The sequence below is a fragment of the Pseudoalteromonas sp. UBA6610 genome, assembly GCF_002433295.1.
Taxonomy (GTDB): domain Bacteria; phylum Pseudomonadota; class Gammaproteobacteria; order Enterobacterales; family Alteromonadaceae; genus Pseudoalteromonas; species Pseudoalteromonas atlantica.
On sequence record NZ_DJHW01000142.1, the window covers coordinates 9,040 to 65,387 of the forward strand.

General features: G+C 40.8%; 48 protein-coding genes and 1 tRNA gene. 29 read left to right on the forward strand and 20 right to left on the reverse strand.

Annotated elements, in window-relative coordinates; all coding sequences use genetic code 11:
- The 12 genes from B4F91_RS19015 to B4F91_RS19070 form a co-directional block, all read left to right on the forward strand.
- Positions 1-100 (forward strand): acetyl-CoA carboxylase biotin carboxyl carrier protein (locus B4F91_RS19015; RefSeq protein ID WP_288636209.1); only part of this gene is annotated, 100 nt, incomplete at its 5' end.
- Between the two features lie 25 nt (positions 101-125).
- The gene (gene accC / locus B4F91_RS19020) at positions 126-1,466 is read left to right on the forward strand and encodes an acetyl-CoA carboxylase biotin carboxylase subunit (protein WP_024031477.1); all 1,341 of its coding nucleotides are present in this window, start codon (positions 126-128) and stop codon (positions 1,464-1,466) included.
- A 125-nt stretch (positions 1,467-1,591) separates the two neighbouring features.
- Positions 1,592-2,068: a tRNA (adenosine(37)-N6)-threonylcarbamoyltransferase complex ATPase subunit type 1 TsaE gene (gene tsaE / locus B4F91_RS19025; protein WP_004587669.1), complete on the forward strand. Its 477-nt coding sequence runs from the start codon at positions 1,592-1,594 to the stop codon at positions 2,066-2,068.
- 170 nt (positions 2,069-2,238) lie between these two features.
- Positions 2,239-3,582, forward strand: a complete 1,344-nt coding sequence (locus B4F91_RS19030; protein WP_286937500.1) for an N-acetylmuramoyl-L-alanine amidase — start codon at positions 2,239-2,241, stop codon at positions 3,580-3,582.
- A gap of 34 nt (positions 3,583-3,616) precedes the next feature.
- Positions 3,617-5,479, forward strand: a complete 1,863-nt coding sequence (gene mutL / locus B4F91_RS19035) for a DNA mismatch repair endonuclease MutL (protein WP_273608595.1) — start codon at positions 3,617-3,619, stop codon at positions 5,477-5,479.
- Positions 5,480-5,489: 10 nt separating this feature from the next.
- Positions 5,490-6,407, forward strand: a complete 918-nt coding sequence (miaA, locus tag B4F91_RS19040) for a tRNA (adenosine(37)-N6)-dimethylallyltransferase MiaA (RefSeq protein ID WP_256846241.1) — start codon at positions 5,490-5,492, stop codon at positions 6,405-6,407.
- 77 nt (positions 6,408-6,484) lie between these two features.
- Positions 6,485-6,748, forward strand: coding sequence for an RNA chaperone Hfq (gene hfq / locus B4F91_RS19045; protein ID WP_004587665.1), 264 nt, complete (start codon positions 6,485-6,487; stop codon positions 6,746-6,748).
- Between the two features lie 15 nt (positions 6,749-6,763).
- Positions 6,764-8,053, forward strand: a complete 1,290-nt coding sequence (hflX, locus tag B4F91_RS19050; protein WP_024031472.1) for a ribosome rescue GTPase HflX — start codon at positions 6,764-6,766, stop codon at positions 8,051-8,053.
- A gap of 100 nt (positions 8,054-8,153) precedes the next feature.
- On the forward strand, positions 8,154-9,326 hold the full coding sequence (gene hflK / locus B4F91_RS19055) for an FtsH protease activity modulator HflK (RefSeq protein WP_004587663.1): 1,173 nt from the start codon (positions 8,154-8,156) through the stop codon (positions 9,324-9,326).
- 5 nt (positions 9,327-9,331) lie between these two features.
- Complete coding sequence (gene hflC / locus B4F91_RS19060; protein ID WP_004587662.1) at positions 9,332-10,210, forward strand: protease modulator HflC; 879 nt, start codon at positions 9,332-9,334, stop codon at positions 10,208-10,210.
- A gap of 216 nt (positions 10,211-10,426) precedes the next feature.
- Positions 10,427-11,740: an adenylosuccinate synthase gene (locus B4F91_RS19065; protein ID WP_004587661.1), complete on the forward strand. Its 1,314-nt coding sequence runs from the start codon at positions 10,427-10,429 to the stop codon at positions 11,738-11,740.
- A gap of 112 nt (positions 11,741-11,852) precedes the next feature.
- A complete protein-coding gene (locus B4F91_RS19070; RefSeq protein ID WP_273606699.1) occupies positions 11,853-12,491 on the forward strand; it encodes a tetratricopeptide repeat protein in 639 nt (212 codons plus the stop codon).
- A gap of 81 nt (positions 12,492-12,572) precedes the next feature.
- Here B4F91_RS19070 and B4F91_RS19075 read toward each other — a convergent pair whose 3' ends face one another.
- A complete protein-coding gene (locus tag B4F91_RS19075; protein ID WP_024031470.1) occupies positions 12,573-14,423 on the reverse strand; it encodes a cation:proton antiporter in 1,851 nt (616 codons plus the stop codon).
- 851 nt (positions 14,424-15,274) lie between these two features.
- Between B4F91_RS19075 and proB the strand changes: the two genes are divergently transcribed.
- Complete coding sequence (proB, locus tag B4F91_RS19080; RefSeq protein ID WP_004587658.1) at positions 15,275-16,381, forward strand: glutamate 5-kinase; 1,107 nt, start codon at positions 15,275-15,277, stop codon at positions 16,379-16,381.
- Entirely contained in the window at positions 16,378-17,625 is a 1,248-nt protein-coding gene (locus B4F91_RS19085; RefSeq protein ID WP_286937496.1) for a glutamate-5-semialdehyde dehydrogenase, read from the forward strand. Before proB ends, B4F91_RS19085 begins: the two co-directional genes overlap by 4 nt.
- Before the next feature lie 45 nt (positions 17,626-17,670).
- Here B4F91_RS19085 and B4F91_RS19090 read toward each other — a convergent pair whose 3' ends face one another.
- The 4 genes from B4F91_RS19090 to B4F91_RS19105 all read right to left on the reverse strand — a co-directional run bounded on the left by B4F91_RS19090 (position 17,671) and on the right by B4F91_RS19105 (position 24,664).
- Entirely contained in the window at positions 17,671-19,896 is a 2,226-nt protein-coding gene (locus tag B4F91_RS19090; protein ID WP_273603276.1) for a two-component system response regulator, read from the reverse strand.
- Between the two features lie 57 nt (positions 19,897-19,953).
- Entirely contained in the window at positions 19,954-23,172 is a 3,219-nt protein-coding gene (locus tag B4F91_RS19095; protein ID WP_286937493.1) for an ATP-binding protein, read from the reverse strand.
- Positions 23,172-24,434, reverse strand: a complete 1,263-nt coding sequence (locus tag B4F91_RS19100; protein ID WP_286937492.1) for an ABC transporter substrate-binding protein — start codon at positions 24,432-24,434, stop codon at positions 23,172-23,174. Before B4F91_RS19100 ends, B4F91_RS19095 begins: the two co-directional genes overlap by 1 nt.
- Before the next feature lie 154 nt (positions 24,435-24,588).
- Positions 24,589-24,664: transfer RNA gene (locus B4F91_RS19105), tRNA-Ala, on the reverse strand.
- A gap of 164 nt (positions 24,665-24,828) precedes the next feature.
- On the opposite strand from B4F91_RS19105, the gene B4F91_RS19110 reads away from it, so the two are divergent.
- Together B4F91_RS19110 and B4F91_RS19115 are read left to right on the forward strand one after the other, a co-directional pair.
- Positions 24,829-25,230 (forward strand): hypothetical protein, encoded by a 402-nt coding sequence (locus B4F91_RS19110; RefSeq protein WP_024031465.1) that lies wholly within the window; start codon positions 24,829-24,831, stop codon positions 25,228-25,230.
- A gap of 1 nt (position 25,231) precedes the next feature.
- Positions 25,232-25,732, forward strand: coding sequence for a prolyl-tRNA synthetase associated domain-containing protein (locus B4F91_RS19115; protein WP_004587652.1), 501 nt, complete (start codon positions 25,232-25,234; stop codon positions 25,730-25,732).
- Here the strand turns inward: B4F91_RS19115 and B4F91_RS19120 are convergent.
- Complete coding sequence (locus tag B4F91_RS19120) at positions 25,699-26,844, reverse strand: MFS transporter (RefSeq protein WP_029772600.1); 1,146 nt, start codon at positions 26,842-26,844, stop codon at positions 25,699-25,701. The two genes, B4F91_RS19115 and B4F91_RS19120, sit on opposite strands and share 34 nt — an antisense overlap.
- 199 nt (positions 26,845-27,043) lie before the next feature.
- On the opposite strand from B4F91_RS19120, the gene B4F91_RS19125 reads away from it, so the two are divergent.
- The 4 genes from B4F91_RS19125 to B4F91_RS19140 all read left to right on the forward strand — a co-directional run bounded on the left by B4F91_RS19125 (position 27,044) and on the right by B4F91_RS19140 (position 30,202).
- The gene (locus B4F91_RS19125) at positions 27,044-27,583 is read left to right on the forward strand and encodes a DUF2058 domain-containing protein (protein WP_004587650.1); all 540 of its coding nucleotides are present in this window, start codon (positions 27,044-27,046) and stop codon (positions 27,581-27,583) included.
- Between the two features lie 160 nt (positions 27,584-27,743).
- Complete coding sequence (locus tag B4F91_RS19130; RefSeq protein WP_004587649.1) at positions 27,744-28,067, forward strand: c-type cytochrome; 324 nt, start codon at positions 27,744-27,746, stop codon at positions 28,065-28,067.
- A gap of 166 nt (positions 28,068-28,233) precedes the next feature.
- Positions 28,234-29,001 carry a class II aldolase/adducin family protein gene (locus tag B4F91_RS19135; protein ID WP_024031462.1) on the forward strand — a complete coding sequence of 256 codons (768 nt, stop codon included), beginning with the start codon at positions 28,234-28,236 and terminating at the stop codon, positions 28,999-29,001.
- Between the two features lie 25 nt (positions 29,002-29,026).
- On the forward strand, positions 29,027-30,202 hold the full coding sequence (locus B4F91_RS19140) for a mandelate racemase/muconate lactonizing enzyme family protein (protein WP_286937489.1): 1,176 nt from the start codon (positions 29,027-29,029) through the stop codon (positions 30,200-30,202).
- A gap of 139 nt (positions 30,203-30,341) precedes the next feature.
- Here B4F91_RS19140 and B4F91_RS19145 read toward each other — a convergent pair whose 3' ends face one another.
- From B4F91_RS19145 to zapB, 8 genes are all read right to left on the reverse strand, one after another.
- Entirely contained in the window at positions 30,342-30,713 is a 372-nt protein-coding gene (locus tag B4F91_RS19145) for a hypothetical protein (protein ID WP_286937486.1), read from the reverse strand.
- 46 nt (positions 30,714-30,759) lie between these two features.
- Positions 30,760-31,602, reverse strand: coding sequence for an amidohydrolase family protein (locus tag B4F91_RS19150; RefSeq protein WP_286937485.1), 843 nt, complete (start codon positions 31,600-31,602; stop codon positions 30,760-30,762).
- Positions 31,603-31,612: 10 nt separating this feature from the next.
- On the reverse strand, positions 31,613-32,341 hold the full coding sequence (locus tag B4F91_RS19155) for an SDR family NAD(P)-dependent oxidoreductase (protein WP_029772595.1): 729 nt from the start codon (positions 32,339-32,341) through the stop codon (positions 31,613-31,615).
- Between the two features lie 26 nt (positions 32,342-32,367).
- On the reverse strand, positions 32,368-32,856 hold the full coding sequence (locus B4F91_RS19160) for an FKBP-type peptidyl-prolyl cis-trans isomerase (RefSeq protein ID WP_286937483.1): 489 nt from the start codon (positions 32,854-32,856) through the stop codon (positions 32,368-32,370).
- A gap of 67 nt (positions 32,857-32,923) precedes the next feature.
- Positions 32,924-34,402, reverse strand: a complete 1,479-nt coding sequence (locus B4F91_RS19165) for a LysM peptidoglycan-binding domain-containing protein (protein ID WP_286937480.1) — start codon at positions 34,400-34,402, stop codon at positions 32,924-32,926.
- Between the two features lie 36 nt (positions 34,403-34,438).
- The gene (locus tag B4F91_RS19170) at positions 34,439-35,461 is read right to left on the reverse strand and encodes an MBL fold metallo-hydrolase (protein WP_286937479.1); all 1,023 of its coding nucleotides are present in this window, start codon (positions 35,459-35,461) and stop codon (positions 34,439-34,441) included.
- 62 nt (positions 35,462-35,523) lie between these two features.
- Positions 35,524-35,826: a cell division protein ZapA gene (locus B4F91_RS19175; protein WP_004587640.1), complete on the reverse strand. Its 303-nt coding sequence runs from the start codon at positions 35,824-35,826 to the stop codon at positions 35,524-35,526.
- Positions 35,826-36,056, reverse strand: a complete 231-nt coding sequence (gene zapB, locus B4F91_RS19180; RefSeq protein WP_024031454.1) for a cell division protein ZapB — start codon at positions 36,054-36,056, stop codon at positions 35,826-35,828. Before zapB ends, B4F91_RS19175 begins: the two co-directional genes overlap by 1 nt.
- A gap of 238 nt (positions 36,057-36,294) precedes the next feature.
- Here zapB and B4F91_RS19185 point away from each other — a divergent pair, with 238 nt between their 5' ends.
- A complete protein-coding gene (locus B4F91_RS19185; protein ID WP_055252599.1) occupies positions 36,295-37,134 on the forward strand; it encodes a 23S rRNA (adenine(2030)-N(6))-methyltransferase RlmJ in 840 nt (279 codons plus the stop codon).
- 43 nt (positions 37,135-37,177) lie between these two features.
- Here the strand turns inward: B4F91_RS19185 and B4F91_RS19190 are convergent, their stop codons facing one another.
- From B4F91_RS19190 to B4F91_RS19200, 3 genes are all read right to left on the reverse strand, one after another.
- Positions 37,178-37,993: an META domain-containing protein gene (locus B4F91_RS19190; protein ID WP_286937476.1), complete on the reverse strand. Its 816-nt coding sequence runs from the start codon at positions 37,991-37,993 to the stop codon at positions 37,178-37,180.
- A 116-nt stretch (positions 37,994-38,109) separates the two neighbouring features.
- A complete protein-coding gene (locus B4F91_RS19195; RefSeq protein ID WP_004587636.1) occupies positions 38,110-38,676 on the reverse strand; it encodes a PhnA domain-containing protein in 567 nt (188 codons plus the stop codon).
- Between the two features lie 69 nt (positions 38,677-38,745).
- On the reverse strand, positions 38,746-39,504 hold the full coding sequence (locus B4F91_RS19200; RefSeq protein ID WP_286937475.1) for a substrate-binding periplasmic protein: 759 nt from the start codon (positions 39,502-39,504) through the stop codon (positions 38,746-38,748).
- A gap of 145 nt (positions 39,505-39,649) precedes the next feature.
- On the opposite strand from B4F91_RS19200, the gene B4F91_RS19205 reads away from it, so the two are divergent.
- From B4F91_RS19205 to B4F91_RS19235, 7 genes are all read left to right on the forward strand, one after another.
- Positions 39,650-40,915: an EAL and HDOD domain-containing protein gene (locus B4F91_RS19205; RefSeq protein WP_286937473.1), complete on the forward strand. Its 1,266-nt coding sequence runs from the start codon at positions 39,650-39,652 to the stop codon at positions 40,913-40,915.
- Between the two features lie 2 nt (positions 40,916-40,917).
- A complete protein-coding gene (locus tag B4F91_RS19210) occupies positions 40,918-41,526 on the forward strand; it encodes a paraquat-inducible protein A (protein ID WP_064386994.1) in 609 nt (202 codons plus the stop codon).
- A 63-nt stretch (positions 41,527-41,589) separates the two neighbouring features.
- A complete protein-coding gene (locus B4F91_RS19215) occupies positions 41,590-41,955 on the forward strand; it encodes a hypothetical protein (RefSeq protein WP_064386995.1) in 366 nt (121 codons plus the stop codon).
- A gap of 262 nt (positions 41,956-42,217) precedes the next feature.
- The gene (locus B4F91_RS19220; protein WP_286937470.1) at positions 42,218-43,540 is read left to right on the forward strand and encodes a TolC family protein; all 1,323 of its coding nucleotides are present in this window, start codon (positions 42,218-42,220) and stop codon (positions 43,538-43,540) included.
- Positions 43,541-43,544: 4 nt separating this feature from the next.
- Positions 43,545-45,080: an efflux RND transporter periplasmic adaptor subunit gene (locus tag B4F91_RS19225; RefSeq protein ID WP_286937469.1), complete on the forward strand. Its 1,536-nt coding sequence runs from the start codon at positions 43,545-43,547 to the stop codon at positions 45,078-45,080.
- Positions 45,077-48,199, forward strand: a complete 3,123-nt coding sequence (locus B4F91_RS19230; protein WP_286937467.1) for an efflux RND transporter permease subunit — start codon at positions 45,077-45,079, stop codon at positions 48,197-48,199. Before B4F91_RS19225 ends, B4F91_RS19230 begins: the two co-directional genes overlap by 4 nt.
- A 293-nt stretch (positions 48,200-48,492) precedes the next feature.
- On the forward strand, positions 48,493-48,948 hold the full coding sequence (locus B4F91_RS19235; protein ID WP_004587628.1) for a hypothetical protein: 456 nt from the start codon (positions 48,493-48,495) through the stop codon (positions 48,946-48,948).
- A 192-nt stretch (positions 48,949-49,140) separates the two neighbouring features.
- Here B4F91_RS19235 and ppx read toward each other — a convergent pair whose 3' ends face one another.
- From ppx to B4F91_RS19250, 3 genes are all read right to left on the reverse strand, one after another.
- A complete protein-coding gene (gene ppx / locus B4F91_RS19240; protein WP_096042371.1) occupies positions 49,141-50,628 on the reverse strand; it encodes an exopolyphosphatase in 1,488 nt (495 codons plus the stop codon).
- Positions 50,621-52,708: a polyphosphate kinase 1 gene (ppk1, locus tag B4F91_RS19245; protein WP_004587626.1), complete on the reverse strand. Its 2,088-nt coding sequence runs from the start codon at positions 52,706-52,708 to the stop codon at positions 50,621-50,623. Before ppk1 ends, ppx begins: the two co-directional genes overlap by 8 nt.
- A gap of 179 nt (positions 52,709-52,887) precedes the next feature.
- Positions 52,888-53,394, reverse strand: a complete 507-nt coding sequence (locus B4F91_RS19250; protein ID WP_024031441.1) for a glycine cleavage system protein R — start codon at positions 53,392-53,394, stop codon at positions 52,888-52,890.
- A gap of 657 nt (positions 53,395-54,051) precedes the next feature.
- Between B4F91_RS19250 and B4F91_RS19255 the strand changes: the two genes are divergently transcribed.
- On the forward strand, positions 54,052-56,286 hold the full coding sequence (locus B4F91_RS19255; protein WP_039972240.1) for an ABC transporter permease subunit: 2,235 nt from the start codon (positions 54,052-54,054) through the stop codon (positions 56,284-56,286).
- Positions 56,287-56,348 lie beyond the last annotated feature (62 nt).

A 56,348-nucleotide genomic window follows, 5' to 3' on the forward strand; every position in this document is an offset into this window, starting at 1 on the left:
GAACCAAATTGAGTCAGATAAAGCGGGTACAGTTACAGCTATTTTAGTTGAAAATGGCGAACCAGTAGAATTTGATCAACCTCTATTCATCATTGAATAATTTAGTAACCTAAAGGCCAACTCTTATGTTAGATAAAGTAGTCATTGCAAACCGAGGTGAAATAGCACTTCGCGTATTGCGCGCCTGCAAAGAGCTTGGGATCAAAACGGTTGCTGTGCATTCAACGGCGGATCGCGATCTTAAGCACGTATTACTTGCAGATGAAACCATTTGTATCGGTAGACCTCCAGCCACTGAAAGTTACTTAGATATTCCGCGCATTATTGCGGCTGCTGAAGTAACAGACGCTGTAGCGATTCACCCAGGATATGGTTTTCTTTCAGAAAATGCAGATTTTGCTGACCAAGTTGAGCAAAGTGGCTTTGTATTTATTGGTCCAAAAGGCGACACTATTCGTCTTATGGGCGATAAAGTATCGGCAATCAATGCAATGCGTAAAGCCGGTGTACCATGTGTACCAGGTTCTGACGGTCCGGTATCGGATGACAAAGAACGCAACATGCAAATTGCAAAGCGCATTGGTTACCCGGTAATTATTAAAGCCGCTGGTGGCGGTGGTGGCCGTGGTATGCGTGTAGTACGTAGCGAAGCTGAATTAATTGATTCAATCGCACTTACTCAACAAGAAGCGAAACAGTTTTTTGGTAATAGCATGGTTTACATGGAAAAATTCCTTGAAAACCCTCGCCATATTGAAATTCAGGTACTTGCTGATGGACAAGGTAATGCTGTTCATTTAGGTGAGCGTGACTGTTCTATGCAACGTCGTCACCAAAAAGTAGTTGAAGAAGCACCTGCTCCAGGTATAACGGCAGAAGTGCGTAAATTTATTGGTGAGCGCTGTACACGTGCATGTATCGAAATTGGTTACCGTGGTGCGGGTACGTTTGAGTTTTTATACGAAAACGGCGAATTTTACTTCATCGAAATGAACACCCGTATTCAAGTTGAGCACCCAGTGACTGAAATGGTAAGCGGTGTTGATTTAATTAAAGAGCAGCTAAAAATTGCTGCTGGTCAACCGCTATCTTTCACGCAAGATGACGTGGTTATCCGCGGCCATGCAATTGAATGTCGTATTAACGCAGAAGACCCAGAAACGTTTATCCCGTCGCCGGGTAAAATTACCCGTTTCCACCCTGCAGGTGGTTTAGGTATTCGCTGGGATAGCCATATTTATGCTGACTATACAGTACCTCCACATTACGATTCGATGATTGGTAAGCTTATTACTTACGGTGAAAACCGTGATGTGGCTATTGCCCGTGCTCGTAATGCGTTGAACGAATTAGTTATTGATGGCATCAAAACAAACACGCCATTACATAAGAAAATTCTTGCAGACGAAAACTTCCAAAGTGGTGGTACAAATATCCACTACCTTGAGAAAAAACTAGGGCTATAGAGCCCCAGTTAATTAAAACCGGCTTAGGCCGGTTTTTTTATGCCTAAAACGCCAATTTATCGCCTTCAAGAAATATTCTGGTATGATTAGCAAAGATGCGCTTTTAGTAAATTTTTGAGGTAACAATGACGCGTAGTTTTGAAGCTCACCTAAATGATGAAATAGCCACAGTAGCAATGGGTAACAAAGTGGCTGCTATTATAGAGCAAGGTGCAGTAATTTATTTACACGGTGATTTAGGCGCAGGTAAAACAACATTTACGCGTGGTGTAGTGCAAGGCTTTGGCCACACTGGTAAGGTAAAAAGCCCAACCTATACGTTGGTAGAGCCATACGAACTGACACGTGCTAATGTATATCATTTTGACCTATACCGGTTAGGCGATCCTGAAGAGCTTGAGTACATGGGTATAAGAGATTACTTTTCTGAGCAGGCTATTTGTATTGTTGAGTGGCCAGAAAAAGGGGGAGAGTTTATACCAGTTCCCGATTTAGACATTACCTTAAGTTACGTTGGCGATGAGCGCAAAATTGTTATTAATAGTGCCAGCGAGCGCGGAATAGCAATTGTCGAAAAACTAACTAACCTAAACCCGAGTTAATATACTTACTAACACATTGAAATATAAAAGCATCAAAGTTACCTTTTTAGTTGGCGTACAAAATAGCAGCTTAAGGTAGATTTACTATCCAACGTTTAGGTTAATAAGCTAATAGCGGGTCAAGGCGCCCGCTCTCATAATAATAAATAGTTAAGGCAATGGTAGTTATAATGAATCGAGGTGTAGTTAAACTTTTTATTTGTTTCATAGTTTTCGCTGTGAGCTTACCGTTGTGGGCAAAAAATACCATAAATAGTGTACGCGTATGGCCCTCGCCAGATAGCACGCGGGTGGTATTTGATTTAGATGATAAGCCCGATTTTAGCTATTTTATGCTTAAAAACCCGAGTCGCTTAGTGGTCGACCTTGAAAACACCAAGGGGTTAAAAGTATTACCGAGTATTCCTTCTAAGCACAAAATTGTAAGCAAGCTGCGCTATTCAAAACCTAAAAATAAACAAAGTGTACGTTTTGTATTTGAGCTAACCGCGCCTATTAAGCCGGTTATTTTTGCGCTGGCACCTACTGGCCCGTACAAAAACAGGTTAGTTGTGGATTTATATAATAAAAGTGAACCTGCAGTAAGCTCTACTCCTGCCCAAAAAGCAGCTAAAAAGCGCCAGTTAAGCCAAGAGCGAGACATTGTTATTGCAATTGATGCGGGCCATGGCGGAGAAGACCCTGGTTCTATTGGCCCCTCTGGTACGTATGAAAAAACCATTACCCTGCAAATAGCTAAACGTTTAGAGCGTATGATTGACGGCGAACGTGGCATGATTTCGCGCATGGTAAGAAGTGGCGACTACTTTGTTAAGCTTAATACCCGTACCAACCGAGCACGCCAGAAAAAAGCCGACTTTTTAGTGTCAATTCATGCTGATGCATTTACCAGCCCTGGGCCAAATGGTGCTTCGGTGTGGGTGTTATCGCTTGGTCGCGCTAATTCTGAGATTGGTAAATGGATAGAAGATAAAGAAAAACACTCAGAGCTTTTAGGTGGTGCAGCCGATGTAATTAAAGATGCTGCTAACGAAAAATACCTCGCGCAAGCGCTGCTCGATATGTCGATGGACCACTCAATGAAAACGGGGCTTAGTGTGGCCGAAGAAGTAGTAAAAGAGCTAAAAAAGGTCGCTAAATTACATAAAAAAGATCCACAACATGCAAGTCTTGCCGTATTAAAGTCGCCAGATATCCCTTCCATTTTGGTTGAGACAGGTTTTATTTCAAACCCCCGTGAAGAGCGCATGTTAAAAAGCGCTTATCATCAGGAACGCTTAGCTAAAGCGATGTTTACGTCTATAAAAAATTATTACTTAAAAAACCCACCTGATGATTCGTTATTTGCAAAGCTTAAATCGCAGTACCCAACTAAACATAAAGTTCGCCCAGGTGAATCGCTAAGTCTATTAGCGAGTCGGTATGGCGTATCGGTAGCCAAATTAAAGCAAGTTAATCAACTACGCTCAAACACCTTGTTTATAGGTCAAGAGCTGGACATACCACAGAGTTGATGTTTATTAAACCTGTACACGTATTAGGGGCCTCATGAGTATTGAAATATTACCTGCACGATTAGCTAACCAAATAGCGGCAGGTGAAGTGGTTGAACGCCCGGCTTCAGTGGTTAAAGAACTGGTAGAAAATAGCTTAGATGCGGGCGCTACGCGTGTGCAAATAGACATAGAGCGTGGCGGTCACAAGCTTATTCGTATTCGTGATAATGGCTCAGGTATTGGCAAAAATGAGCTCACTTTAGCGCTTTCGCGTCATGCAACAAGTAAACTAAAATCACTCGATGATTTAGAAAACATTTGCTCCTTAGGCTTTAGAGGGGAAGCGCTTGCATCTATTAGTTCGGTATCGCGTTTAACGCTTAGCTCAAAGCCCAAAGCACAAGATGCCGCGTGGCAAGCGTTTGCACAGGGCCGCGATATGGACGTGCAAGTAAAGCCGGTAGCCCACCCAGATGGCACAACAATAGAAGTTAAAGATTTATTTTTTAACACCCCAGCAAGGCGCAAGTTTTTACGCACCGAAAAAACCGAATTTAGCCACATTGATGAGCTTATTAAGCGTATTGCACTGAGTCGTTTTGATGTGTCGATTACACTGACGCATAACCAAAAGGTAGTTAGGCAGTACCGTGCTAAAACGGACCCAAATCAAGCGATTACTCGGGTTGCGCAAGTTGCAGGTAAAGCCTTTGCTGAGCAAGGATTGCATATTCAATCTGGCGAAAGTGGTTTACAGCTACATGGTTGGGTATTGCCAGTGGGATCAGCTAATACCACGCAATATACATATGTAAATAATCGCATGATGCGCGATAAGCTAATTTTACATGCTATTCGTCAGGCGTTTGAAGAGGTAAGTGGAGCGCAAGAACTTCCAGGTTTTGTTATTTATATTGATATCGACCCAAGGCAAGTGGATGTAAATGTTCATCCTGCAAAGCACGAGGTGCGTTTTCATCAAGGCCGGTTAGTGCACGACTTTATATTACAGGCGATTAAGCAAGTAGTTGTGCCTCTACAAGGCGAATTTGCAACTAATCAAGCGCCCACAGACGATTACCAATCCTCAGCGTTTATTGAGCAGCCAAGTCATGCGGCTAATAACCAGCCAGTTCAGCAGGGGTATGATTACCCTAAGTCACAGTTGCAGCCAATAGATTCACAAAACGGTGGTTTTACTAGTCGTGCCTCCTCTAATCGCGCAGGGTCAGGGGCTGGCGCTACGGGGTATGCTTCACCGTCTCAAAAACATGGTGCAAATCATCACGATGTAAATGCATTTTATCAAGGGGTGAGTGAGCAACAAGCCGCTCATTTTGAGCATAGTGTATCAACGCAGCCCGTTATTGATGAGAGCGCTGCACACGCATTAAAAAGTGTGCAGATATTAAATGTAAATAAAGGCGTGTGTGTATTTACTCAACAGCAGCAGTTATTTTGTTCACACTATAAGCATGCACTTGTTGATTACTGGCATGCACAAATAAAAGAGTTGGGTAATTTAGAGGGTAAAGCCTTGTTACTACCCGTAAGAGTTAACCTTGAAAAAGCTGACTGCGAACTAATAGCTCAGCAGCAATCGTGGTTTACTTTATTAGGCTTTGAGCTAGTTATTGAAAAACAGTTTGTGATGGTTAAAAAGCTACCCACGTGTTTATATTTACTTGAAGTATCAGCTGCGGTCGAGAGCTTGCTTGGCGCATGTAAAACACAGCTCAACGAGTTACAAGCGTGGCTTACATGGCAGCTTGGTTGTGTACCAGAACGCTTTTATGAAAGTAATGCATTTATTGAATTACAAATTAGCTTACAAAATAATCCGCAAACAATTGAACGTTTAAAAGAAAAAGCAGTTAAAATAGACCTAGAACACTATTTAACGCAATTAAATTAAGGTACCCGTGTTGAGCAATTTACCGGTCATATTTTTAATGGGCCCAACCGCAGCTGGTAAAACGGCGTTGGCAATTTCACTGTGTGAGCACTTAAATACAGAAATAATCAGCGTTGATTCAGCGTTAGTGTATAAAGGTATGGACATAGGTACGGCAAAGCCCGATGCAGAAGAACTAGCTCGTGCTCCGCATCATTTAATTGATTTACTCGATCCGAGCGAAACCTATTCGGTCGCCGATTTTAGACGTGATGCGATAAAAAAAATTGATGAATTCCATCAACAAGGTAAAGTACCAATATTAGTGGGTGGCACCATGATGTACTTTAAATCTTTAATTGATGGATTATCGCCACTGCCAGAAGCCTGCTCAGTAGTTAGAGCGGAGCTTGAAGCGCAAGCAAAACAATTTGGCTGGCCACATTTACATCAAGAGCTGGCTAAAGTAGATCCGCAAGCGGCCGACAAAATAAGTGAAAATGATTCACAAAGAATAAATCGAGCTTTGGAAGTTTACCGTATTAGTGGTAAAACAATGACTGAATTGCAAAAGCAAAAGCAGCCAACGTTACCTTATACTTTTCATCAATTTGCGATTGCGCCTGATGATCGCAGTGAATTACATCAGCGAATTGAAAAAAGGTTTAAAATAATGATAGAACAGGGGTTTGAAAAAGAAGTTTCGACCCTATATCTACGTAAGGATTTACACCCCAATATGCCTTCTATTCGTTGTGTAGGTTATAGACAAATGTGGGATTATCTTGCGGGTGAAGTAGACCATGATGAGATGGTTTTTCGCGGCATTGCTGCAACGCGTCAACTGGCAAAACGTCAGCTAACGTGGTTACGGAGTTGGCCTGATGTTACTTGGTTAACAACAGACGATGAAGAAAACTTGCATCGCGTAGTAAGTTCGCTAAGCTAGTAGTAGTTGCGAATTATTTAATTAAATAAGTTCAGCTACTTAAATTATAATAACACCTAGAACGAAGGAACAATAACATGGCAAAAGGCCAATCGTTACAAGACCCATTTTTGAATGCACTACGTCGTGAGCGCATTCCAGTATCAATCTTTTTGGTAAATGGCATAAAATTACAAGGTAAAATTCAGTCATTTGACCAATTTGTTATTTTACTTGAAAACACTGTAAACCAAATGGTGTATAAACACGCAATTTCAACAGTTGTACCTGCTCGTGCAGTCAACTTCCAAGGTGTTCAAGGGAGCGATGACACTGAAGAGCAAGAACCAGGAAATATTTAATTAGGAGCGTAATGCTTGTTTGACCGCTATGAATCCGGCGAACAGGCAGTCTTAGTTCATATCGACTTACCTAAAGATGGCGATCGTGAAGATCTTCATGAATTAGAGTTGTTGGTATCTTCTGCTGGTGTTAGTAGTTTGGCGGTTGTGCAAGGCAGCCGCCAAGCACCACATCCGAAACTATTCGTCGGTACCGGTAAAGCAGAAGAAATAGCTGAGATTGTCAAAATCCACAATGCAGATGTTGTCATCTTTAATCATCAATTAAGTCCGTCTCAAGAACGTAATTTAGAGCGCGTTTGCCAATGTCGTGTACTTGATAGAACAACACTTATTCTTGATATTTTTGCCCAAAGAGCCCGTACCCACGAAGGTAAGCTACAAGTAGAGCTTGCTCAGCTTAGGCATATGTCTACTCGATTAATCCGAGGGTGGACTCACCTTGAGCGCCAAAAAGGGGGAATAGGTTTACGAGGCCCAGGCGAAACACAGCTTGAAACCGATAGACGTTTATTGCGCGCGCGCATTAAAAATATTCGTGCCCGATTAGCCAAAGTTGCTGTACAACGTGAGCAAGGTAGACGTGCGCGTACGCGTAACGAAATTCCTACCGTGTCGCTTGTAGGGTATACCAATGCGGGTAAATCAACCCTGTTTAACCGTATAACAGACTCAGATGTATACGCAGCGGATCAGCTTTTTGCCACGCTTGACCCAACACTACGTAAACTTGATATAGGTGATGTTGGTTCGGTTATTTTGGCCGATACAGTGGGATTTATTCGCCACTTACCGCATGATTTAGTGGCAGCCTTTAAAGCCACACTGACAGAAACGCGTGAAGCCGACCTACAATTACATGTAATTGATGTGGCAGACCCGCGCAGACGCGAAAACATAGAGGAAGTACAGTCGGTTCTAAAAGAGATTGAAGCTGATGAAGTACCGCAATTATTAGTTTATAACAAAATTGATGCGCTTGATGATGTAAGCCCACGAATTGATCGGGATGACCAAGGACAGCCTATAAGAGTATGGTTATCTGCACAAACCGGCGAAGGGTGTGAGCTACTTAGTGAGGCAATAAGTGACCTGCTTGCTAAGAAAATGCTTAGTGGTACGTTATTACTTGCCCCTCAATATGGCCGCTTAAGAGCGTCTTTATTTAGCTTAAGTGCAGTCCATGAAGAGCGCTTTGATGAACATGGTAACTGGTTGTTGGATGTACGTTTACCTATGGTTGAATGGAACCGATTAATTAAAGAGTTTGGTCCTGAAATTGAAGGTTTTATCAATCGCGATTAAAAATTGGCACATAAATGTCGGTTTTTGTATGAGAAACGCGGTAGATTTGATAGATTTAACACAATTTCCTAATTTATTTAGATAACAATGGAGTATAGCTATGGCCTGGAATGAACCGGGTAATAATGGCAATGACAAAGATCCGTGGAACAATAAAGGCGGACGTGATCAAGGCCCACCTGATTTAGACGAGGTGTTCCGTAAGTTTAGCAACAAGTTAGGCGGCATATTTGGCGGTAAAAAATCCGGCAATAATAGTGGCGGTGGACTTGGCGGAGCCGGTATTTCATTTATCCTCATTATCGCCGCAATTGTGTGGGCGTTAAGTGGTATTTATACGGTTAAAGAAGCCGAACGTGGTGTGGTACTGCAATTTGGTAAGTATGACCGTATTGCAGAGCCAGGCTTACGCTGGAAAATGACCTTTATTGAAACGGTTATCCCGGTAGATATTGAAGCTGTGCGTTCATTATCTGCATCTGGGTTTATGCTAACGGAAGATGAAAACGTAGTAAGCGTTGAGTTTGAAGTGCAATACCGTGTTATTGACCCGTACCTTTACAAGTTTAGCGTAACTAATGCTGATAACAGCTTAGAAGAAGCACTTGATAGCGCGTTACGTTACGTTGTTGGCCATGCAAAAATGGACCAAGTACTGACTAATGGCCGTGAAGTTGTTCGTCAAAATACGTGGGATGAGCTTAATAAAATCATCGAACCGTATAACTTAGGTTTAATTGTGACCGATGTGAACTTTAAAGATTCGCGTCCACCAACTGAAGTAAAAGATGCATTTGATGACGCTATTGCCGCACAAGAAGATGAAGAGCGTTTCATCCGTGAAGCAGAAGCGTATGCACGTGAAATTGAACCGCGCGCGCGTGGTCAAGTAACACGTATGACGCAAGAAGCAGAAGGTTATCAAGAACGCATTACACTTGAAGCACAAGGTGAAGTGGCTCGTTTTGAAAAGCTATTACCTGAGTATCAAGCAGCTAAAGAAGTAACGCGCGAACGTTTATACATTGATGCTATGGAAGAGGTGCTTAGCAGCAGTTCTAAAGTCATTGTTGATGTTAAAGGCGGTAACAACATGATGTACTTACCACTTGATAAAATTATGGAAAAGCAAGGCACTGCAACACGTGTAGCTTTACCAAGCTCAAGTGATATTCAAGATTTACGCAATAAAGTAAATACATCACGAAATAGCACTGTGAATAGCGGTAATGACCGTTTTAACAGTGATCGCTTTAACAATAACGGGAGATAAGCGTAATGAAAAACTTTAGTTTAGTCATACTATTAGCTGCCATTGTTATGTCTTTCTCTGCGGTATTTGTAGTACCTGAAGGGCAAAAAGCGATTGTGTTGCTATTTAGCAAAGTTGAAAAAGACAGTGAAGACAAAGCCGTTGTATACAGCCCAGGCCTTCACTTAAAAGTACCATTTTTTAGCCAAGTACGTCGTATTGATGCACGTATTCAAACGCTAGATGGCACGCCAGACCGCTTTGTAACAAGCGAGAAAAAAGACTTAATTGTTGATTCGTTTGTTAAATGGCGCGTAAACGACTTTAGCGCATTTTACCTTCGTGCTCGTGGTGATAAGCAATACGCTGAAACACTACTAAAGCAAAAAGTTAATAATGGTCTGCGTACTAACTTTGGTACGCGTACTATTCGCGAGATTGTATCGGGTGAGCGTAGTGAGCTAATGGAAGAGGCGTTAGTACAAGCTTCTGAAAGTGCGCGCGAGTTAGGTATTGAAGTACTTGATGTGCGTGTTAAGCAAATTAACTTACCACAAGAAGTGAGTAGCTCTATTTACCAACGTATGCGCGCTGAGCGTACAGCTGTTGCAAAAGAGCACCGCTCGGAAGGTCAAGAAAAAGCGGAAACTATTCGTGCAAATGTTGACCGCCGTGTAACGGTAATGCTTGCTGATGCAGAGCGTAATGCGCGCTCAGTACGTGGTCAAGGTGATGCAGAAGCTGCCGCTATTTATGCTAAAGCATACAACAAAGATCCAGAGTTCTTTGGTTTTGTTCGTTCTTTAGAGGCGTATAAAAAGACCTTTAAAGATAAACAAGATGTTATGGTACTTTCACCAGATAGTGACTTCTTTAAATATATGAAAGGCGCTGCAGCGCAATAAGCGATGCCTTAATCATTTAAAAATTTATAAAGCCCCGCCTATGCGGGGCTTTTTGTTAAGTATAATTTAAAACTTTAAATTACTGTTATATATGTGGTTATTTAAAAAGTGTGATGGCCTAAAAAATACGCGCAGAAAAAATAAGCTGAACAGGGGTGATCTTTACTTCAGTTTTCTGGTAAAATCTCGTCCTAATTTTCTCGAAGTGAATTTACAATGGGTAAAAACGTTGTTGTATTAGGCACCCAATGGGGTGACGAAGGTAAGGGTAAGGTTGTTGATCTCCTTACAGACAAAGCATCTTTAGTAGTTCGATACCAAGGTGGCCACAATGCGGGCCATACTTTAGTTATTGACGGTGAAAAGACAGTTCTACACCTTATTCCATCGGGTGTATTACGTGACAATGTTAAATGTGTGATTGGTAATGGTGTGGTTTTATCACCAGAAGCGCTAATGAAAGAAATTGGCATGTTAGAAGAGCGTGGCGTACCTGTACGTGAGCGTCTTTTAATTAGTGAAGCATGTCCGTTAATTCTGCCTTTCCATGTTGCATTAGATGTAGCTCGCGAAACTGCTCGCGGCGACAAGCCAATTGGTACAACTGGCCGTGGTATCGGTCCTGCGTACGAAGATAAAGTAGCCCGTCGCGGTTTACGCGTAGGTGACTTATTCAATCCAGAATTATTCGCAGCTAAACTAAAAGAAGTACTTGAATACCATAACTTCACTTTAGTTAACTACTACAAAGTAGATGCTGTTGATTTCCAAAAAACGTTTGATGATGCAATGGCTGTTGCAGACATCTTAAAAGCAATGGTTGTTGATGTAACTGAGCTTTTAGATCAAACACGTTTAGCGGGCGAACACATTTTATTTGAAGGTGCGCAAGGTACATTACTTGATATCGATCACGGTACTTACCCTTATGTAACCTCTTCAAACACCACTGCTGGTGGCGTTGCGACTGGTGCTGGTTTTGGTCCATTAAACCTTGACTACGTGTTAGGTATTATTAAAGCGTACACTACACGTGTTGGTTCTGGTCCTTTCCCTACAGAGCTTTACGATGGCCTTGAAAAACAAGACCCAGTGGGTAAGCACTTAGGTGATAAAGGTCATGAGTTTGGCGCGACAACAGGTCGTTTACGCCGTACTGGTTGGTTAGATGCTGTGGCAATGCGCCGCGCAGTTCAAATCAATAGCATCTCTGGTTTTTGTTTAACTAAGTTAGATGTTTTAGATGGTTTAGAAACGCTTAAAATCTGTACTGGTTACCAGCTTGAAGATGGCACAGTGACTAATGTAACGCCATTAGCTGCTGAGGGTTACGAGAAAGTAACACCAGTATATGAAGAGATGCCAGGTTGGTCTGAAAACACAGTTGGTGTAACTAGCCTTGAAGGCTTACCAAAAGCTGCGATTGACTACATCAAGCGTATCGAAGAAATCACAGGTGTACCTGTTGATATTATTTCTACCGGCCCAGATCGTGTAGAAACAATGGTACTTCGCAACCCGTTTGCTTAATCACCATTAGTTTAAAAAAAAGCTGCTTTTTGCAGCTTTTTTTATGCCTAAAATTCACCTTGGAACGATCTTTGTATATTATTTGATAAGTTTTATTTTATCCGTGGTAAACATGCGCCTATCTACCTGTAACACTTTTCTAGCGTCTTTGCTCACTCCGTTACTTTTATCTATAAGTAGCAATGTGTTAGCTGAAGAAACGCCCGCTGCGGTGCCGCTTTATACCGAACCGGAGCTGATTGCACTAATAAATAAAAATACACATTTGCAGCGTGTAAAGGCAGACGATTGCCAATTAGTACAAGATATAGAGGCAAGGGCCAATAAAATGGCGCTGCCATCTTACCAATTTTTATATGGCGATATGCTGGCATATAACGTGTGTGTTGAGCGCAATGTGGAATTAGGTGTGTACTACATGCGTAAAGCGGCTGAACAAGGCTTAGCGGCTGCGTTAGAGCAGCTTGGACGTTATTACGACACGGGTCGCTTAGTGCAGCAAGATAAAGCTATGGCCATTATCTACTTACGAGAGGCCTCAGCGCAAGGGAACTTAAAAGCACAGCTAAGGCTGGTTAAGCTTTTTAATGCAGGCTACGGAAGCCCACGTGACTTTGAAGATGCGTATCGGTGGTTATTCAATGCCATGGTGGCAGATAAAGCAACCCATAAAAAAATTGAGCGTGCGCTTAGCTTACTCGCTAAAAAAATGCCCGATAGTGTTGTTGCCCGCGCCCGATTACCCATGTAAGTGCCGATAACGCACGCTATTTTTATAAAATAAAAAAGCCCTAATATTTAATTAGGGCTTTTTTGCAATAACTGGAAGAGGTTAGCTCTCTTCTTTATTTTTTGTTTTAGCGGGGTCTTTTAACACCGACATTTTTGGCGGCTGAAGTGCAAAAATACGCTCTCCCTCCTGCGGTGGCTTTTCCATATTACTGGTAAATGGGCGAAGCTTTACTGGCGTATCGTCGTCGTTGTCTTTATCACCTTTTAAAATAAACAACGGGATCGCTTCAGGGTTCATCTCTTGGTATTTTTCCCAATCAAATTCTTCTGAAATACGCGTCGCACTTACTTTACCGCCTTTAGCAATAATACTGCTTAGGCGAGCGTAAGAGCCATCTTCACCAAACAAAATTTGTCTAGATAGGAATGTTGCACTGTCTTTGTTCGCTTTAGCATGCGATGTAGATGAGCGCAGTGAAAATACATTTTTTTCATTCAACAAGTGAGAAAAATATTGTACACCAAGCGCATTATGGTGGCGGTTTGGTGAAAGTGCTAATACCGTTCTTATTGTTGTGAGCGGCAAGTAACGCTCAGCATGCTCTGATTGTGGGTTACCATAATAACAGGCAAGGCCGTCCATACGAGCCATTTTACAGTTCTCCCATGCGGGGTCTGATAGATGAACAGGAATGCTTTGCTCTTGTAAACCTTTACCTATAGCGCGAGATACATGGTTTGCACCAATAATCAGTATGGTATTTGGAGAAGGTTGGCGCACGCCCAATAGTTTAGCAACAGGAATAGCAGTTAAGCTTTGCAATACCACAGTGATGATAATAACGGTAAATATTAACGGCACCATTTTTTCTGCATCAGCTACGCCAGCTTCCATCATACTTAGCGCAAATACCGAGCCAACAGCAGCTGCAACAATACCTCTAGGGGCTATCCACGATAGCACCAAGCGCGATTTCATTGGCAAGTCAGTACCAAAAGTAGATATGGCAATACACAATGGACGCGCTATAAATAACACCACTGCAAGGAATATAAATACGTCGCTGTCTAACATCATCAAGTCAGAAAGCTGTAGCCGTGCAGCAAGTAAAATAAACAGTGATGATATTAAAATCATCGATAAGTCTTCTTTAAACTCAAGTACAGAATCGATTTCTAAATCATTTTGATTAGCAAGCCAAATACCAAATACGGTAACAGCCAATAATCCCGATTCATGACTTAAGTGATTAGATACCGAAAAGCTAATAAGCACCAAGGCAAGTATGCCAAATTTATGTAGTTCAAACGGTAGCCATTCACGGCGCATAAGCTGTGTGGTGATCCACCCCGCAACAACACCGATAGAAAGCCCTACGCCGACTGTTTTAACAAGTGCAACAATAGTGTGGCTAAGCACTTCTCCTTGGCCTACCAGCATGACTGCTTCAAATACAAGCACAGCAAAAAGAGCGCCGATTGGGTCAATTACAATGCCTTCCCATCGTAATATTCGGTCAATATCTTGTGTTGGGCGCATCGAATTAAGTAAAGGGGCGATTACAGTAGGCCCTGTTACTACTAGCACAGCGCCTAATACTGCCGCCACCCGCCAGTTAAGCTCAAGTAACCAATAGGCACTTAAGCTTATTACCACACAGGTGGTGATCATGCCGATAGAGCACAGGTTACGTACGACCTTACTTATGCCTTTTAATTCTCTAAAGTGCAAAGTAAGGGAGCCTTCAAATAAAATGACAGCAACGCTCAGTGACACAACAGGAAATAATAAATCACCCAGTAAAGCATCAGGGTCTAATACACCACTAAACGGCCCTAGCAATAAACCGGTAAGCAATAAGAACAAAATAGCGGGTACTTTAAACGCCCACGCTACCCATTGGGCAAGCACCGAACAAAGTGCGATACCGGCTATATAAATTGCTGACATAAATTAAGAATTCCTTATTTATCACAATGTGAAAAGTATAACTTTTGTTAAATATTAATACAGGGGTATACACGTGAAATGTTTAATTTGCTAATAAAATTTTAGCGCTTAATACAAAAATTGTAGGTTAAACTTATTGATTTATTTATAAAAATTGAATTAAAACTCAAAAATAAATATAACTCCTTGATTTTAAATGATTAACCGCTTAGAAGTGAGGCGTAGCTCTACATTAGAGTGATTTTTAGCCTTGATCTTACCCCTTGAAATGTCGTATTATATTTAGAGTTCAAACAATTAGTCATCTAAATATAATTTTGCAAAATAGCGGTAAGTATTAATACTAGCGTCATATTTTCCCTGTAATAATAGATTTGTACGCTATTATTACCATTAATTAGTAGCTATTGTATTATTGAATATCTTGGTATGGTTTTTTCAAACAAGTTTATTTAAGCAATTAAGTAAATAAATGTTTGAGTTGAACTATTACTTTCAATGTTTAGCTCCCATCGTGGCGGCTAAATCTCGGTCCTTAAGTCATCACCCTATCTGTTGGTGTATCTGACTTTAGAGGCTCTATGTATGTTGTTAACAAAAAGGCCGCACACAGCTTTTTACAGCGATACATAAACAACACTTTTTATTTTTATATTTAATAGACCTCCATTTAATTTGGTTGGTGCTGTTTCATGTCTTTACAAATCTAAAAGCAATTTTAGGTCGTGTATTTGCGTGCGTTTAAAAAGTGTATAAACAAACAACCTATTCGAAATTGCGTGTTTTTTACGCAATTACCTAGTTTTAGTTCACACTATGTGAATGCAGATAAAATGGAAAGTTGAGATTTTATGCAAAAGTTAAATTGGCGTCGTATTGTTTTAAAAGTAGGTAGTGCATTAATTGCTCCAGATCAAGATGGGTGCCGTTCACGCTACTTATTAACCATTGCGCAATTTATTGTTCGCTGTCGTGCTCGTGGTATTGAAGTTATTTTAGTATCTTCAGGCTCAGTAGCTGCAGGCTCACACTTATTCCCATCTGACATTCCACGTTCAGTTGTGATGAAAAAAGCGATGGCAGCAGCAGGTCAAACTGAAATGATGGCTATGTGGGATCGCTTTTTCGATTTTCCATCAGCGCAATTATTATTAACCCATGGTGATTTACGTGACCGTGAGCGCTATGAAAGTATTCGCGAAACTATTTTTACTTTGTTAGAGCATGGTGTACTGCCTATCATTAACGAAAATGATGCTGTAACAACTGATGACTTAAAAGTAGGTGACAACGATAACTTATCAGCCATGGTAGCGGCGGCCGCTGATGCAGATGCATTAATGATTTTTTCTGATGTGGATGGTCTGTATGATAAAAACCCAAATTTGCACGACGATGCAGTTTTACTGCCTGAAATAAAATCAATTGATGAGTCTATTTATGCTATGGCAGGATGTGCTACAAGCTCTGTAGGAACCGGTGGCATGAAAACCAAAATTGAAGCTGCCGAAAAAGCAACGTCTCACGGTATTGCTACTTATATTATTAATGGCTTTAAAGAAGAAACCTTTAATAGATTATTGGCAGGTGACAACCCTGGTAGTGTTTTCCTTCCTTATGAAAAACCAATGCAAGAAGCTGTGCACTGGATGACGCATACAGCTAATGAGCAAGGTGAAGTAGTTGTAGATGGCTCGTTTGATGAGTCTCTTGAAGGTGAAAACGGTTGCATACGTGGCGATGAAATAATGGAAGTTCATGGTGAGTTTGCCATTGGCGATACCATTTTAGTTAGAAGCGAGGATGGCACACGTTTAGCAAAAGCCACCGCAAATTATAGTAGTTGCTTGTTAAGCTTTATTGCAGATAACGAGCAAAGTGAATTTAGCGAAAAAATGCAGGATTCTATTGGTCCTGTTATTTCAGAAAAAGATATCGCATTATTGGAGAAGTCATGAGTTTGATTACGGATATTTCACGCCAGGCAGCAAAAGCTGCAAACACACTTGCTTTACTCGACACCGAGACCAAAAACCAAGTGTTAACCGAAATGGCGGCAGCATTACGCGCAGAAAAAGCATTTATAATTAAAGAAAACGAAAGTGATTTAAGCGCAGCACGGGATAATAACTTAGCCGCTTCGATGATCGACCGCCTAACGCTTAACGATGAGCGCATTGAAGCAATGGCAGAGGGTATTGAAGTTATTGTAAGTTTAGATGATCCAGTCGGTCAGCTACGCGACATTACAGAGCGCCCAAATGGCATTAAAATACGTAAAATGCGTGTGCCATTAGGTGTTGTATGTATGATTTACGAAGCGCGTCCTAATGTAACTGCGGATGCAGGCGCATTGTGTTTTAAATCGGGTAATGGTGTTATTTTACGCGGCGGTAAAGAAGCCCTTAAAAGCTCGCAAGCCATTGCGAGTGTAATGCACGGTGTACTTGAAAAACATAACTTACCTCAAGCACTGATCTCAGTTATTCCTGATCCAGACCGTGCATTGCTTATGGAGCTAATGCAGCAACGCGAAAGTATTGATTTAATCATCCCTCGTGGTGGCGAAGGCTTAATTAACTTTGTTACAGAAAACAGTACTATTCCTGTTATTCAGCACTTTAAAGGGGTGTGTCATTTATACGTAGACAAAGATGCCGACTTAGAGGTTGCAGTTAATTTATTATTAAATGGTAAAACACAGCGCACAGGCGTATGTAATGCGCTTGAAGGGCTAGTGGTTCACCAAGACGTTGCTGATGAATTTTTAAATTTATGTGCCGTTGTATTGCGCCAAGAAGGTGTGAAAATTAATGCAGATGAGCAAGCTGCAAAATACTTCGATAATGCTACAGTACTTGCTGATAATGAATTTGGTGAAGAATACTTAGATTTAGAAATTGCTATTCGTGTAGTACCAAGCTTTAGTGCTGCTGTGGAGCATATTGCTCAATTTGGTTCAAACCACACTGAGGTTATTTGTACTAAAAACGATACTGCGGCTGAGCTTTTCCAACGCAGTGTTGATGCATCGGTAGTGATGGTAAATGCATCATCGCGTTTCTCAGATGGCTCGCAATTAGGGTTAGGTGCTGAAATTGGTATAGCTACAACTAAACTACATGCTTATGGTCCTATGGGGCTTGAGTCACTTACAACTGAAAAGTATTTAGTTAATGGCGAAGGCCAAGTACGTAAGTAATATACTCCACTTATAAAAAACGCCGATTGTTTAATCGGCGTTTTTTTATGCATTTTGCAAAGTATGGTTTAGTTTTTCTAACCAGCTTTCTAATGGCTCAGGCCGGTGCAGATGGTATCCTTGTAGGATAACCTCAGGGTACTCTTGTAATAAGTCAAAGTGCGATTGATTCTCGACTCCTTCCGCTACCACTTCTAATTGAAACAACCTGCCAAGGCTGACAATCATATCAATAATTAATTTATCGTTGTTATCAGTGGGGGCTTCAAGCACAAATGAGCGATCTATTTTTAGCTCATGAATAGGTAACTGTTTTAAGTAGGTTAAACTTGAGTAGCCCGTGCCAAAGTCATCTATTGATACACGTACGCCCAGCTTTTTAAGGTAGTGTACGGCTTCAATGGCCGCTTCCATGTGATTAAGTAACGTCCCCTCTATTATCTCAATGGTGAGTTGTTGAGGATTAATATCAACACTTTTAATTTGTTGGCTTATAAAGTTTAAAAATCGCGGTTCATGAAAATGTCGACCGCTTATATTTACCGAAATATTCAAACTTGGGTGGCTGTATTTAAGCTTGGTAAGTAAATTAAGTGCATTAGTTGTAACCCAGCAGTCTAACTCAAAAATAACATCAGATTCTTCAGCTATTGATATAAATTCACATGGGCTTATAAAGCCTTTTTGAGGGTGATTCCAGCGCAGCAGTATTTCTGCGCCTTTTAACGTTTGCTTACTATCAAATTGCGACTGTAAAAATATGGATAGCTCATTTTGAGGAATGGCTTTTCTTAAGTCTTGTTCAATTTCAAAACGTCGTTTAGCCTGCTCGCCAAATGTGGTATCAAAAAATGTAACTCTGTTTCCGCCTTTTTCTTTGGCTTTATAGCAGGCTGCTTCACAATTTCTGATTGTCTCAATAGCACTTTCCCATACATCGTCTCGCGGGAAAATATAAGTGCCTATACTAATTGTTAAGCTAACCTCTTGCCCATCAACGTCAAAAGGGCGGTTGACTGCGTTTAAAAGCTCTTGCGCTTTGTTTTCGGCGATTGATTGCGCACGTGTACGCCCAATTCCTTTATCTACGCTACATAAAGCAGCAAATTCATCACTGCCTAAGCGTGCAATAATATCTTTTTTATCTACATTGGCATGAATACGCTGAGCAAGCTCCTTTAAAATATTATCCCCTGCTAAAAGCCCTAAGCCATCATTAATAGAGTGGAAGCTGTCAATGTCGATAATATAAATATAGGCACATGTTTTATCGCTACTGCAATCTTGTAGTTGCTGTTCTAATTGCTTTAAAAAACCGTTACGGTTTGGCAGCTTAGTAAGCTCATCATGCCAAGTTAGGTAATCTATGCGCTCTTGCGTTACTTTTACGCTTGAAATATCACTAAAAACGCCAATGTAGTGAATGTTGGTATCTTGCTCGCTTTTTACCATGCTAAGTGTTAATAGCTCAGGGTATAGCTCGCCATTTTTTCTTCGTGTTACAAGTTCACCGCTCCAGTAGCCCGCTTCGTTAGCGTGCTTCCATACCTCATCAAAGCTAATACTTGGGTGATTATTTTGTTTGATCTCTTTTAAATCCATTTCCAACGATTCAGCTTCGCAATAGCCGGTAATTCTACAAAACGATGGATTAACAGCGATAATCTTGCCACCGCTATTAGTAATCACAACACCATCGGCGGTACTAGTAAGTGCCTGGTAAAATAACTTTTGCTTAGATGACAGCTGCTTTAGTTCTTCCTCGCGTTGGCTTAACTCTTTGGCAAGAGCTTCTATTTCTAGTAATTTGTCGTGTAAGTCAAAGTTTTTTTCGATAAGTCTGTCTAGCATGCCTTGTGCAGTAATGTGCGTACGTATGCGCGCTCTAACCAAAGCTAACTTGTAAGGTTTATGGATATAATCAATGGCACCCATTGCAAAGCCTTTCTCTTCAGACTCTACTTCAGTAAGTGCGGTGACAAAAATGATGGGAATGCCTTTGGTATTTTGCTTTGCTTTTAATCTTTTACATACTTCATAGCCATCCATGCCTGGCATCATAATATCGAGTAAAATTAAATCTGGGCGTGTGGATTCAACAAATACAAGCGCTTGTTCACCACTTGTTGAAATGCGTACATCGTAGTCTGCAAGTAGGCCCTCAACTAATACATGTAGGTTGCTAGGTTCATCATCAACAATGAGTATCAAAGGCTTTCGCGGTTGAGTTACTGCAGGTTGATTGCTGCCAGCGAGAAAGGTTGAATGCACACTAAATCCTTATTCTTTAATTACCCCTTAAAGTTAGTTTATAGTTGCCATAATTGTCTAGTTTTTATAGTTATTTCTGTATTTATCAATAAGTTTAATCACTAAAGCGTAGTTAAAGTTATCTATTGCCTCTTTTAGCTTGAATAATGGATGGGAATGATCGAATTTTTGAAGCGCAATTTCTCTAACTAATTTACTAGGAATAGGACGGGCAGATAACGCTAAAGAATAGATTTCATCAATTAATGTATCTGGATTTTGCCCAGAGCTCATAGCTTCTGGCTGATGATTATAAGAGTTTGTTACCAGTAGCTGTCTGACTGCATAAAGTGCTAAGGTCAATTGTTCATTAAAAACACTAAGATCGGTGCATGCGTTACTGCTCAGTTCTAACTCTGCTTTTTTAGCGCTTTGCTCTAGTAGCTCTAACCCTAGGGTGCCGGCTAAGCCTTTTAAGTTATGCATCGCTCTAGCTAATGTTTTATGCTCATTATTTTTCAAGTGCTTTACAGCTACCTCCATAAAGTGGCTGTAATCGGTATTAAACTTAGTGAATATTGAATTAATGAGTTCATTATTATCTTCAAGATTAGAGCGTGCTACATTGAGGTTTAATGTACTTAACGTATGGGTTTTTGTTAGATGCTTTTCTATGCTGTCACAAAGCAGACCAAATAATAACGGCTTGACTAAATAGTCATCCATGCCTGCTCGAATGGCGGCTTTCTTATCATTAGAAAATACAGCTGCAGTTACAGCAACAATAGGCGTTGTATATCCCCTTTGACGCAGTATTCGCGTCGCTTCTAGGCCATCCATCACTGGCATTTGAATATCCATAAAAATAATATCAATTGCGTTTTCTTCTACTTTAATGAGTGCTTCCTCGCCATTACTTGCAGAGATAACAGTCATATTCATTTTAGTTAATAGTGCTTCAAGAATCTCTTGGTTTACAGGGTTATCATCTACTGCAAGTGCGGTGTAACCGGTAAACTGTGGGTAAGACTCTCCTTCTTTAAGCTGTGTTGAGTCGGGTAATAATAAACGCATTAACTGAGAATCAGTGTGAGTATTACCTATTGTTATAATATCAATATGATCGCTATCGGGGACTGCCTGCGGGTGCTCTTGATCGTTAATGAGTAAAATAAGCAGCAGTTTGTGTTTATTTTTTTGTTTTTGTAAGTACAGTTGCTGCAAAATAAAATTATCTTTTAGTTCTTTGTGTGACAACGTCATGATCACAATATTAAAAGGGTTACTCGGTTGAGACATTTTTGCAATTGCACGTAGCGGCTCTTGGGTAATTTCTGCAGTAATATCAGCGTTACTTAATAACTTAGTGAGTGATTTTATTTGCTCAGTATCGGGACTAATTAGTAAGGCATGCTTTTTAAGCGCTTCTTTGCTCGTCATTTTAAACGGTAGTGTAAAATAAAACTCACTCCCGACGTGGGGTGTGCTGCGTACTTGTATTTCGCCGCCTAGTAACTTGGTTAGTTGCTTACAAATAGTTAAACCTAATCCGGTGCCGCCATATTTACGTGTTGTACTGGAATCGCCTTGGTAGAACGAGTCAAAAATTGAGGCGGTTTGCTCTGGCGTCATGCCTATGCCTGTGTCTTTAATACCAAAGCGTAACTGTATTTGCTGCTCATCTTGTGTTGTGGCCTCAATTGTTACTGTTACTTCACCGCGCTCTGTAAATTTAATGGCATTACCTACACAGTTATTAATAATTTGACTCAAGTGCAGTGGATCGCCCATCAGCTCAAGCCCTGCATCAACATGCAATACAAAATTAAGGCGCAACCCTTTTTGTTTCGCATTTACCGAAAATAAATTTTTTACATTAGAAACCACGGTATGCAAAGTAAAAGGGATTGATTCAAGCTTTACTTTGTCAGACTCAAGCTTTGAAAAGTCGAGTACGTTATTAAGTATTTGCAGTAAGTTTTGAGCGCTTGAAAACGCTTTATCTGCATAGTGTTTTTGTTTTGCTGGAAGAGCGCTGCTTTGTAATAGCTGCAGCATGCCTAAAATACCGTTCATTGGAGTGCGAAGCTCATGGCTCATATTAGCTACAAAGTCACCTTTCGCTTGGTTGGCATTTTTTGCTTGGGTGATGGCAACTGTAAGCTCTTTATTCATTAATTCCATTTTAGAATTAAGCGCTTGGGTTTCTGCTAGTAGCTCTTTTGTTTGTTTGTTTTTTAAATACAGCGCATTAGCCGCGGTAATAACCGAGTTAATTTCATTTTGATGATGCTCATCACTATTTAGTGTTACTTGCTTTTCATTGCTCATATCATTTAACAGCTTAGTTAATTTCGCAATGGGCTTAATGACAGAGTTAAATATAAAAAAGGTAATTACTATTATGATAACAGTGATCAGCGCGGCAAAAAGGTTGGCCATTTCGGTACTTTTTAATACGTGGTCTCTTAGCTGCTGCTCGGTCTGGGTGAGCTTTTGCTTCTCTACATCCCTAATTTTTTCGGCTAGGTAAAGCAGCTCGTTTTCTATTCCTGTTAAAACTACATTTATCGAAAACGTATAGCTACGGGTTAAAATAACTAATTGGCTATACGCTTGCTCAAGCTCGTCAGTATTATTAAGTAGGTTAACATTAGCGGTTTCAATACTCGCCAGTAGGGTATTTAAGTGTGCTAGGTTATCTTGCACATTTTGTGCTTCATCATAATTTGGCTTGTGTAAATAATTGGTTGTTGCTTGTTCTATATTGCTAATAGTTAAAAGGGTATTCACTATTTTATTTTGCTTGTTGGTTAGCGTGTTTTTTTTAAGCTCATTAAGTTGTGCTTTTAGCGCTTCAATAGGTTGTTTGAACTGTGTAATGTACAGCTGCTCTCGTTTGGTTCTGTTAACGACTACGCGATTAAATGTATCTTGATAATTATTTAAGTACTCGTTAAGGCGCTTTATATTGTTTTGATAGTTTTCATCATACTCATTTAAATATGTACTTAGCGTATCTAAATCCCTTTTTGCAGCATTTAAGTGCATATTAAACTTTTCAATGGTATTGCTATTAGCATGATCTAGATAAGCAATGGCTTGGCTTTGTAAAGAAATCACATCGTTTTCTAAACGGGTAACGGACTCGCTTTGTAATAAAGCTTTGTGCTGCGCATTTTGCAGCTCAAAAAGTGATTTTTGCGAATAATTGAATAGGTAACTTTGCAAAATTAATAAAGTAATTAATACGCAGAGGGCAATTATTATTTTTGATTTTATTGAACGGGTTATCATTATCTGCTTATTAACTCATACCATTTTTGCAAGCTGTAATCGTAAGTCGGCATAACGCTATTCCAAACAGCTACATTGCTTAAGCGTTTTAAATAGCTACCACCATTTCGCTGCTCGCCGGCTTTTACTGCGACTTGTTTTTGGGTGTTTAGTAAGTCAACCGAAGTGGGCTTGCCTAAGTACCAGTAATCCCATTCACTTGGTGAAAGCATTGATTTTGAGCGCTGTGGGTTACTAATGTAATACCCTTGGCGAGCAATAAATGCGCCGGCCCACCCCGAAAGCCACCAGTTCATGTAATCGTATGCGGCATCTTTTTGATTATTATTAACCTGTGACGATAAGCACATTACCCCATGCCAACCACGGTAGCCCTCTTTTGGAGCGGCAAATCGCACGTTAACATTTTGACTATTGAGCGCGGCCACAGCGGGGGAAAACATACTTTCTATGTGCACGCGTTGGCTTTTCATAAATTCAACAGACTCTGGCACCGAGTTCCAATAACCTGCAAAATGCCCTTGGCGTTTATAGTCAATTAAAATACTAAATAAACGGTCAAGCTCGGAGCGAGTAATCGCACCAATATCTTTAAATGTTATTAACCCTTTGCTTTGTGCTGCCAAGGCAAGGTCAAATAAGCCAATTGTGGGTGCATTTACAATGCCTACTTTACCTCGGTGGGCATCATCAAGTAACCAGCCCCAACTTTCAGTTTCGTAGGCAATGCCAGGTTTTATCTTAGCGGTGTTATAGCCAAAAGAGTCAACATTATGTACATAGGGCAAAAAGCTAATGTAATCGCTTTCGTTTGCGCTTAGTGTGCCGTCCTCTTGTACATTGAGTAATTTATAAGGGGCGTCGCCTGCACCTAATTTTGCATCGGGGGTGAGCTTCCCCGTTTTGGTTAGAGAATTTATTTCATTAAAGTAGGTTAGCCGTTTTTTTTCTATGGGCTGAATAGACCCCGCCCGCCAAAGCACATTTATACTGTTTGACCATTGCTCATATAAATCAAATGAGCCAGGGTCCATGGAGGCTTTTTGTAATACGGCAGCACTACCTGCAGGGGAAAATTCTATATTTATGCCTAAATCAAGCATTGCTTGTTTACGAATGGCTTCTTGTAGCGTTACATGTGTTCCTAAGACTCTTAGGGTTACTTTTTTTCGGGCAAACACATATGGTACATGTGTAACTACACCCGCGGTTAAACCGATGACAGCGAGCTTTTTTAACGTGGTGCGTTTAGGGGTATCCATTGTTTAAGCCAAAAGTATGATTGCTACAGATGAGATAATTTATAGCCAACAAAGACTAAACAAACAAGGAATGCGCAAATATAAAAGTTATTTTGTAGAAGATAAAAGAATAATAAGACGATGAAAAATAGGAAGTAATAGAAGAGTAGGAAAGTGGTGGAGCTAAGCAGGATCGAACTGCTGACCTCCTGCGTGCAAGGCAGGCGCTCTCCCAGCTGAGCTATAGCCCCACATTCCTAAATTACATAGTTGTAATTACTTGGCTGCTGAGTTCCAAGCGGGGTGAACTCTAAATATTTTTATAAATTTGGTCAAGTATTTTTTAGCAATATTTAACTGTTATCGTTTATTTTTGATAGACTCGAGAAAAATACCTCGCGAAACGACAAAAACAATGAAAAAAAGTATCTGTATACTTGCTTTGCTACTTGCAGGGTGTGCAAGTAATGAAGCGCCTCCTTATGAAATAAATAACAAGCAGTTTTATGAGAACGTGGATGAGCAAGGTAACAAAATATTTGCTTATGTTGTATCGGTAAAGGCTGAGCATCGCAGTAACATAAACTTAAATAACGGCGGGCGAGGCGAAAAAAGACCGAGCCGCTCTGATGTAAAACGTTACATAGAACAAGAACACTTCGAAGACTCTAGTGTGTTAAAACTTAAGCTTGAGGATGAAGCCGTCAGGTTTTTAAACGAAACCCTTAGTGAAAATAACTATTGTGAAAATAAACACGAAATTACACAAGTACTATGGCGTGACTTAAGTGTGCAGTTAAGAGGGCGTTGTTTGTAGTATGTTGGCCGATAAAGCAAAGCTTGCGCAGTTGTTAGCGCAATTAGGTATAAATTACGATGTAATAGAACACCCTGCGTTACATACCAGTTTAGATGCTGATGCATTTATGGTGGAGCGCCCAGGTACGCGACTTAAAAACTTGTTTTTGCGTGATAACGAGGGCAAAAAGCACTTTTTAGTAATTACCGCACACGACAAACAGCTCGATTTAAAAACCCTATCTAAGCAACAGGGGCTTTCTCGGTTGGGGTTTGCCTCTAGCGAGCGGTTAGCACGTTATTTAAAAGTGGCGCCCGGGTGTGTGTCTATGCTTGCTTTAGCAAACGATAAACAAAGCAATGTTACTTTGTGGCTTGATCAAGATATTTGGTTTAACGAGCTGTTTCATTGTCACCCGTTTGAAAACACCCAAACTTGGCTGCTTTCAAAAAATGATTTAAATACCTTTTTTGAGCATACAGGGCATCAGCCTCGGGTAATGTTTTTACCTTCTCGATAGCCTAAAGTGACTAAGACTAAACCAATAAAACACACACTCAGTAAGCAAAGCATAAATGCAGTTTGCCCTGAGTGTTGATAAACAATACCAGGCAATAACGAGCCCAGTGCCCCGCCACTATAATAAAACGATACATACCCGCCATTTGTTACACTTGCAGGCGCTTTGCTAATCTTGTTAACAAGCGGAGCAGCGCTTGAGTGTATAACAAACATAGCAGCACAAAATAACGTAAACGCGATTAAAAATACACTCAGTTGCTGGCTTATAAGTAATACAATGCTTAAGTTATACACGATAAAAACCGCAGCAAGTAAATGCCAAGCTGAAGGCACTTTTTTAGCAAGCCAAGGTGTTGCAATAGATGCTAAAGCACCGATTAAGTAGCCGCTGTACACTAAGCCAATATCGCGTGTGTTTGTAATTAAAAAGGTGTTTTGCAAAATAAATGGTAGGTAATTTAATAAGGCTGCAAAGCAAAAAAACATACAAAAAACGGCGCCATACAATTTTAGTACTGCCGCATCTTTTAGCTGCTTAATATACGTTAACGGCGTAAGCGCTGATTGATTAGATACCACAAAGCCCGTGGGCTTTATACTTATAGCCAGGCCAATAAGCACAATCGAAATAACATAATAAAAACTTTGCCAATGCCATACATCACTAAATAAAGCGGCTAATACTCGGCCAAAGTAGCCGCCAGCTATGGTACTGCCTATGTATAAGGTCATATTTTTTTGTAAGGCATCTGCGCTGTAACGTATACCAATAAAGCTTGTCATCGCGGTAAGCGCGGCAGGTAAGGTTAAGCCTTGTATAAAGCGCACCAAAAGTAATAGCTCAAAACTTGGCGCTACTGTAAACAGTATGCAGCTAACCCCTAAAATAAACATAGCAATACGTAAAATAATAAGCGGGTTTTGCTTGGCTAAAAATAGCCCATAAACCAAAGGTGCAATTGCTAAAGGCAGCATGGTTACGCTCATTAAGCTGCCGGCAAGCGCAGGGGGAACGTTAAATTCGCTAGCAAATAAGCTCAATAAAGGCTGAGGTGCGTACAGCACAAAAAATATAAACACCGAGCAAATAAGTAAATGAGCAAAACGCATTGTAAGGCTTAAAACATAAGCTGATAAGTTAGCCAAAGTATATGAAAAATGGCTTATATTTCATAGGTTAAATCATTAACAATTGCGCTAAATCAAAGTGTATATTCAGCCCTTTGCTAGATTAATGCTAATAGCACTGTTATTTGTACTCGTTGGTGATTAAAATAAACCTAATATAAGTTTTTAGTGGAACAAAGCCATGGGTTCATTACAAGACCAATTGCTGCAAGCAGGGTTAACAACATCGCACAAAGCTAAAGTTGCTAAGTCAGAAAAACGTAAGCAACAAAAAAAGCAAAAAAAAGGGGCTACCAGTAACCCAAGCGATCTGCAAAAGCACATACAGCAAACTAAATTAGAGCAGCAAAAAAAGGCTGAAGAACTTAACCAGTCGCGCCAAGAAGAGCTTAAGCAACGTGAGCAGGTTGCTCGTGTTAAGCAAATACTTGAGCACCATAACCAAGACTCTATTCGTGGTGAGCGTACCTTTAATTTTACTTACGATAACAAAGTAAAAGGGATAGATGTAAACGAGAAAACCCAAAAAGCGTTATCGGGTGGTCGTTTAGCTATTTGTGTACTGGAAGGGCAGTTTTACGTACTCGATGATGAGCCGGCGCGTAAAGTCGCAGAAGTTGATGAAAAGTACATTGTTTTTCATGTTGAACCTGAAAACAAACCAAAAGATGAAGACGACCCATATGCAGACTTTGAAGTACCAGATGATTTAGTATGGTAAGTGTCTGTTCAGTATTGTTTGCTAAAGTTAACAACAATGGCTGAAAACGTAGTCATGTTTGTTTGATCGCCTAACGTAAATTGATACGTATGCTTTTTACTAGATTGTTTACTACAATAAATAGACTATTTTCTAACCGTCAAAAAGAAGAGTGAATATAATGAGCAAGATGAAAGCACTAATAGTAGGCGCGGGTATTAGTTTAGCCGCAAGTTTTTCGTTTAACGCCGCCGCTGCAGATGGCGAAGCCCTTTACACCCAAAAAATGTGTCAAACATGTCACGGTGCAGAAGGTAAAGCACCTATTATGGGCGCATACCCTAAAATTAATGGTCAAAACAAAGACTATTTAGTGGCCCAAATGAAAGATATTAAATCGGGCGCGCGTAGCAATGGTATGACTGCCGCAATGAAAGCAATGGTTGCAACGGTAACGGACGAAGAGTTTGAAGCAATTGCTGACTACCTTTCAAAGGTAAAATAAAGCACCGCGTTTAAAAACGTATTATCGTTTTAAATTAAAGCGCAGCGTAAACAGCCACACAATTGTGTGGCTGTTTTGTTTGTGTTTGCTATAAAATTAATACTGCTTTAGACTTCTAAACATCTATTCGTACCTGAGTTGTTGTACGTATTTTAAAAGGCTGATTATGATTGATTTACCCCAACTAGATTTAAAAAATAAAGTGTCGGAGCAAGAGTGGCAATTGCGCGTAGATTTAGCAGCTTGCTACCGATTAGTAGAGCATTTTCGTTGGGGGGATTTAATATACACGCATTTATCGGCACGTTTACCTGGCACTGATCACTACCTTGTAAATGCGTTTGGCTTAACGTTTGACGAAGTAACTGCATCAAACCTAGTAAAGGTTGATTTGCACGGCAATATTATTGACGACACCCCCTTTAGCATTAACCCAGCAGGTTTTACTATTCATAGCGCAATTCACGAAGTGCGTGAAGATGCTCATTGTGTTATTCACTTACATACAAAAGAAACCATTGCCGTTGCTACACAAAAAAATGGCCTATTGCCACTAAGCCAATACTCTATGTTTTCGCTCCCTTCGCTGTCGTACCATGGCTATGAAGGGCTGGCTGTAAATGATGACGAGCGCAAAGTATTACAAGATGATTTAGGCAATACCAATCATATGCTATTGGTAAATCATGGTGGCTTAACCGTAGGCCCAACCGTAGGCGATGCCTTTATGCGTTTTTATGACTTGCAACGTGCCTGCGAAATTCAGCTTGCATTACAAGCCAGCTCACAAGAGGTTATTCCGGTGCCGCAGCCAATTATCGACAATATTTATAACCAAGCTAATGTGGTACATAGCGGCAGCACAGGTGGGCAATTAGCGTGGCCTGCCATGTTACGAAAAGCGTACCGACTTGATCCCAGTTTTGCACAATAGCCTGCGTGGCTAATAAGGAATTTTAATGAAAGTAAATCGCGTAGAAGTATTTGATATTCATTGCCCAGAGCGTCCAGCATGGACGCCGGTTTTTGTACGTATTCATACCGATGAAGGTATTAGTGGTGTAGGTGAGGCTGGTTTGGCTTACGATTTAGGCCACAGCGCAGCAGCGGCAATGATAAAAGAAATGGCTGATGCTTTTTTAATTGGGCACGACCCGTTTCAAACCGAAAAGTTATGGTCGCGTATGTTACGCGAAAGCTTTTGGGGTTTAGGTGGCGGCCCTGTTGTTTATGCAGCAATGAGCGCCATAGATACAGCACTTTGGGATATAAAAGGTAAAGTACTTGGTTTACCTGTATACCAATTACTAGGCGGTAAAGTAAACGATAAGCTGCGTACTTATGCATCGCAGTTACAGTTTGATTGGGACAGCGAATTTAAAGCGTTAGTACAACCGCAAGAATACGCAGAAGCTGCGTTAAAAGCGATTGGCGAAGGTTATGATGCAGTAAAAGTTGACCCTATCCAATACGATAAAGACGGCAATACGTATTACGACCGTACTAAAATAATTTCTCGCGCTGAAATGAAGCTATACCGTGCTCGTATGCAAGCTATACGTGAAGCAGTTGGCGATGAAGTGGATATTATTTTTGAGTGCCACAGCTTACCTGGCGCGACCTCTGCAATACAAATTGGTGAAATAGCCGAAGAGTTTGATTGCATGTACTACGAGGAGCCAGTTAACTACTTAAACCATTCTTTACATGCAAAAGTAGCAGATAAAGTGGCAGTGCCAATTGCAGGCGGTGAGCGTTTATACAACCGCTGGGGTGTGCGTCCTTATTTAGAAGATCAAAGCATTGATGTACTACAACCCGATATCGGTTTATGTGGTGGCTTTACTGAAACTAAAAAAGTATGTGACTACGCCGATATTTTTGATGTGCGTATTCAGGCGCATGTATGTGGCGGGCCTGTTGCTACAGCTGCATCGCTTCATTTAGAAACCGCTATTCCTAACTTTTTGATTCATGAGCATCATACTTATGCCATTAAAAAGTGGAACCGAGAGCTGTGCTTACAAGATCCACAACCAAAAAATGGCTTTTTTGAAGTATCAGAAGAGCCAGGCTTAGGCATTGAATTAAATGATGAGATTGTTATGCGCTCGCAGCGTGTAGAAATTAAATAATTAAAGCTTTATTTAAAGAGCGTTATTTAAATGCTATTGTTTAAAGTAAAAGCCGGTAAGTGATAGCTCACTTACCGGCTTTTTTATAGCTGTGTTTCTCTAATACCGATGAGCAATACCATTTGAATAGTTAGTGGGTTTAATTGGCAAGATTAATTGTACACGTAACGCCTTTTATCTCAGCGGTGGCTTTACTATCAAGGTGGCGTATATAGCAGCGATTATTGTTTATCATTAACTCAAATTGATCGGGAAAGTTAAGCTGTTGATTGGCTGTTATATCGCTACGGTTTGTGTTTTTAAGAGTAAAGGTACTGGTGTGAATAAAGATATCGTCAGCAAGCGTTACGTTTTTTATATGCATTAAGCGCTCTATAACACGCTCTACCGCTTGGCTATTTGGCTCGGTAAGTAAGGCATGATGCAGCTTAGGTGTAGGCTGCGTGTTAGATGCGCAACCACTTAAAATAGTTAAGATGCCAAGGGCTGGTAATTGCGAGTGTAATGTCATAGTCATTGCCGCATTTACGTAAGTGGTTAAATTTAATATAGCTTAACTAGGGCATGTTATAAAAATGCTTAGCATTTGCGTAGCTAAGGTTGTGCCATATTTTATTTGTTTTACACAAAGCTTGATGGCTATGCCAAACATCATTATAGCTTGCGTTAATTTGGCAAACCGGAAAGTTACTCGCAAACATAATGCGCTGCTCGCCAAAGTACGAGAGCATAGTTTCAAAACAATCTTGTTGCTGTTGTAAATTCAACGCTAAAAGCTCAAAACCCGAAAACTTAATCGCTATATTATTGTGCGCACTTAGCATGCGAATGCTTTGCTGCCAGCTATTAATATTATTAGGTAGGCCGCCATGGTTTATTATTATTTTTAGCTGAGGCAGCGCCTTAGCGTAACGAGCAAGCTGAGCAGCTATTGCAGTATTTTCAAGTTCAAACTGGGCTTCATAATGCAGCCCTTGCTGGCAAAGGGTTTGCAAATTACTAAAGCACACTGGGTTTAATAATCGCTGTGCGTCTGCGCCTTCGGTGATATCCCGTATGCCTATTAAATGCGGGTGGGCAAGGGCGTTTATTGCTTTTGCAAATTGCACAGGTGCGCAATCTAACTGAGCGTAACTAATGGCTTTAAAGGGAAGCTTTTTTAAATGCGCCGTTAGCCAATTAAGTTCGTTAATGGGGGCGTTGTTATCAAAACCTGCCTCTATATGTACTATGCCGGCGAGGGTAAAGTCACTACTCTCTAGTAGCTTTTTTTCACTAATAGGTTGTTTTATTAACTCTAAATTTGGCCATGCTGGTGGGTTTTCGCCTTGCAGCCAAGTATATTGCCCCTCGGCAAGGTTAAAAAAATGCACATGGGGGTCAATAATTTTCAGGCTCATCGGCATGTGCTCATTGTGTGGTATATCCGCCATCAATATTTTGTAGGCTACCGGTTATAAAGCTTGCATCATCACTTGCTAAAAAGCTAACTAACGCGGCAACTTCATCAGCTTGTCCTAAGCGGTTTAGCGGTTGAAGGCTTGCCTCTTCTGCCACTATATCGGCCTTGTTAGCCCCACTTTTTTTACAATAAGCATCTATCGCGTTATGAAATAGAGGGGTTTCTATTGTCCCTGGGCATACCGCATTCGCGCGAATATTAAATTGGGCGTAATCAAGTGCTGTAGTTTTTGCCATAGAAGCAAGAGCATGCTTTGTCAGGTTGTAGGCAAACGAGTTAGGTTTACCAATTATTGCCTGATCTGAGGCTATTAAAATAATGGCGCCATTGTTTTGCGCTTTCATGCTGGGTAGTACACTTTGTACAGCCGCATATGCCCCTTTAACGTTCAATGCAAATAACGCATCGAAAGTGTGCTCATCGGTATCCTCTATGCTAGCACTGAGGTGTTTACCAGCGTTAGAAACAAGTACATCTATGCGTGAGCTTTGTTTACAAATGGCCGTAATACAGGCTTTTACAGCACTAACATTACTCACATCGCATTGGTGAAAAACCCCCAGCTCGCTGTACTCAATATCCAGATTGTGCACCGTGTAGCCATTTTCAATAAAGCGTTTTACAACCGCTAATCCAATGCCTTTTGTACCGCCTGTAACAATAGCAACCTTAGACATACTTGCTCCTAATTTAAGGTGTGTGATTAGTGAGAGTGACCACAGCCGCCTTCAGCGTGAACATGGCCATGCGAAATCTCTTCACTGGTTGCTTCACGAACCGATACCACTTCTAAATCAAACGTTAGCGCTTTGCCTGCAAACGGGTGGTTTAAATCGCAATCTGCATTAAAGCGGCCTACTTTAACTAATGTTACCTGGTGTTGGCCTTGGTTTGAGTGCACCATCGCAGTCATACCTGGTTTCCACACTTTTACGTCACCTTGTAGGTGCTTAAGCGGAATACGCTGAATTAAATCGTCAACGCGCTCACCGTATGACTCGCTTGGCTCAAGTGTTACGCTAAACTTATCGCCTGCGGCTTTGCCTTCAAGGGCTTTTTCTAAGCCAGGAAGCATGCCTTCGCTGCCATGAATATAGCTAAGAGGCGCGTGGTTTACACTGCTTTCTAGTTGCTCGCCCGCTTCGCTTAATGTGTAATGAAATTCAACTGCTGAATTTTTGCTAATTTGCATGCTTGTCTCTTTAAGTTTTTGACTAAGTTAAAAGCCGATTTTACGCGAAATACCGAGCTTTATAAACTCAGCGTGGTTGAATAAGTGATTTTTGTAGATCTTGCAGTAAATCTTGTTTTTGCTGCGGCTGTTTGGGTTTTTCTGCCTGGGGAATAAATAGCGTTAATTGCGTGCCAGGCTTTAAAATGCTTGAGGCACTTAAGTTGTTCCATTTAGCTAAATCACTGTGCGGCACTTCGTAAAGCTGACTAATGCTCCACAAGCTATCGCCTTGTTTTACTTCATAGTCTATTTCAATGGTGGGGATCACGACTTCTTGTGGCTCTAAATAAGGACTAATTTGATAATCTATAGTGAGCGATTTTGGGAGCGTTTTAGGCTGTCCAACCAGCAGTTTTTCACCTATGCCTATCATATTATTTTGTTTGCCATTGAGCTGCTTTAACGCGTTTACCGACATGCTGAAGCGCCTTGCAATGCTGTATAGCGTATCATTTTTTTTAACGATGTATTCGCCTGCAAAATTAGACTTAAAAAACTGACTTTTCAACAGTGCTTCTTGGCCGATAGGTAAAAGCAATGAGTGGGGGCCATTAGGTGAGCTTTGATTTTTTAAATAGCCTTGGTTAAGCGCGTGCAACTGTTTTGAGCCAACCCCAGAGAGCTTAGCGATGACCGAAAAATCAAACTGTTGGCCAACATTCATTTGCGTTGTTATTGGTTTATTAGCCAGTTTAGGGCGCTTAAAGCCTTTTTGCGGGTGTTTAACTAAGTAGCTTAGCGCTAACAGTTTAGGTACGTAGTCGGCCGTTTCTTTTGGCAGCTTTAGAGAAAAGTAATCGGTACTTTTACCGCGCTTTTTATTTCGCTCAATGGCTCGTTTAACACGCCCCTCACCACTATTATAAGCCGCTAGGGCGTGTAGCCAGTCGCCATCAAAGCGTTTGTGTAAATAGCTGAGGTATTCAAGTGCGGCATCGGTGGAGGCAAGTACATCTTGTCGGCCGTCATACCACTGATCGGATTTAATGCCAAAATGATGCGCTGTGGCGGCCACTAACTGCCAAACACCTACTGCTTGCTGCGATGAGGCAATGGTGGGTCTAAAATCACTTTCTACAAAGGGCAGTAAAGCCAGCTCCATAGGCAGGCGCTTTTGCTCAATTTTTTTTACGATATGATACAAATAAGGCGCGGCGCGTTTATTTACCGTGGGTAAATAGTTAGGTTGTTTTAAATACCAGTTAATACGCTTTTTTAAGGCGCGATTTTGATACACCGTAAAATGTAGGTTGTTGGCAATATGCACCCATAGGTTTTTAGCTTTGGCGGGGCGCTTTTTTACAATTGTTTTTTTTGCCTTTACCGGCGGCGCAGTATTGGCTTGTTGTAATTGTTTTGGCTGTACAGGCTCAAGCTCTATTTGGTTTTCGTAGCTTGGCTCAAAGTGAGTAAAAATTTGTGGTGCGTCTGTTTCGGGTTGTGTTTGTGTGCTGTTACAGCCATACAAAAAAATAATTACACAACTTACAAGCAATCCACGCATCTTCATCTCTTATCTACAATCCTTTATTTTATAACACTACTGCGCGTGCTCAATTAACTGGGCGCGCTTAAGCCCAGCCTGTAAAAATAACTGGCTCGACTTTGTATTTAACGCTTCTTGTTTATATGGTGCTAAAACATCCGCAGGGAAACTCTCAGTAAGTTGCTCAAGCGTTTGTTTTTTATTGTTTTTCACATGGGTTATTAAATTTGTTAAAAACAATAAAGGCTGCTTAAGTTGCGCTTTTTCAAGCGCCCCGCCGTGGCCGGGAAGTATTGTACGCAAATTAGGCTGATTAATATAGCGTTTGAGCAAGGCTTGCCAATTTTGTAACTGGCCGTGGCCTGGGTAGGGGAGCCAGTCAACAATATCGCCGCCTATTAGCAGCGTGCCATTATTAGTGCTAAGTGTTAAATCGCCGTTTGTGTGGGCTTTTTCGGGCGTTATTTGTACCGCAAAGTTACCTAAATCAATACTTTGTTGCTCGCTGATTACGGTGCTAGGTGATTTTAAGTTATAGTTTTTCCAACGTAAAAAACGTTGTTTAGCTAAAGAGAGCTTTTCGCGCCACTGTGTTTGCTGTTGCTCGGGCAATGTGGCTAAGCGCTGATAGCTCAACTCTATACTTTTTTCATAGCCTGCTAACTTATCATCGTAAGCCTGTTGGTATGTGGCAAAATTATCGGCTACCTGTTGATGTACTATTAGCTGCGCTTTTGGGAAAGCGTTTTGTAATACGGCCATGCCGAGTAAATGGTCATCATGAAAGTGGGTCGCAATTAAATAACAGAGCGGGGTTTTAAGGTGTTTTTTTAATTGTTTTGCCAGTGCTTCAACGGCTGCAAAGTTTCCGCTTGCATCTACCATGAGTGCGCATTGCTCGCCCTCTATGAGCACTTGGTTTGAATCGTAAAAACGTAGCTTATCTTGTTGTTTTAAAAATTGTACATTTTCGTTTATTTGCTGCCAAGTAACCGCTGCCTTACTAGAGTGAGAAAATAGGCTAAGGGTAATAAAAAGGGCGGGGATTACAGTTACTAAAAGGGGTTTTAATGTCATTGTGTGTCTCTGCGCAGCATTTATTTACCCTCATAATAAACAAAAAGCGCACGGGGCGCTTTTTATTTTTTTATTGGGTCACTCGCCAAGCATTGGCTGAGTTTATCAATGAGTTGATCTTGCTGCTGTTGCTCTACACTGGCATGCGTTTTAGCTTCTAGCAACTCATGGCTAAGTGTAAGTGCTGCTAAAAGTATCGCCTGTTGTTCGTTGCGAACTGATGAGCGTTGCTTTGTTTGCTCAACCAAGTCATTTAAATTTTGTGCTGCTGCTATTAATGCATCTTCTTGCCCAACCGGGCATGCAAACTGCTGCTCTTTACCTAGCAACTCAACTGTGACCCGCTGGTTTTGCAGCTCAGACATTAGCTTGCCTGTTGTGCGCTTTGTAGTTTATCAAGTAAGCCTGTTAACGTAGAGCTGGCATCTTTTTGCTTTTCTTCGTTTTCAAGGGCTTCTAGTTGTAAAATTTCGTTTTCGTCACTTAGTTTTGCGTTTTGCTCTTTTAAGCTAGCAACATCTGTTTGTAATTGGTTGTTGCGCTCGATAAGCGAGTCAATCAGTTGTTCGAGTTGTTGAAGAGTTGTGTTGTTCATAAAGGCGCTCATATAACTGTAATTAATGTCATGCAAATGTAAAGCAAAGTGTGTTGTTTTGCCAGCATTTACGGTGGTTTTAGCACAATTTTATTGTTTATTAAGTGATAATTCAGGGTGGCGGCTTTTTTGTTCATAAATGGTTCACTTAACTGCTCGCAAAGCGGTGTATAGGTTGCCAAAATACAGAGCTTATGGTTCACTGCCGATATTAAATTGCGTATAGCGAAAATTAACAATGCTTAGTTACAGACACTCTTTTCATGCAGGTAACCCTGCCGATGTGCTTAAACATTTAGTACTTGCACAGGTACTTCAATATCAAACTATTAAAGATAAACCCCTCGATTATATTGATACCCACTCTGGTGCGGGATTTTTTGAGTTAAGTTCATCTGATGCCCAAAAAACACAAGAATACAAAGAGGGCATTGCTAAGCTTTGGCAACATAGCAGTAAACACGAAGCGCTAAACGATTATATTGCATTAATTAAATCGTTTAATGATGGGGATGAACTGGCGTTTTACCCCGGTTCGCCAAAAATTGCTGAGCATTACTTACGTCGTCAAGACAAAGGCTGGTTTTTTGAATTACACCCGCGCGATTTGCAGTTACTTGAGCAAAACATGCAAGGTAAGCGCTCTATTCGCGTACGTGGCGAAAACGGTTTTGCCGGATTAATAGGGCTACTTCCGCCAGCTTCGCGCCGTGCATGTGTGCTTATTGACCCACCTTATGAGATAAAAGACGATTACGATACTGTAGTAAGTACATTAGTTAAGGCGCACCAGCGCTTTGCTACCGGCACATATATGATTTGGTATCCCGTTGTTGATAGAGAGCGAATCAATACAATGGAGCAAGGGCTGATTGAGTCGGGAATGCGTAATATTCAATTATTTGAGTTAGGCACGCAAGCGGATACTGACGTACACGGTATGACGGCATCAGGCATGATTGTTATTAACCCACCGTGGAAATTAAAACAAACTATGGACAGCATATTACCTGAGTTAGTTGAACTTTTAAGTGAGCCTAGCGGGTTTTATAGAAGCGAGCAGTTAGTCGACGAATAACTGCCTGCCATTATGTAAAGTAAAAGCCCTGCTGGGCTTTTATTTAATTAAAATAAACCGCATTAAAGGTGGCAAGCGTGTTGCCACTGCTATCTTTTAATTCTAAAGACTCGCCTTCTATAGCCCACTTTTGCGTGTTATTGAGCATATTTAACATAGCCGCTTCTTGCTCCATGCTTTGTGAGCACATTTTTTTTGTACTTGCCAATTGGCTAAACGAAATTGAATGTTGCTCTGTGCTATAGCTACCGCTGACGTTATTACACCCTAAAAAGCCGTTAACGCGGTTATCTTTATCAAATTGTATAAATGGCTCTTTTGTTCTTACACTGACTGTTTGCGCATTAATTGTAACGGCTTTCCAGTATGTATTTGTAAGGGTAACATCGCTTTTAGGTGAGGCGACTTTTTCAAGCTCAATTTCGTGAAGAATCCCAGAGTTTGCATTTTTAAAAGGGTCGTACTGCATTGTGCTGGTATAAAGAACCTTGTCTTTATTAATGATTCTAGCGGTGAGGTTATAGCGGTGTTTATCAACAATGTTGTTGTCATCATAAGCTAGCTCCACGGTATACGGCGGCGCTTTATTTATATCAATTACCTGTTGCGTAACTATTTCGGCTTTTACATCTGCTTTTGACACATCAGATAGCGTTACAATTAGTTGTGAGCCAGGGCGTGGCATACTGCGATCTTTATAGCTCACTTGCGTGGTTAAACCCATAACGCTTTTTTCTTGTACTGTGGATTGTGATTCGTTAGCTGGTTTTTCACAGCCCGCTAATGTGAGTGCACTTAGGGCTAATAAACCTAAGCCAGTAAATGTACGTTTTTGAAACCTAAATTGCTGCTTTGCCATGCTTGCGCTCCTTATTCCTATATTGCTGGTAAGTGTAGGGGGGAGGAGCTTAATCATGGCTTAATTTTTTTAGGCACAAAAAAGGCGCTAATGCGCCTTAATATAATGCTTTAACGCTATTTTTTTACAAACTTTGTTAAAATAACAATACGTTGGCCGTCTACTCGCCCTTCAATATGTTCAGGGTTATTTGTTAAGCCTATATTGCGTACTGCTGTGCCGCGTTTGGCGGTCAAGCTACTACCTTTAACGTCTAAGTCTTTAATTAAAGTAACCGTATCGCCAGCTTGTAGCACTACGCCGTTACTGTCTACGTGTTTTATATCGTCATCTTCAGCAAGGGCTTTTTTGGCCCAAGCAAGGGTGTCTTCTTCTAGGTAAATCATGTCGAGCGCATCTTGTGCCCAGCCATTATCAACAGCTAAGCGCGTTAGCATTCTGTAAGCCACTACTTGTACGGCAGGTGTTTGGCTCCACATGCTGTCGTTTAAACAGTGCCAATGTGTTGGGGTAAGCTCGCTGTTGTTTTCTATTTGATCTTTACAGGTTTGGCATGTGTAAATGCATTTGTCTGAATGGGTTTCGGTAACAGGAGGCACTTCGTAAACAGATAAGTGTTCGGTTGCGCTGCATAATTCACACTGGTTATTACTGCGCTCGATTAAGGCTTTTTCAATACTCATAAGGCGTTCTTATATAGGAAGAGGTTTACATTTGGCCGTATTATACCCTAGCAAAGGTAGGCGGCGATACTAATCCCTTAAATTTTGTGCGGGTATTGGGTTAATGTATTTATCTTCTATGCGTTTTATGTAACCACTACTATGTAAGAGCGCAAGGGCTTGGTTAATTTTAGGCAGTAACGCTTTGTGCTTAGCAAGTAAACGCACTCTTAAATAACCATGCGAATGCTGGGCGCCAAACTCAGCATTAATATTTAATTGTTTAGACCAATACGCTGCGGTATGAATACCCATAATGGCAACATCAATACGCGCTTTAGATAATGCAATCATTAGCTCTTTTTCAGAGGGAAAATCGACGCGGTTAAATTTTGCATCATCATGGTAGTAGTAGCCAAGTACTGTACCAACCTCTTTAGAGTATAAACTTTGCTTAGTTTGATACTGCGCGACGTTATCAGGCAGTGCAACAATCATTTCGGTTGCGGGGATCAGCGGCTCTGAAAAAATATAGTAAGGGTTATCTCGCTCGCTTTGCGCTAACCATTTTAAAGAAATTACATCAAAATCAATAAAGCCGTTTTCTAAATATTTGGTAATTCGCTTAGTGGGAAGCTCAACGTGATTGGCGGTAATATTTGCTTGCGCCATTAAAGCGGTGATTATTTCTGGCAAAATGCCGGGTTTTTCAGGGTTGCTGGTGTAAAAAGGGTAGTGACTACCTGACGCACTGACATTGTAATTTAGTTCTGGCTGGTTTTGCTGGGCATGAGCAAACGTAGCAAGATGCAAAATAAATAAGGATAAAAACAACTTTAAAAAAAACAAATACGCAACCTCTGCTAAACTTTTAACCTTGTGTATTATGTAATTTAACTCCGCTTGCAATGATTCTAGAATCTTCATAGCGGTTGAATTACAGTGTATAACCTAATTGTAATAAACAACGTCAAATTAGATAGGCTTTTATTAAGTGAATCCCACAAATATTTTACAGAACGGGCAAAAGATAACACAGTTTGTTGCAAGGCAACCTATTTTTGATGCTCAGCAGAATGTGTTTGCTTATGAGCTGCTTTATCGTGATTCAGCCCATAATGCATTTCCTGTGGGAACATCTGATGAGCAAGCAACCAGCCGTTTGTTTTTTAATACGCTGATGATGCTAGGGCCAGACAAACTTACAGCGCATCATTTAGCGTTTATTAACCTTTCTTCAGCCACTATTTTAGAAAATTTTCCTAAATTGTTAGTGCCACAAAATTGTGTGTTAGAAATCGTTGAGCGTACGAACAAAATAGCTGAGGTAACTCAGCGCGTGAAAGCGCTCAAGCAAGAGGGATACAAGTTTGCCCTAGATGATTACGATGGCGACGATAAATGGGCGCCATTACTTGCGCATGTAGATTACATTAAAATTGAAATGGACGATGTAATAATTAAAACCAATATGCGCATAAAAAAAATTAAACGCGCTAATCCGCATGCAAAAATTATTGTTGAGCGCATAGAAACTCATGCGCAATTTCACTCGTTAAAACAAGCCGGTTGCGATTTATTTCAGGGTTACTTTTTTGCCCGCCCAGAGATGATCACTTACAAAGATGTGGAGCCGGGTAAGGTGATTGTGTTTGATTTACTGCGCTTTACGTCAAAAGAATCTTTATGCTTTGATGAAATACAAAAACAAGTAGCCAGGGATGTGGCAATTACAGCGCGAGTATTGAAATTAGCGAATGCCCGCTCGGGCAGTACTAAATTAACCATTACCTCTATTTCGCAAGCGGTTGTGTATTTAGGAGAGGACAGTATAAGGCAACTGGTACGCGTGCTGGCGCTGAGCGAATTAGGCGCCGATAAACCCTCAGAACTCACAAAACTTGCCTTAACCAGAGCGCAGTTTATTGCGCTATTGCTAGGGCAAAACCATGCAGAAATGGTTGGACAGGGTTACTTGGTTGGGTTGTTTTCTGTGATGGATGCAATTTTAGATACAGACCTTGAAGCGATTGTTAAAGAGTTTTCGCTAGATGAAAGTATTGCCCAGGCATTATTAAACAATGAGGGCATTTTAGGGCAAAGCCTTGCGCTTATTAGGGCGTTTGAACTAGATGAAATGGATAAAATAGCGGTGTTAATGCCAGCAATAAACAGTGATTTGCACATAGGCCATATTTTTAATTATGTTCTTGATGCACTGTTGTATAGTGACGAAATTATTGAGGCTATTGCAGAATAAATATGCGTAATTGGTTATCTATTTTAAGTATTGTGGTTGCATTAGGGCTGTTATTTCCTGGTGTTACCAAACCTGTATTATCGATTGAGGGCAACATTGATAAATCGCAACTCGCCAAAGCAGGCATAGAAATGCTGGCTGAGGAAGGCGATGGCCGTACCCGCAGTATGTTAATGATGTTCTCTAGCATGTTAGGACTTGATAAATTAGAGGGTGAAATAAACGCGTATAGCAAAACACAAAGCATTTGGGGAACCGTAAACGAGCTAGCTAATAATAATAATTTATTTGTAGCGGCGTTAGTTGGGTTGTTCTCTATTGTGATCCCAAGCTTAAAATTACTGCTGCAATTACTGTATTGCTGCTTGTCGGCCAGCGGATTTAAAAATAAGTTAGCTGTGGTTATTTGCGCACTGAGCAAGTGGAGCATGGTGGATGTGTTTGTTATTGCGTTAATAGTGACTTATTTGGCAGGCAATGCACATGGCCAAAGTAGCGATTTACTAATTATGCATAGCACTTTTGGTGAGGGATTTTGGTATTTTAGTGCTTATTGTATTTTTGCTATTTTAGCGAGTAGCTTAATTACACCACCTAAAAAAGAAAATTAATTATTTGAGTTAGCTCAATAACTCAAATATTATTACTGGGTAATTTACTTAATAGGCTTTGTTTTGCAGCGTTTTTACTCAAATTTACTCGTTGTCGTGATGCTACTCACGTTTGTGGGGCAAGCCGCTGCGTCTGTAAATCAGCAGTGCGAAATGCCACATATGAGCCTATCAGCAAAGCATGCCACGCATGTAATGAGCGAGAGTAAATTGCATACAGGTATGATGGAAATGGATTGCTGCAGTGATGAAGCAGATGTTCAAAATGATTGTCATTGCCCAATAAATGGCTGTGGAAGCAGCTCTATTTTAACGTCCCCGGCCTTATTTACTGCTTTTTCGTTATCGAGTGAAAAAGTTACCCAGCTTAATAGCGGTATTTCCTCCCCACCTAGTAATACTTTATATCGCCCTCCTATGTTTGCTTAAACGCAGGATAGGTGTGATACCAATCGACTTGATTATTTAGTCATTTAGCGTGCCAAATAAAGCGTTAACAGCGTTATAAATATCTTATGTAGAACAACTACATGCCGATATTTATGCCTTGTTATCACTCTATTTAACTGTCGCTATAAATAACGACTAATTTAACACCATTGGTATGAGTGAAATTTAGCTATATTCGTTCAAAGCGCCTGTTCTGCTTGTTAATTTAAGATTTTATTTTTAATTTTAGATGGAGCAGGCAATGACCCGCACTGTAATTTTTAAAGCTGTATTACTGAGCGCCACCTTATTTGGTGCTGTATTTAATAGTGATGCCATAGCAAAAGCATCAACCCTTAATTTAACGGATGCCATAAACCTGGCGCTCAATAACGAGCCGTGGCTGAGCGCCAGTGAGCAAAAGCAAGCCGCCGCCACAGCGCAAAGTATTGCTGCAGGTACTCTACCAGACCCCGTATTAAGCATAGGTTTGCAAAGTGTACCCGTAGATGGCTTTGCGTTTGAACAAGAAAACATGACGCAGTTAAAAGTGGGTATAAGCCAAAGCTTTAGCCGTGGTAATAGCCTAGCACTTAGCCAACAAGCAATAAAAGAAGAAGCACTTGAGCAGCCGTGGCTTAGGGCCCAGCGAAAGGCGCAAGTAAAAGCTAGGGTAATGGAGCTGTGGTTAAATGCCTACAGAGCGCAGCAAAGTATTGCGTTAATTGAACAAGATAAAGCATTGTTTAGCCAGTTAATTGAAGTTACCGAAGCCAGTTACTCCAGTAGTTTAGGTAAAACCCGTCAGCAAGATATTATTCGCTCTCAATTGGAGCTCACACGCCTTGAAGATAAACTGATTGTATTAGCGCAGCAGCTAGATGCCGCTAAACAAGGGTTAGCCCAGTGGTTACCACAGAGCATATTACGCCAACCATTAAGCCTAACTTTTACAGCGCCAGCCCCGCTTACCCAATTTAATAGCTTAGACTTTGATGAGCTCATTAAGTTACTTATGGCGCATCCCTCTATAGTGGCTATAGATCAACGTATAGCCGCTAAACGCACACAAGTGAGCCTTGCTAAACAAAGTTATAAGCCACAACTTGGCGTAAATATGGGTTATGGCTACCGCGCTGATAACCAAGCTGGTGAATCGCGTGCTGATTTGCTTTCGGTGGGGGTGAGTATTGATTTACCTTTATTTACCGATAACCGGCAAGATCAGCAAGTTAATGCGGCTATTGCTAATGCAGAGGCCATTAAAACCGACAAACGCGTGGCGCTACAAAGCCTAAAAGGACAGTACTTTAAAGAGGTTAGTCAGCTTGAGCGAATTGAGCAGCGCAATAGGCTTTATCAAAACACGTTATTACCGCAAATGTCGCAACAAGCTCAGGCTACTTTAAACGCGTATACCCGTGACGATGGCGACTTTTCTGATGTTATGCGCGCGCGTATTAGTGAGCTAAACGCCAAAATAGATGCCCTTAATATTCAAATAGACAAACACATAATTATTGCTCGCTTAAATTATTACGCAGCCAGTTTAGACTCGCTAGTAATGGCTGAGTTACAAGGATAAAACAATGAAAACTAACTTAAAATACCTTGTAGCGCTGCTTATCGGTGCCGCGTTAATGTTTATTGCTAATCGTTGGTTGATTGATAATACCGAGCACTTAGCCACAACCGCTGATAATAAAAAAGCGAAGCCGCTGTATTGGGTTGCTCCCATGGACAGTAACTATAGGCGCGATGAACCAGGGCTATCACCAATGGGGATGGAGCTGGTGCCTGTATATGCAAACGCTGAAAACGACAGCCCAGGTACTATAAAAATATCACCTGAAGTGGTTAATAACTTAGGCGTTAAAACCAGTAAAGTGCAAGTAAAAACACTGCAAAGTGATATTCAAACAATCGGTTATGTGCAATACAATCAAGATCAGTTAACCCATATTCACCCTCGCGTAGAAGGGTGGATAGAAACCCTATTTGTAAAAGCGCAAGGGGAGCCCGTTAGTGCTGGTGAGCCTCTTTACACACTTTACTCTCCTCAACTTGTGAACGCACAAGAAGAATTTTTACTCGCAGTAAATAGAAAAAACAGCGTATTGATCCGGGCTGCTAAAGCGCGTTTAGAGTCGCTAAATGTGTCTGATGGCTTTATTGAGCGCTTAGAAAAAAATAAAAAAGTGATGCAAAACATTACATTTTACGCGCGTCAAAGTGGGGTGCTTGATGAGCTTAATGTACGTGAAGGTTTTTATGTTAAGCCCGGCACCTCAATGATGAGTATCGCTAAATTAGATCAAGTATGGGTAGAGGCAGAAGTATTTGAGCGCCAAGCAGCTTTAGTGAGCAAAGGGCTTCCCGTTACAATGACCCTTGATTACATTAAAGGTAAGCAGTGGCAGGGCGTAGTAGATTACATTTACCCAGCGCTGAATGCCCAAAACCGTACTTTACGTGTAAGGCTGCGTTTTGAAAATACCGCAGGGCTACTTAAGCCTAATATGTTTGCCCAAGTAAGTATTCACACACACAGTGACTCACCGCAATTAGTTATACCTAAGCAAGCGCTTATTCGTACAGGCGCACAAAACCGAGTAGTACTTGCCCTAGGCGATGGGCGTTTTAAATCGGTGGCGGTAAAAGTAGGGCAAATTAGCCAACATGAGGTGGCTATTCTATCGGGCATTACCAAAGAAGACCGTGTTGTGACTGCTGCGCAGTTTTTAATAGACTCTGAATCGAGTAAAGACTCGGACTTTAAGCGTATGAGCGCACCAGAAATACCCGCCAAGAGCGACATGCCTAACATGGAAATGGACAAGGCTGAAGCGGTTCAAACAGCCACAGTAATGGGAACCATAAATAATATAAACGCAGCGCAGCGGGTTATTAATATTAGTAGAGAGGCTATTGCTAAATGGAACAGAGGCCCTGCTACTATGGACTTTATACTTGCTAAAGAGCTTGATATTAGTGCGCTTTCCCCTGATCAGCAGGTGCATTTTACATTTAGCATTATTGAGGGCGAATTTGTAATAAGCAAAATTGCTGAGCACCCTACTGACGAAGGCGCAGCTCATCATTCAATGCATGGGGAGTCATTATGATAGCTGCTGTTATTCGCTGGTCGGTTGTTAATCGTTTTCTCGTTTTGTTACTGAGTATTATTGTATTTGGCGCGGGTATTTACAGTGTAAAACAGACACCCGTTGATGCGCTTCCGGATTTATCGGACGTGCAGGTAATTGTTAAAACCAGCTACCCAGGCCAAGCGCCCCAAGTAGTGCAAGACCAAGTTACCTTCCCGCTCACCACGGCAATGCTGTCTGTGCCCGGCGCTAAAACGGTGCGCGGTTTTTCGTTTTTTGGCGACTCGTATGTGTATATTATTTTTGATGAAAATACCGATATTTACTGGGCCCGAAGCCGCGTACAAGAGTATTTAAGTCAGGTAGAAAGCCGCTTGCCGGCAAGTGCAAAGGCACAACTTGGGCCCGATGCCACAGGAGTGGGGTGGGTTTATTTATATGCATTAGTCGATAAAACAAATCAGCTCAATATAAGTCAGCTTCGTAGCTTGCAAGATTGGTTTTTAAAATTTGAACTGCAAAGCGTTGAAGGTGTATCTGAGGTAGCCGCTGTAGGTGGCATGATAAAGCAGTACCAAGTGGTTGTAGACCCCGTTAAGTTACGTGCTTATGGCCTTCCTCTTAGTTTGATACAAACTGCAATTAGCCAAGGTAATCAAGAAACTGGCGCCTCAGTAATCGAAATGGCTGAAGCCGAATACATGGTAACCAGTACCGGTTATATTAAAAGTGTCGCCGACTTAGAAGCCATTCCATTAGGAATTAACGCCCAAGGAAGTGCATTACAATTACGAGATGTAGCAAATGTACGCTTAGGTCCTCAAATGCGACGAGGCATTGCCGAGCTAAATGGCGAAGGCGAGGTTGCGGGTGGCATTGTGGTGATGCGTTATGGCGAAAACGCCCAAGAAACGATTTCTCGGGTAAAAGCAAAACTTGAGTCTTTAAAACAAGGGTTACCCGAAGGGGTTGAAATAATTCCGGTTTACGACCGCTCCACGTTAATAAAAAGTGCGGTTGATAACCTGAGCAGTAAATTGTTTGAAGAGCTCATTATTGTAGCCTTAGTGTGCGTGGTATTTTTATTTCATGTGCGCTCATCGCTGGTGGCTATTATTACCTTGCCTATGGGTATATTAATGGCTTTTATTGTGATGTATTGGCAAGGCGTAAACGCTAATATTATGTCGTTAGGCGGGATTGCTATTGCTATTGGCGCTATGACAGATGGTGCTATTGTAATGATAGAAAACATGCACAAACACATGGAAAAAACGCCACTGACCAAGCAAAACCGCTGGCAAATAGTGACTAAATCGGCCACCGAGGTAGGCCCTGCATTATTTTTTAGCTTGCTCATTATTACTGTAAGTTTTATGCCTGTATTTATTTTAGAGGCGCAAGAAGGGCGCATGTTTGCTCCGCTTGCTTATACAAAAACGTATGCGATGGCAGCCTCTGCCGGTTTAGCTATAACCTTAGTGCCGGTGTTAATGGGCTACTTTATTCGGGGTAAGGTCATTTCTGAGCACAAAAATCCTGTTAATAGAGCTTTGGTTGCAGGGTATAAACCGCTGTTAGCCACCGTACTTAAATTTCCAAAAAGTACGTTATTTATTGCATTTATAGTGACGGCTATAGGCTTTTATCCGGTAAATAAAATAGGCAGTGAGTTTATTCCTTTGCTAGATGAAGGTGACTTAATGTATATGCCTACAACTTACCCTGGGCTCTCTATTGGTGAAGCGCGAAAAATTTTACAGCAAACAGACAAGCTCATAGCCTCTGTGCCTGAAGTAAAAACTGTATTTGGTAAAATAGGGCGCGCCGATACCGCTACCGACCCCGCACCGCTGACAATGATTGAAACCTTTATTCAATTTAAGCCCAAATCACAGTGGCGAGAGGGCATGACGAAGCAAAAAATTAAAGCAGAGCTGGAAAGCTTAGTTACATTACCGGGCCTTACAAATGCGTGGGTTATGCCAATAAAAACGCGAATTGATATGCTTGCCACCGGTATTAAAACGCCTGTAGGTATTAAAATTGCGGGCCCAAGCCTGTTAGAAATTCAAAACATTGGGCAGCAAATTGAGCAATTGTTAAAAGATGTGCCTGGCACAGCCTCAGTGTATTCAGAGCGTGTAGCCACAGGGCGTTATATTAAAGTGGATATAAACCGTGAAAAAGCAGCACGGTATAATCTAAATATAGCCGACATACAACAGGTTGTAGCCACTGCAATTGGCGGCTCAAACGTGACTGAAACAATTGAAGGGCAACAGCGTTACCCGGTAAATTTACGCTACCCGCAGAGCTTTCGTGCTTCGCCTGAAGATTTAAAATTATTACCTATTATTACACCGTCAGGCCAACATATTGCACTTGGTGATGTTGCTAAAGTATTTATTGAAGATGGCCCTACCGGTATTAAAAGCGAAAATGCGCGTTTAAATGGGTGGAGCTTAATTGATATTAAAGGCAGTGATATTGGCAGCTATGTAGCACAAGCTCAGCAAGTACTTGGCGATAACCTACAATTACCCGCTGGTTATTCAATTACTTGGGCAGGGCAGTACGAATACATGCAACGCGCAAAAGCAAAGCTTACTTATGTGATCCCGCTTACACTCGCAATTATTGTAATACTGCTATACCTTAATTTTAAATGCCTAAGCGAAGTACTTATTATTATTGCCACTCTTCCTTTGGCTATGGTGGGCGGCATTTGGCTGATGTATTTTGAAGCGTTTAACTTTTCGGTGGCAGTGGGGGTAGGGTTTATTGCATTGGCCGGTGTTGCCGTAGAAATAGGCGTCATAATGCTTGTATATTTAAACCAAGCTTATACAGAGCAGCGCCAGCAGTGCGAGCAAACTGGAACTGCATTTAACTTACAAGCGTTACAACACGCTATTATGCAAGGTGCAGGGCTAAGAGTGCGCCCCGTAATGATGACGGTAGCTACCATTATTGCTGGCTTATTACCCGTTTTATACGGCACCGGCACCGGTAGCGAAGTGATGAGCAGAATAGCTGCGCCGATGGTAGGCGGGATGCTAAGCGCAATTATGCTTACGTTATTGGTTATACCTGCGGTGTATTTACTGTGGAAAAAGCAGCATATTAGTCAATAGGTGTTGTTCTTTGTGAGTTAAAATTTGCTGAATGAAGGGGCGTTTAAATCGCGGTGTACGGTTTTTACCCTTGTGAGCTTGATAGCTGCCCCTAATTCAGCAGGCTCTAATAGCACACTGTGGGCAATATCTGTTTTATTGCCCTATAAAAATTACCCGTATTTTGTAACTTGTACCAAATAACCCACCTAGCTGCTGTTTTTTTATTTTTAATGCATTGTTTTTAATTGAGTTTATGTTGGCACGGTTTACGCAACCTATACCTTATACAGTCAACTTAGTAAGGAATGCACATGCAAGTTAAAACAATTAAAGAAGTGTACGATTGGACCGTTTTATTTCACACACAAATGGCGGCAAATTTTTACAGCGTTAAGGAGTTACTTGATGAACGTAACGCGATGCTAGTGGACTATTATTTAGATTATGAAAAAAAGTTAGCTGAAGACTTAGTTGGCTTTAAAGCAATTACAGAGATCAACACCTTAGATACTTACAGCTACGAATACTTTGCAGACAACCCCGAGTTAATTACGTTTAACGATATTAGCAAAGACCAAGAATTTGATGAAAAGGTGATTCAAAACTACCTCTCTGAGCAGCACAAAAAAGTAATCGAACTTTACGAGTACTTATTAGAGCGCGCTGAGACAGAAAACGGTAAAGAAAAGCTCGAGCAAATTTTAGAGCTTGAAAAGCAAGGCGTTAAGCAAATGATGCAAAGCTCAAACCGCCATATGGATATGTAAACCTGATAAAATAACCTGGTTGTTATCTTTATCGGTAAAGCTTCAAACGCCCTTGGGTTTACCCCAAGGGCGCTTTATTATGTGTGCTTTACATGGGGAAAGTAAAGCAGCAAGCTCATGTTAAAAGGCGCGCGTCGCAGTTACATTACTTTAGAACAAACAATGTCACGGGCTTTTAATAGCCTTATAAAATTAAACGCACTCAAACTGAATCCCTGCTTTTTTAAGATAGAGCTGCTCTTGCTCTAGGTCTGCTTGTAGCAATGTATGCTCTTGCAAATAGCTGTTACTAAACTTAATAAATAAGCCTAAGTTGCTTGCGCTTATTTCCATATCCGGCTTTAAGCTCACTTGGCGCTTTTGATTAAATAAAATGGCCAAGCGTAAAATAACAATCAGTTTAAGCACGTGCTTTTGAGAAATAGTTAAAAACTCTGGCAGCTCAGTCAGTTTAATTTTTTTACGATAAAAGCGTATAAGTGAGCTTAAAATAAGTTGCTCTTGCTGCGTAAAACCGGGTAATTGACTATTCGCCACTATATAAGCGCTGTGTTTGTTAATCCCCGATGAGTTAATAGATAAACCAATTTCGTGTAATTTTGCTGCCCAAGTTAACAAAGCAATATCGTCGTTATTATCTAAATGCCATACATTTTTTAACTGTTTATAGAGCCAAATAGCCGTATCAGCAACACGCGCTGCATGCGCTTTATCAGCGGTGTAGCGCTCACTTAAATTATTAATGGTGTTTGAGCGAATATCTTTGTCGGCCAGCTTTTGCTGCATTTCGTGCAGCAACCCTTCGCGCAACGAAAAATCGCTGTAGGTCAGCTCTTTAATGGCAAACTCTGTAAATATCGCAATTAAAATTGCTAAGCCACCACATATACTTTGTTGGCGCTCGGGTGTAAGCCCTGCAATAGCTAAGTTATCAATATGTTTAGCACTAATAAATTGCTGTTTTAACGCGAGTAAATCGTCGTAAGTGATGTTAGGTTGCTGCGGATTTGTGGCGCTTATCATCGCTAATATTGACTTTATAGTGCCCGAGGTGCCAATTACTGTTTGCCAATTTTCGCTTATATAATTAGAAAAAATGGCTTCAAGCTCTTGCTCGGCTCTTATTTGCGCTTTGTTAAAGCGTTTGGCCGTTATTTTTCCATCGCTAAAAAACTGCTTTGTAAAGCTAACACAGCCCATATTACGGCTAGATAAAAGCTTATGCTTAAAATGTTTACCTATTATAAGCTCGGTACTGCCACCGCCAATATCGATCACTAAACGGTTTTCTTCATTATGAACATAATGCGCAACGCCCTGATAAATAAGGCGTGCTTCTTCTTGACCTGCAATTACATCAATATGAAAAGGAAACACAGCGCTAGCTTGGGCTAAAAAGGCGTTAATATTTTTAGCGCGCCTAAAAGTGTAAGTGGCAGCTACCTTTACATTACTTGCGGGGAACTCATGTAAGGTTTTAGCAAATTGCTTTAGTACCACGAGGGCGCGGTCTATTGCAGCTTGGCTTAAGCGAAATTTATCATCTAGCCCATCGGCTAAATAAACGCGTTGTTTTTCTTTGTGCAAAATTTGCAAAGTGCCGTTTACTTCTCGGGCAACCACTAAATGAAAGCTGTTGGAGCCTAAATCAACTGCGGCTATTGAAGGGTGATCATTCATTATAATAAGTGTGTTCCCATTTTTTTAGATAATCGTAAATTGCTATCTGAGAGCGAATTTTTTTACGGTTACCCCTTCTTACATAAGCGTTTTTTTGCTCGCTATCAATAATGCGTGCTTTGGTACGGTCTTTAAATTGTAGCTCTAATATATCAACTATAAGGCGTTTTAACTTAACATCCAAAATAGGAACACCTACTTCAACACGATGATCTAGGTTACGTGTCATCCAATCAGCAGAAGATATAAATACTTTTTCATCGCCATTGTTACCAAATACCATTACGCGAGGATGCTCTAAAAAGCGATCAACAATACTAATTACCTTAATATTATCGCTAAGTTTAGGCACGCCAGGGATGAGCGAGCACATGCCACGTACAATAATTCTAATTTTAACGCCGATTTGACCAGCTAGGTAAAGCCTGTCTACCAGCTCCTTATCGACGAGGTTATTTATTTTTACCGTTATTTTGCCTGGTTTGTTGTTTTTAACATGGTCAATTTCGTTATTGATTAAATTAAGCAGCGTTTCACGGGCATTAATTGGCGAAAGCATTAAGTAGTCAAATTTGAACGGTTTATAACTGCTTTCTATAAATCTAAATACGCTGTCGCTTTCTTCACAAATACCAGTGTGGCGAGTAAATAGGCTAAAGTCAGTGTAAATTTTGGCTGTTTTTTCATGGAAATTGCCTGTGCCAATATGAGCATATTTTACTATTTGGCCTTTTTCTTTACGGTGCACCACACATAATTTGCTGTGCACTTTTAGTGCGGGTATACCAAAAATTACTTTAATACCTGCACTGCTTAGCACCTTTGCCCATTCAATATTATTTTGCTCGTCAAAACGTGCTTTTAGCTCAACCATAACGGTCACTAATTTACCGTTTTGTGCGGCATTAATTAACGATGAAATCAGCCTAGATTTGCTCGCTACACGATAAATATTAACCTTTATTTGCGTAACCTTAGGGTCGAAGGCCGCTTGGCGCACATATTCAAGCACATGATTAAAAGTATGATAGGGGTAATACAGTAAAATATCTTGCTCGCTAATAGCGTCAAATACACTGGCATGTTTATTAAACGCACTACTTTGCAATGCTGGGAGGGGTTTGTTTTCTAAATATTGGCGCCCTACATTAGGAAACGATATAAAGTCTCTAAAATTACGATAACGCCCCCCAGGAATTAACGCATCATGATGCGTGACACCGAGGCGCTTTTTCATCACTTTTAGCATGTTTTCAGGCATGGCTTGATCGTAAACCAATCTTACCGGCTCAGCATAAATACGTTGTTTTAACCCTTTGGACATTTTATCAAGTAAGCCAGCCTCTAGCTCGTCGTCTAGGTTGTACTCTGCATCGCGAGTTAATTTTATTGCATAACCGGCAATGCTTTTATAAGAAAAAAAGCTACTAAATACATCGTTTAAAAAGTAAGTGATGACATCATCAAGCATTACAATGGTTTTATGGCGGCGGGTTTTTTCTGGAGGCAGGTTTATAAAGCGATCAACCCTGTCAGTGGGTACCTCAAGCATTGCGTAATAACTTTTTTCATCACTCATTTCTACAAATAAGTAGGTCATGGTGTCGTTTATATAGGTAGAGAAGTCTTTGTTCTCGTTTAGCAAAATAGGAGAAGTATGTTGAAGAACGTGATCATGAAAGTAATTTTTTAACCAGTTTAAATGAAACTCACTGAGCTCATCAGGGCGACTAACATGAATGTTATGATGGTTTAAGTCGGTTAATACCTGCTGATGTATGTGGTTAAATTTTTTACCTAACTGCAATACTTTTTTTTGTATCTCACTAAGCAGTATTTCGTCTTCTTCAAAATTAGCATCGGGGAGTTTATTTAATAAAATTCGGCGCTTTACATCAGCAACCCGTACTCTAAAAAATTCATCTAAATTATTAGAGAAAATGCCCAAAAAGCGCATGCGCTCAATAATCGGGTTATTTTTATCTTTAGCCTCTTGTAGTACACGCTCGTTGAATGACAGCCAGCTTAATTCTTTTGCAAAATATTCAGTTGTTTGAGGGGGCTCTATATGGGCATTCATATCTATTCCGTTATCAGGATATGTTTCAAATTTAATTTGGGGCTGTGTCTGCGCTTATGAGGTTAACAATGTAAAAAGCGATAAAAGTAGTAATAATCAGCCCTTTTTAACTTAAACATACGCCAGTTAGATGACATAAAAATGACTACCATGTCATTTTTATGTCAACGGCGTTTGGGCTATGCCTCTTCAATATCTACAATTAAATCACTGGTAATCGATTCAAGTGCATCAATAACTTCTTCTTTATTCATACCGCTGGGTAAGGTGACTGTAGCTACGGCACTAAAAATAGGCACTCCCCAATTTGGCGCACTTTGTTGCCTTGAGTTTAAGTGAGTAATGCTAGCGCCTTTGTGGCGTATTACACTTGCCAGCTCCTGCACAATGCCCGGGCGGTCATTGCCAGTAATGACAAAATTTATTTGCTCTTTGCTACTTGGCTCTACTTCTGTGTTGCCAGTTTCAATCCGTACGTCGAGTTTAGGTAAGGCATTTAATGCGTTTTGCAATGCTTCAAAGTGCTCTTGCGCTACTTCTACCTGAATAATACCGGCAAAGTGGCCTAGTAAGTGGCTTAAATTACTGCTTAGCCAGTTACCCTTATTTTGCAAGATAACCGATGAAATACTTTCTACTAATCCGGGCCGGTCTTGCCCTAAAATGGTGATCACCAACTGCTTCATAAATAGCTCTCTCTAAGCCTGAAAATGTAAATGCGTAGGCATTAAGTGTTTATAACGTTTCTATCATTGTAGTGGGTAATATAAACCCATAAAAACTAATTGTTTATTATTACTTATTTGTGTCTTTATCGTTGAGTTTTTTTAACTTTAGCGCTGCGGTCTGGTTTCGTTATACATAGATTTAGTATTGTCTGCGTTAAATTGTTTGTCCAATAAAAGCACAAATTAGTTCCCATAAGAATATAAACTCACGCTGAATTTATTAACAATTTTATAGCACTTTTGATAATAAGTGTCATTTATGAACCATAACATTTATTTTCTCCATGCTTTGAGCGCTATGCACTTTATTTAACCATAAAAGTGTTAACAACTAATGCGCCATAAAAGCATAAATTTAGTCATCTCCAGCAGGGCAGTAAAACGCGTTATTAAATAGCTAAATAGGCACTAATTTAGGGTATTTATATTAAATATTTCCCCTTTTTTGTATCGATTTATGTTGTGGCATATCAGTGAGTAACAATTAAGCAAGGGCTGTTATTAGAAAAAAGGACTGATTTTAAAGCATTTAGGCGGGTATTTATTACATCTGTAACATTACTGTCATCTTGATGAAATATAATTTGCGCAACGACAGAATTAAAGGGTGTTTTGATGACTTCCAATCCGAATAAGCCGACTTTAAATACGGATCGAAGCCGTCTATTTAAAGACCGGTTTGCAAAGTGGGGTATTTCCGCAGGCGGAGTAATGGTATTAATAGCATTGTTATTAATATTCTTTTACCTTCTTTATGTAGTACAACCAATTTTTGAATCAGCAAAAGTAGAAAAACGTAACAGTTTTAACGTTGCTAATGCTGAACAAATTGTGGGCTTAGGTGTTGAGGAGCAAACTGAGGTTGCTTTTTTACTCTCTCAGCAAGGAAAGGTAGATTTTTATAGTGTGCAAGATGGCAGCTTTGGTAAAAAGCTTAAAACATTAAGCGCCGAGCTACCTAGTGATGCATCAAGCTTTGCAAACAGTGCGCCGTTTCAGGGGCATTATGCGTTTGGTTTAGAAAATGGCTCGGTGGTGCTGGTAGCACCTAAGTTTTTAGTTACTTTTCCTAACAACGAAAGAAAGCTAACGCCACGTTTAGATTACCCACTTGGCAAAATGGCATTAGAAGTTGACGAGCAAGGTGCTGCCATTAAGCGTTTTGCATTTAGTCATTACGAAGATAAAACAGCCGTGGTTGCTTTAACCGAAGACAAACGCGTTTTATTTAGCAGCTTTGTTGCTGAAGAAAACATGTTTACCGGTGAAGTAGAATGGGTAGTTGAGCGCACTGAGCTTAATATTGAAGGCCGTGTTGATGAGCTTTTAATTTCGCCAGACACCACCCGCACATTTGTACGTTCTGCAAATCAAATTTATGTTTACGATACACGCTATCCAAGCGAAGTAGAGCAAATTCAGCTGCTTTCGGCTAACGAAGAAAGTGCTAACTTAGTGTCTGCGCAGCTACTTGCTGGTGCTAACTCACTCATGCTTGCAAACGATAACGGTGAAGTATCGCAGTGGTTTGAAGTAAATACAGACAGCGGCCGTGAGTATCAAAAAATTCGCTCGTTTGAAACAACTAAACAAAGCAAGCTGAACATTTTTACCGAGTTTTATCGTCGAACTTTCTTCACTACGAGCAGTAACGGTGAGTTAGGTGTGTATTACACCACTAGTGAGGCAAAACTTTGGCAAGGTAAAGTAAGTGATGGCGAGATTAAAAACTTTGCTATAGCTCCGCGCTCAAATGCCGCCCTTATTTTAGCCGATAACCAACTAACCGTATTAGAAATTCATAATGAGCACCCAGAGGTTACCTGGTCTGCACTATGGCAAGAAGTGTGGTACGAAGGTTACCCTGAGCCTGGTTATATTTGGCAATCTACATCAGCAAGTGATGACTTTGAGTCTAAATTTTCTTTGGTTCCTATTTCGTTTGGTACGTTAAAAGCAGCGCTTTACGCCATGCTATTTGCAGTACCCATTGCGCTTTCTGCCGCTATTTACACCGCTTACTTTATGTCGAGCGAGCTGCGTAAAGTGGTAAAGCCAACGGTAGAAATTATGGAAGCCCTCCCGACTGTAATATTAGGCTTTTTAGCAGGCCTGTGGTTAGCGCCACTTATAGAAGAGCACCTACCAGCTATTGTCGGCTTATTGATTTTATTACCGTTAGGTGTGCTAGCAACAGCACTAGGTTGGACTAAGTTACCAGCGAGTATTCGCCATAAAATCCCTGAAGGGTCGCACTCTATTTTACTTATTCCGGTTGTATTATTTATAGGCTGGGTATCGTTTGCAATGAGCGAAACAGTAGAGCTTTGGATGTTTGACGGAAATGTACGTCAGTACCTAACTAACGAGCTGGGTATGACGTTTGACCAACGTAATTCATTAGTTGTTGGTATTGCGATGGGCTTTGCCGTTATTCCTACTATATTCTCGATTGCAGAAGATGCCGTATTTAGTGTTCCTAAACACTTATCAAATGGCTCACTAGCACTTGGTGCTACGCAGTGGCAAACGCTAGTACGTGTTGTACTACTTACAGCAAGCCCAGGTATTTTCTCTGCCGTGATGATGGGACTTGGTCGTGCAGTAGGCGAAACCATGATTGTATTAATGGCAACAGGTAATACGCCAATTATGGATTGGAGTATTTTCCAAGGTATGCGTACGCTTGCAGCAAACATTGCGGTAGAAATGCCTGAATCAGAAGTAGGCAGCTCGCACTATAGAATATTATTCTTAGCAGCATTTGTACTATTCATATTCACCTTTATTTTCAACACAGTGGCTGAGTTTGTTCGTCAGCAACTGCGTGAAAAATACAGCTCAATGTAAGTGGAGAGACACGACATGGTAAAGCAGTGGTTTAAGTCTGGTTCTCCTTGGATTTGGATGAC

Coding starts and splice junctions, on each gene's coding strand:
- accC (WP_024031477.1), top strand. CDS start 126: ATGTTAGATAAAGTAGTCATTGCAAACCGAGGTGAAATAGCACTTCGC.
- tsaE (WP_004587669.1), top strand. CDS start 1,592: ATGACGCGTAGTTTTGAAGCTCACCTAAATGATGAAATAGCCACAGTA.
- B4F91_RS19030 (WP_286937500.1), top strand. CDS start 2,239: ATGAATCGAGGTGTAGTTAAACTTTTTATTTGTTTCATAGTTTTCGCT.
- mutL (WP_273608595.1), top strand. CDS start 3,617: ATGAGTATTGAAATATTACCTGCACGATTAGCTAACCAAATAGCGGCA.
- hfq (WP_004587665.1), top strand. CDS start 6,485: ATGGCAAAAGGCCAATCGTTACAAGACCCATTTTTGAATGCACTACGT.
- hflK (WP_004587663.1), top strand. CDS start 8,154: ATGGCCTGGAATGAACCGGGTAATAATGGCAATGACAAAGATCCGTGG.
- hflC (WP_004587662.1), top strand. CDS start 9,332: ATGAAAAACTTTAGTTTAGTCATACTATTAGCTGCCATTGTTATGTCT.
- B4F91_RS19065 (WP_004587661.1), top strand. CDS start 10,427: ATGGGTAAAAACGTTGTTGTATTAGGCACCCAATGGGGTGACGAAGGT.
- B4F91_RS19070 (WP_273606699.1), top strand. CDS start 11,853: ATGCGCCTATCTACCTGTAACACTTTTCTAGCGTCTTTGCTCACTCCG.
- B4F91_RS19075 (WP_024031470.1), bottom strand. CDS start 14,423: ATGTCAGCAATTTATATAGCCGGTATCGCACTTTGTTCGGTGCTTGCC.
- proB (WP_004587658.1), top strand. CDS start 15,275: ATGCAAAAGTTAAATTGGCGTCGTATTGTTTTAAAAGTAGGTAGTGCA.
- B4F91_RS19085 (WP_286937496.1), top strand. CDS start 16,378: ATGAGTTTGATTACGGATATTTCACGCCAGGCAGCAAAAGCTGCAAAC.
- B4F91_RS19095 (WP_286937493.1), bottom strand. CDS start 23,172: ATGATAACCCGTTCAATAAAATCAAAAATAATAATTGCCCTCTGCGTA.
- B4F91_RS19100 (WP_286937492.1), bottom strand. CDS start 24,434: ATGGATACCCCTAAACGCACCACGTTAAAAAAGCTCGCTGTCATCGGT.
- B4F91_RS19110 (WP_024031465.1), top strand. CDS start 24,829: ATGAAAAAAAGTATCTGTATACTTGCTTTGCTACTTGCAGGGTGTGCA.
- B4F91_RS19115 (WP_004587652.1), top strand. CDS start 25,232: ATGTTGGCCGATAAAGCAAAGCTTGCGCAGTTGTTAGCGCAATTAGGT.
- B4F91_RS19120 (WP_029772600.1), bottom strand. CDS start 26,844: ATGCGTTTTGCTCATTTACTTATTTGCTCGGTGTTTATATTTTTTGTG.
- B4F91_RS19125 (WP_004587650.1), top strand. CDS start 27,044: ATGGGTTCATTACAAGACCAATTGCTGCAAGCAGGGTTAACAACATCG.
- B4F91_RS19130 (WP_004587649.1), top strand. CDS start 27,744: ATGAGCAAGATGAAAGCACTAATAGTAGGCGCGGGTATTAGTTTAGCC.
- B4F91_RS19135 (WP_024031462.1), top strand. CDS start 28,234: ATGATTGATTTACCCCAACTAGATTTAAAAAATAAAGTGTCGGAGCAA.
- B4F91_RS19140 (WP_286937489.1), top strand. CDS start 29,027: ATGAAAGTAAATCGCGTAGAAGTATTTGATATTCATTGCCCAGAGCGT.
- B4F91_RS19145 (WP_286937486.1), bottom strand. CDS start 30,713: ATGACATTACACTCGCAATTACCAGCCCTTGGCATCTTAACTATTTTA.
- B4F91_RS19150 (WP_286937485.1), bottom strand. CDS start 31,602: ATGAGCCTGAAAATTATTGACCCCCATGTGCATTTTTTTAACCTTGCC.
- B4F91_RS19155 (WP_029772595.1), bottom strand. CDS start 32,341: ATGTCTAAGGTTGCTATTGTTACAGGCGGTACAAAAGGCATTGGATTA.
- B4F91_RS19160 (WP_286937483.1), bottom strand. CDS start 32,856: ATGCAAATTAGCAAAAATTCAGCAGTTGAATTTCATTACACATTAAGC.
- B4F91_RS19165 (WP_286937480.1), bottom strand. CDS start 34,402: ATGCGTGGATTGCTTGTAAGTTGTGTAATTATTTTTTTGTATGGCTGT.
- B4F91_RS19170 (WP_286937479.1), bottom strand. CDS start 35,461: ATGACATTAAAACCCCTTTTAGTAACTGTAATCCCCGCCCTTTTTATT.
- B4F91_RS19175 (WP_004587640.1), bottom strand. CDS start 35,826: ATGTCTGAGCTGCAAAACCAGCGGGTCACAGTTGAGTTGCTAGGTAAA.
- zapB (WP_024031454.1), bottom strand. CDS start 36,056: ATGAACAACACAACTCTTCAACAACTCGAACAACTGATTGACTCGCTT.
- B4F91_RS19185 (WP_055252599.1), top strand. CDS start 36,295: ATGCTTAGTTACAGACACTCTTTTCATGCAGGTAACCCTGCCGATGTG.
- B4F91_RS19190 (WP_286937476.1), bottom strand. CDS start 37,993: ATGGCAAAGCAGCAATTTAGGTTTCAAAAACGTACATTTACTGGCTTA.
- B4F91_RS19195 (WP_004587636.1), bottom strand. CDS start 38,676: ATGAGTATTGAAAAAGCCTTAATCGAGCGCAGTAATAACCAGTGTGAA.
- B4F91_RS19210 (WP_064386994.1), top strand. CDS start 40,918: ATGCGTAATTGGTTATCTATTTTAAGTATTGTGGTTGCATTAGGGCTG.
- B4F91_RS19220 (WP_286937470.1), top strand. CDS start 42,218: ATGACCCGCACTGTAATTTTTAAAGCTGTATTACTGAGCGCCACCTTA.
- B4F91_RS19225 (WP_286937469.1), top strand. CDS start 43,545: ATGAAAACTAACTTAAAATACCTTGTAGCGCTGCTTATCGGTGCCGCG.
- B4F91_RS19230 (WP_286937467.1), top strand. CDS start 45,077: ATGATAGCTGCTGTTATTCGCTGGTCGGTTGTTAATCGTTTTCTCGTT.
- B4F91_RS19235 (WP_004587628.1), top strand. CDS start 48,493: ATGCAAGTTAAAACAATTAAAGAAGTGTACGATTGGACCGTTTTATTT.
- ppx (WP_096042371.1), bottom strand. CDS start 50,628: ATGAATGATCACCCTTCAATAGCCGCAGTTGATTTAGGCTCCAACAGC.
- ppk1 (WP_004587626.1), bottom strand. CDS start 52,708: ATGAATGCCCATATAGAGCCCCCTCAAACAACTGAATATTTTGCAAAA.
- B4F91_RS19250 (WP_024031441.1), bottom strand. CDS start 53,394: ATGAAGCAGTTGGTGATCACCATTTTAGGGCAAGACCGGCCCGGATTA.
- B4F91_RS19255 (WP_039972240.1), top strand. CDS start 54,052: ATGACTTCCAATCCGAATAAGCCGACTTTAAATACGGATCGAAGCCGT.